This is a genomic window from Psychrobacter immobilis (assembly GCF_003148585.1).
In the GTDB taxonomy this organism is placed as follows: domain Bacteria; phylum Pseudomonadota; class Gammaproteobacteria; order Pseudomonadales; family Moraxellaceae; genus Psychrobacter; species Psychrobacter immobilis.
Window position 1 is genome coordinate 1 of the sequence record NZ_QGGM01000019.1, and the last position, 52,091, is coordinate 52,091.

Sequence of the window (52,091 nt, forward strand, 5' to 3'; positions counted from 1 at the left end):
TTGGTTGAAACGGTGTTTGGAGAGCTTAAAAACTTGTGCCAAATCGAACACTCACGCCATCGTAGTGTCACGGGGTTTATCACAAACTTGCTGTCAGGTTTGATTGCTTATTGCTGGTTTCCCTATAAACCCACCATCAAAAATATGCCTCAGCAGGGACAGGTAGCAACATTGTAAATAGTATCAATGAGTTACAATGTGGCTTATCCCGAACTGGGGTTAAATAGCTTTTTTACAGTGAAGCGATGCCAATATTGATCAAGCCGCCACCAACGATTAACCAAGCAAACATAATCGCACCTAAGATAAGGGGTTTAACGCCAGCTTGTTTGATAGCGCCCAAATGCGTGGTTAGACCCAGCGCAAACATTGCCATGGTGAGCAGCACATCGTCTAGTATCACCATACTACGCTCAAAGCTTGCGGTCATCGGCACCCAAGTGTGCAGTAAGACGATGGCAATGAATATGAAGGCAAACCAAGGCACTTTGACTTGTTGAATGCGGCTCATTACAGAGGGTTTGTTACCTTGATCGTTACTGCCTTTGGTCAACGCAAAAGATAAAACCAATAAGAACGGCGCGAGCATCATCACGCGTATCATCTTGGTGACAACCGCTGTGTCACCCACTTCGGGACTGACTGCGTTACCAGCGACGACGACTTGCGCCACTTCATGAATGGTGGCACCCGTATAAATCCCGTACTGCTGAGCATTTAGCCAAGGTTGCAACCAACCAAGATGGTATAAAAACGGATAAAGCAGCATCGCAATGGTGCCAAAGACCACGACCGTAGCCACAGCGATAGTGACTTTGTGCGCTTCGGCCTTGATCACTGGCTCTGCGGCGATAACAGCTGCTGCCCCGCAAATACTCGCGCCTGCACCAATCAATAACGTCGTTTGTTTATCGACTTTGAGCCATTTTGTACCTAACCAATAAGTGATTAAAAAAGTCGAGGTCAATACCAACGCATCGCTCATCACCGCAGACAGTCCGACACTTGATACTTGCGTTAGGGTCAGCTTAAAGCCATAAAACATGATGGCGAGACGCAGTATTTGACCTTTGGCAAATGTCACGCCCACATGTAGCTGCTCAGCGAAACTAGAATAAACGGTATTGCCCAATATCATACCGATCAAAATCGCTAGCGTTAACGAAGACAAGCCTATAATGCGCCCGTGACTCCAGACATCCAAGCTCGTATTTAGCCATAAGCAAAATAAGCTACCGACAAACACCACTATCAAACCTGCGAAATGGCGATTGGTTGGGAAGTAGTTGGTCACTGTTTTAGTTAAGGCGTGCATGACGAAGTGTCCTATTGTCCATAATCGAAATAAGCATAAGCTTATGAATAGACATTATAAGGCAGACCAATCTATAATAAAAACAGATTAATTAGATAAAAACTATCGATTTTTTAGGTTAATAAAAGTCTTTGGGCTAAAAAGATGGTTTTTTAGATAATAAAGGGTTTTTAAAATAACAGGTGGTTTTTAGGTTGTATCAATAAGATAGGGTGTCAGAGAAATTATGAAAAAAGCCATGCAGGTATTACCAAAGATTACCCTCAAGCAATTATCAGTGTTTGTCAGTATTTATCAAACTGGCAGTACCAGCCGTGCCAGTGAAGAGCTGCATTTATCGCAATCAGCGGTCAGCAGTGCACTCACTGAGCTGGAGGCGCGGTTACAAATGCCGCTATTTGAGCGCGTCGGGCGCAGGCTCAATCAGCATCCAAACGCCCATCCTATCTATATACAGGCACAAGCGATTTTGGAACAAGCTTTAACGCTTGAGCATTATCATAAGCATCAAGCAGGGCAGATTCATATTGGTGCTAGCACGACTATCGGTAATTATGTATTGCCACCGCTGCTTGCCAAATTGTACGAAGCGCTACCCGATGCCCATATCGATATGTATATTGCCAATACCCAAGAAGTGGTCGGCGAGGTTGAGCAATTAAATATCGATATTGCGCTTGTAGAAGGTATGCCGCGCCCGACAGATATGAAAGTCATTGAGCAGCGCGCTTGGCGGACCGATACCTTGATGGTATTTGCTAAATCTCATAGTAAATGGCTGGCAAACATGGACTATAACCATAAAGAAAAATGCTATGAGCTCAGCGCTGAACGATTGGCAAGGCTGCCATTACTGGTACGAGAGGCGGGTTCGGGGACGCGGCAGATTATCGATGAGCAGTTATTGCAGCATCTACCGCATGCCGAGATTGTCATGGCAATTCAGCAGTCAGAAGCCATTAAGCATATGGTCAGCGCCGATATTGGGCTTGGCTGCTTATCGCAGTATGTCATTCAAGCAGAATTGGATAAAGCAGAGCTGGTGCAGGTGAAAGTAGCAGGTATTGATTTAGCGCGCACGTGGTGGCTGGTGTGGCATAAAGCGCGTCATCAAAGCCCCATTTGGCAGAGTTTTATTGATATTTTGACAGAAGATTGATTTTAGTAGTAAAACCCCAGTTCGGGATAAGCCAGTGCTTAAGTTGTTGATACTATTTGTATAATTATTATCTGACCTTATAAAGTCATGCTTTTGACAGTAGTTTATAGAGAAGCCTGTCTTCAAAGACTTAGCTGGTCTTCAAGAGTAATAGAAAATATCAATACTATCAGCAGCTTAATGAATCACTTATCCCGAACTGGGGTTATAATAATAAAAAAATATATTTGCCTTTAATGATAAGAGAGATTGACGCTAAGTACTGGGATGCCACTTCTACTTATGGGTATGGCGGTCCGCTGGTTGACGACACTGTGACCACTGATGAGCTGGATATTATGTTGAAAGGCCTTCAGGATTTTCTTTATGAAGAAGGCTGTGTCTCTTTGTTTATGCGCCTGCATCCCATCATTAACAAAGAACGAGAGCGCCCCCCAGCTATTGGCAAAATAATAAAGCATGGCTTAACAGTAGCCTCTGATTTGACTAAATCTGAAGAAGAATACTGGCAAGAAACTCAAAATCAGCACCGCCGTGGCATCAAAAAAGCAATGAAAATGGATGTGACTACTAAGGTTGAAGCGTTGGACGAAGAAAACGCTAAAATCTTTTCAAAGATTTATGAAGAGACGATGGCGAATGTTGGTGCCACTGATTATTATTTTTTTGATGACAATTATTACTATAATTTGTCTAAAAACCTACAAGGCAGATTGCTGTTGATAACGGCTTATCAAGAAGATAAGCCTATTGCTTCTTCTTTATACACTGCCTGTGAGGAGTCAGGGATTATGCAGTATCATTTAGGAGGAACGCTCGACGATTATAGAAAACTGCAGCCTGCTAAACTGATTACTCATGTGGCAAGAGACTGGGGGCGGGAAAATAACTATAAATTACTTCACCTTGGCGGTGGCCTTGGTGCTAGCCTCGACTCACTATACAAATATAAAAAAGGCTTTAGCTCCCCCTCTGAGGAGTTTGATTTTAAAACCTATAGACTCATTGTCAACCCAGAGAAATATGCCGAATTGGTAGCCAAGGTTGGTCTGAGCGAGGAAGATTTGAATTCTGACTTCTTTCCTTTATATAGGAAAAAGGCAGCACTTGCTTCTGAAGATGAGGCGAACAGACCTGCTTAATAAGGTAGTATTAAAAAGTATTATTGCAGACAGTATCACTATAAAAAAACACCAGCTATAACTAGTTATAGCTGCTGTTTTTTGTCTCTACAATATATTGGGCTTTATTGAGTTGGAACAATATGCCAAACGCCTTTTACATTATCGCCGTTTGCATCTCCAGCTTTAGTGTCTTTTACAAAGAAGTATAACGGCATGTTATTGGCAGCCCACTGATAAGTACCGTCATCACGCTGAAAAGTCGAGAACTGACCGACGCTTTTGGCATTGTTAGGGGCGGTAAGTGCTGGCCAAGCCGCTAAACAATCACCTGTACAGTTCGACTTATTGGCAGTGTCTTTGTCAAAGGTATATAGCGTCATGTAATTAGTAGAATCAACCAGCATACCGTTTCTACTAGTCACTGGTACGGCGCTGCTACTAACCATCTGGTTATCATTCATTCCTGACATATTAGTGCCAAATACTTTATCCATTGTCGAGCAGCCTGTAAGCGCTAAAACACCACTTAGTGCAGATAACATCATAATACGCTTCATAGTAACTTCCTTATTCTTAGAAAATGATTAGTCAGTAGACCTCTTGCAAAAGTCATAGGTTTAGCTCGAAATTAATGATACCAGCAAGAGCCCATCCCAGATTCTGTGTAACTGCCATTTAGATTAAATGCTTACTGATACGATCATCAAACATAATTATAAAGCGATTAAGAGCCGCCGTCCAGTTACGAATCGGCATCGACCACCTTGACGATGCCTGTTGAGTTGCCAAATAGACCACCTTGAAGGCGGCTTGATCAGAGGGAAACACCTTACGCTTATTCACCGCTGTTCGAATGACACTATTTAGCGACTCTATCGCATTGGTGGTATAAATGACTTTTCTGATGTCTTTAGGGTACTCAAAGAACACCGTTAAGCCCTCCCAGTTATTACGCCAAGACTTGATGACATGCGGGTACTCTTTGCCCCATACTTCATCAAAGTGCTCAAGGTTGGCCTCTGCCATCTCAAGCGTATCAGCACCGTAGATGGCCTTTAAATCAGCTGCTACGGCCTTCTTGTCCGTCCAAGGTACGAACTTCATCGAATAGCGCACCATATGCACGATACACAGCTGAACCTGAGCGTTAGGGTAGACCGTATTAATGGCATCAGGGAAGCCTTTTAGGCCGTCTACACAGGCAATAAGAATATCTTGAACCCCGTGGTTTTGTAGCTCAGTGAGAACACCAAGCCAGAATTTAGCGCCCTCGTTCTCTGATAGCCACATGCCAAGCAGCTCTTTTTTACCATCAAGAGCAACGCCTAAGGCCAGATAGATTGCCTTGTTGATGATCTGCTTGTCTTGACGTACTTTAATGACAATGCAGTCTAAATAGACGATAGGATAAACACTGCTCAGCGGCCGGTTCTGCCAAGCGGTGATGTCCTCTAATATGTTATCGGTGACTCTTGAGACAAGAGAGCTTGAGATGTCGACATCGTAGAGCTCTTTAATGCTCTCTACGATCTCAGTGGTGGTTTGACCTTTGGCGTATGAGCGAGGATCAGCAAGTGTCTGGGAGACACTTGCCCGAAGCGCAAGACGTAAGGCTATGCCTGTAGTGAAATATGATTTTATCATCAAGACCTGAAATACGGGTTTGATGCTTACTGACAAGTACAGGCTCAAAGCTACTGTCGCGGTCTCTGGGGGTGGAGATCTCAAGCTCGCCTGTGTCGCTACGGACTCTCTTTTTAGTGTGCCCATTGCGCTTATTAGGCCTGTCTGCCTTTTCATGCTTGGGGTAGCCGAGATGCTCTTCCATTTCTGCTTCTAGGGCAGTGTCGATGAAGGACTGCATGAGCTGCTTTTGAAAGTCTTTGATGTCATCGAAGCTTTTCATGCTGCTGGCCATTTGCTCAGCCAGTTTCTTGATGTCAGATTGGTTAGTCATTGCTTATTCTCCTGTTAGTGGATTATAAGCAGTTACACAAAGTTTGGGAAACTCCCCAACTTGCGCTTTAACGGCTTATCTTTGTCTTTATAAATACCGACATGATAAGCCCAACAAAATGCTAAGGCGTTCACTGCGACTAATTTACTGACCCGATCAAGATGGGTTAAGTGGGTATCTTCAAGATTAAAGCCACGGCCCTTTAGACAAGCAAATAAAGTCTCAATCTCCCAACGCTTAGCTTAGCATAGCTTGTCATCGCATCCACTGTTTCTAGTTGATTGGTGGCCACAATCACTAAACCGTAGTCTTTATCACGCTTGGCAAATACTCGAACCAAACAACCATCGACAGTCAGTATTCGCCCATGTCGATATGTTTCTTGATGGCTAACATGGCGTAATAACTCTTTAATCTGTACCAACTTGCCATGATGATTCTTAACTTTACTGTTCTTCTTAATCCGTATGGCAAAGGGTATGTGATTATTGGTGAGCCAGTTAAACCATTTTTCGCCAACAAACTCTCTGTCTGCTACTATCATCTCAAGGTTATCTTTGCCAAATTGTTTGATAAACCGCTCAATAAGTTCACAGCGTTCAAGATGGTTTGTATTACCTCGCTTATCTAGCATTTGCCAGTATAAGGGGATGGCTATCCCTTTATATACCACCCCTAGCATAAAGATGTTGAGGTTACTTTTACCCCATTTCCAGTTGGTGCGGTCAATGGTTAAGGTGACTTTGCCTAGCCCAAATAGTCGATATATCATTAAAGCCAGTTGATCGTAGTCTATCCTCGCTTCGGCAAAAAATCGCTGTAGTCTGCGATAGTGACTGTCGGTCTTGCCACCCTTAGGAAGGTGTCTTGCTATTTTTTTTAAGATTACTGCTTTGAGCAGTAATCAGGGCTATTATCATTAGGCTCAAACAATTGATTCTTGCCTTGTTCATGCTCAGGTTTTGGGTTAAAGTCTCACTAAGTCTGTTAAAGTTTGGCATGGTCTGATTCGTCTTAAAAATTACTATTATGCCTTTGCTTTAACAGACTTTTTGTTTTTTTGTCGTGTGCAGAGATAAATTTCTTATTTCTTGGATTGTGTTGCTAACTTTATGAATTTACTGATGTTGAACTGGGCGGTGCTACACCCGAAGTAACCCATCCCAACTAAAATAATTCTGCGTCAAACGATCTCAGCTCATACTCCAAGCACGATTTGGCAAATAACAACCACTCAATGCAATTTTAGATTTGCCGTATTTGGCTTGGATCGCTTCAAAGGCTTGCATGAGATTTTCGTTTTTTTCATGTTGACTATGGTTGCTGGCAGATCGCTTAGAAAAGTTGGGTGTGGAAGTGGTTAATAAAGAGATGTCGAGACAGTGTATTCAAGACCGTAAGTTAATTACAGGAGATAGTCCTTTGGCATCGAATACCTTGGGTAAAATGGCAGCACAAACGCTTTTGGCCGAGGTTCAGTAGTTATATTTTCTTCAATCAAGAGCGCCGTGGCGCTCTTTTTTATGTCCAATTTGCTTGTTAAAAGTTCGATTTTTTAAGCTTGGAAACTGATCTTGAATGTGGATCAAAGATTAAAATTAAGCACTCATTTGTTCCAACCAAACTGTTTAAAAATCGCATGGCCTTGTGCAGAGCTTAAAAACGTAATAAAACTTTTTGCTTCAGGATTTTTTAGACTGTGTTGAGTTAGTGCAACACCTGCATCACGGTAAATCACCAGTTCAGGTTCGATCGGGATAATTTGCCCAATGTCTGGATTACTGACTCCCCAAATATTAAACACCAACCATGCATCATAGCTGCTGTCAGTTTCCCATGCTTTTTTCGCTGTGCCTGTATTGGGTGCATACATGGCGATATTTTTACGGAAGGATTTTGTGAGCTGAATGTTGCCCGTTCTACCTGCAATATCTTCCCACATGCCGACTTGGCCTGCGCCATGGGTGACCAAAACTTTAGTGTTTGGCCTGCTTAGATCTTTAAATCCTTGAATATGTTTGGGATTGCCTTTTCTGACTAAAATGGCAGCAGGGCGTAGGTAAATAGGCTCAATCGAGTCCTTTACGATTTTGTCGGCAAATAAGCTTTCGAAATCAGACATCATGGCTTCCGAACCACTATAGATGACGTCGGCATCAAGCTTGGCTTTGTCGCTCCATTGTGAAGTAGGGCCCGCGGTTACATGGACATCAATCCCTGTTTTATTTTTAAATTGTTTCGCTGCTTCGTGCATCGCTGGTGCTGGTCCACCTGGACCATAGACATTAATTGCCGCTATAGCATTCATTGATAAAAAGCCCAGCATGAGCGGAAAGATATAGTGGCTGAGCTTATAATTTTTTGACATTTTTATTCCCTTTATTGATATGTGAATGTTGATAATATTTGTTTTGCTGATGTATTTAAATATTTATATTATTTTTTTTGTTAAAGAGTTTTTTAAATATTAGCGCGATTTTCTTACTTAAATTTAAGTTGTAGAAAGACAGAGACATGACGGAATTTTTAATGCACTTACTCTAAAGAAACTATCAGTGAGCGTAGTGAACTCTTTTTAACTGTAGGGGACGCTTTTGCCAAAGTCTAAGGATGAGGCCAGAAAATTGGAGCGACAGCTAAGTTGCTGGGGGAAGTTGAATTGTAAGGTCGGACTAGGAATAAAAAGAGTGCATCGGCGCTCTTTTTATCGTTTTGACACTATTAATTAGTAGTCAAAGCTAAAGTGTTCAGCGGCCAATGACGTCATGGTTTTTGAAGGATTGACCATTCTTCAGCATGACCTTGAGTGCGCGGTAACATGCGTTCAAAGTAGAAGTCAGCCAGAAAATACCATTACGCACAAAGTTTAGTTAAGGCCAAAAAATAACGAATGTTTGCTAGGTGAACCGTACCGGGTTTGGAGACCCTCCGACATAGTGTCGTCTAGCCCTGCTTTAACACCCGATAAACCGTAGCTACCCCAACACCAACCGCCTTAGCGATCTCCTCTTTTGTCATATTGCCTTGACTGTCTAATTCTCTAATACGATTGTGTTTCGTTGTATTAGGCTTCTTACCGGAGGGCTTATAGCCACTGTTAGTCAATCCCTGCTTGATACGCTCTCTACGCTTGTCGTTATCAAGCTTTGCCATCGTTGCTAATAAGTCGATCAGCATATGGTTAATCACTGTTAGGATCTCACCTGTCATGCCTTTACTTACCGTATGCGTAGTTGGTAGATCAGCCACCACCAATCGCAAGCCCTTGTCTTTGATGCGCTGCTTTAGAATTGCAAAATCATCTTGAGATAGCCTGCTTAATCTGTCCACGCTTTCAACCAGCAGAATATCGCCTTGATCAGCGTCTTTTAATAGCTTAGCTAATACTGGCCTATCGAGCTTTGTACCACTGAAATGCTCAACGTACTCAACATGTTTAACGTTATAGCTTTGGCTAAAGGTAATCAAGTCAGACAAGGCTCTCTTAGCGTCTTGATCCTTAGTGCTGGCTCTCACATAAATACGAACGGTCATAACGCGACCTCTATTACTTAGACTTAATAATTAATGTTCATTGATAATAGCAAGATATTACTATCATTTAATTTTAGAAACAAGTCTAATGATAGCTAAGTTATCGTTTAGAAGTTTTATGTTTTAGGTATAGGCTAATGATAGGAAAAAAGCACAGCAGCCAGTCTTATAATTCAAAAGTCTGTTATAGATGGTTCCATGCTAACAGTCTGCTTTAAGTAGTCTGTTAATAGGTTTGAAAGGTAAAATAACTGGTTTCCTTGGGGTATACCCTTATTTACTGACCAGTTTTATGAGGCCCCTATAATGCTGCCACCCCAAACAACCGACCAATCAATGATGTTGCGACCATAGCGAGCACACCCCATATCACAACTCTAGACGTAGCAGGAATAACAGGGGCACCGCCCAAGCGCGCTGATATTATGCCAAGTAGCGCTAAGCCTACTATCGTTAAAGTCGCGAGTGACCAAACCAGTGTTTGTGCTGGCAAAAGTAAAATACCAATAATCGGTAATATGGCGCCCGCAATGAATGACAATCCAGAAGCAACTGACGCATGAATCGGCTTAGCTTGACTCAGATCTGTCAAACCAATCTCATCTCGGGCATGCGCCTCTAGTGCATCATGCTCAGTCAAAGCTATGGCAACTTGATGCGCTAAGACATGATCCAGTCCACGTTTCTCATAAATTTTGGTGAGCTCAAATAGCTCGCGCTCAGCATTATGAGTCAGTTCATGCAACTCTTTATCCAGATCCGCTTTTTCGGTATCAGCTTGAGACGATACTGAAATATACTCACCAGCTGCCATCGATAGAGCACCTGCGGTTAACGCGGCCATCCCTGTCAATAGCAGTGTTTGACTATTTGCACTTGCTGCAGCGACACCGACTAATAGACTCGCGGTTGAAATCAGTCCATCATTGGCACCAAGTACTGCTGCCCTAAGCCAATGATTGCGATTGCTTAGATGAGCTTCGTCGTGAATAGAATGATGCATAGCATAGATACCCTCAAACGATTTAGACATAAATTAGAATATGTCAGTGTAGCCTATAATGACACACCAATTTCCACATAGTTACCTTGCTTGCTTTAAAGCGATTATTCGATAGGTTATTAGTAAAAAGACTATTGTTTGACTGCCGGCATAAAATAATAACAAAGGCAGCGCGCGACTGTCTGAGCCCACCATAAACACATGAATACTGATGAACATATACGCCATAAAGGTCAAAAAGTGTAGCCAGCGCCATGCTGATTGACCAATATACTGCTTAATATAAAAACTAAACGCACAGATAAATAAGAACCAAAACCCCAACTGCCCCAAGGCCACGCCCACACGCTCAGTCTGAAAACCAAAAGGCATTAGCACCTGCCATAAGTTCAGATTTAAGAAATTATCTGCTAATAAGATACCAGCATGAAACGCGGCAAAGCCTACGGCAATCAGGCTTAGATACTGATGTAAGACAAATACCCGCGCTGCATTAAAGCGCTTGCCTAAACGAGTGCTTAACAACAAGCCAAAAATGACTGCCAACCAAAATAACGTATAAGCGATAACACCGCTTGCCCGTGATAAATACCAAAAGTGTTTATCTGTGCTGGTCAGTAGCTGAGATACCGTCTCTCCCCAAGTTAACGACGCATAACCACCAACTCCGATAGCAATGCTTAACGTTAAGCCAACCCATAGAGCCTGAGTGAGAACATTAGTATTGGAAGCAGTATGACTGCTGGTAGGATGGTCTGTATGCATGACTATGCTCCTATGAATGGCTTTACTTAATGTATTGATATCTAGCGCATGTCGCGTGATAAATTAACTAGCAAGCAGGTTTGGACGCATGGCAGAAGTCACCATCACTTTGTTATCCCTATCTATTAACAACGCCGCAATATGGTGTTTGTTGAGCCACGCCACGGCTGCTTTAACACCAAGAAGCACGCAGTATTTGGCGTATACCTCCGCCGTCATCGCATCTTTCGCCAGTACCGTTGCAGTTAGGACGTCACTTGTTACTGGACGCAAGTCATGCGGATGGATCAAATGATGTTGCCAGCGGCCGTCGTGCAACCAGCGACGATAATCTTGCCCAGATGTGGCGACAGCCCCAGAGCTGAGCTTGAGGATCGCCACATCTTCATCATTGTGAACGTGCTCACTATTGGCAAAATACGGCTTGGCAACAGCCACTCCCCAAGACACCGGTTTATCTGTTGGGTTTTTTGGAACACCAATCGCGATATCCCCACCCATATCGACTAAGCAGGGAATATGCCAGTCATGAACTCGGCTAATATTTTCCGCCAACTGCATGGCGCACCACCCTTTGACATATCCATTCAAATCCAGTGCCATGCCAGCTGGCAGATATACTTGATGTTGTCTGTCAGCTAACTGGCGAAGCTGAATACCTTCTATCTGCTGATTGGCATGGTTAGCACTTGTCGTGTCTTGCACGTTTGTAGGGGTGCTTACGCTAGTAACAGGTAATGATGGCACAGACATTTTGGGCAAGGTCTCAAATGAATGCTTATAGCCTGCGTCCCATAGAGGGTGCAATAACGTTGGTGTTACTAAGCCTTGAGTCTTTGAGACAAAGTGAATGGCACGCTGCAACACCTCAAATAATTCTGAACTCACCTCAGACCATTGGTCGCCACGGTTATTCAGTCTCATAAGCTCACTGCTGTCATCAAAACGACTGAAGATATGTTCCCAGTCAGCTAAGCGCTGCTGAATATCGTTTGTCAAAAAAGCGACTTGTTGGTCTATTCTCATTTGTGAAGGTTGCGCGCTCAGTCTTGTGGTATTTAAGCTAATTTGAATGTGACAACCCATGGCAAACAGTTTAATCGTTGCCAGTTGCGGTGTTGTTTGATTGGACATATTTGTGTGCATTCAAAGCCCTCCCTTGACTAAACATTCAAACTAAATAATCTGTGGTTTTTCTTATTTATTGAGAAGATCGCGTACGAGCGACAACCCTTATTACCTCAACAGGTGCGACTGCATTGACCTGTCGCAATTGATTGATATCAGCGATGGGCGTTGGCGTGACTGCCCTTTCATCAGACTCAGCAACAGCAGTGCTTATAATGGCAGTGCTCACAGGGGCAGTTTTTTGTTCTTGATTGAGTAGTACCAGCCATCCTGCCATAGTACCTGCAATCGAGACCATCATAATGCTGCTTTTAAGAGCGGCAAAAGGATCTGCTTTTTTAGCCATTTTTTTGACGGCTGGTGTCGAATGTGATTTGGTATTAGTCATCGTATTCCTCCTCATCATGTTGCTGATAGCTCATGGCGATTAGGCGATCATTCTCTTTATAGTATTTTTTATCGTGTGCTTTGCGATGTTTATCCTCTTTACGTTTATCATCATCGTGGTGCTTATCTTCATAATCGTCATCGTCAAATCTCTCAGCACGATAGTCATTGGTCGCAACCGGATTCAGTACAGTGCCGACACTGGCATCAATATAAGTAGCGCCGCTGTCTAATAGCACCTCATAAGCGACGGTGCCGTTATAATTGACGAGCTCGGGTGAAGCCTGCAATACTGAATTGGGCGCGTCTTGCTGCGCAAGCGCAGTTGCTTGCGTGGCTGTGAGTGCCGCCAGAGGTGATGGATTGGCAAATGGGGATTGCGTGAGAGGGTTTGCCACGGCTTTAAAGGACGATAAATCAGAGGATATAGAGGTAATGTCAGTATTTTGACTCATGGCATTCGCAGCTGATAGTGCGTCATCAGCGCTGGGCGACTGGACAGATAAGGCGATAACGCCACCAAAAAACACTAATGAGGTTGCACCAACAGTCAATAATAAGGGTTTTAATAGAGGTAGGCTCATAAGATTGTACTCCGTCTATATTATTAGGGAATACAACTAGCATACGGGGTAAATATTAACTCAACCTTAAGCCCACGCCGATTAATTTTTATCGTTTTATCAGATGCTTGATATCGCTTTTTTATGTCTTATCGTGACGATAAAGCCAGTTTCTGGTTGAGAGCGGTTAGCAAACTCTAACGTCAGACCGTGCAGCTCTGCTATTCGATTGGCAATGGATAGCCCAAGACCGCTACCTAATTGGCTTTGACCTGCTGGGCGATAAAAGCGCTCGCTTAAGCGCGTCAGTTGTTCTGGCTCGACGCCACTGCCATTATCGACCACTCTAATAGCATTGGTGTCGAGCTGAAGTTCAATCAAAGCGCCCTCGGGACAATAGCGAATGGCATTGTCCAACAGGTTACGGATGAGCAGTTTGAATAAAATTGGATTGATAAGGATGGGTAGAATATCAGCAGGATTGTCACAGTTCACAGTGCGTTTTAATTGCATGTGCTTTTCACGAGCCAGCCGATTGACATCACTGAGTACAATATCCGTTAGCATCAACCAATCCGGACTTTCTAATTGCTCAGGAGGTAATTGTTGTTGCGGTTCTATTTTGGCTAAAATCAGCAGTTGATCGACCAAATGAGTGGCCCGCTCAATGCCATTGCTAATGTTTTGGGCATGATAGAACAGCTGATTATCGTCTTCTACGCCAGATAACTGCAATATCTGCTGCTGTAACAAATCAGCTTGTAGCTTTAACGCCGCAAGCGGGCTTCTAAGCTCATGTGAGGCATCGGCGGTAAAGCGCTGCTCACGTGCTAGGGTATCCGCGACTTTTACAAACAAGACATTTAAGGCGCTCACTAACGGTTGGATCTCTTTGGGCACGTCCGCTGTGATGGGGCTATCATCTTGCGGTTGACGCTGTTCAAGCGCACTACTAATCTGAGTTAACGGCATAAACCCCCGCCGGATCAGCCACACCACCAAACCCATAAATGCAAATAGCCCAATCAACATCGGCAGCACTTGCACGGACATGGCATCAGTAATCATCTCTCGGCGAGATTTGAGGTTCTGTCCGACGGCAATGACCCGACCTTCATAGTCATGATCATCATGGACGTAAAATAAACGCCAGCGCTTACTAAAAGGGTTGAGGCGCTGATAGGCAGAATCATGCTCTTCTAAAAACCCATGCTGGTCTGGCAAAAAAGCAAATGATTGACCATTTTCATCAGCCATTAATAGACGGCCTTTTTTATCCCAAATGGCAAAGCCCATATAGTCATCCTCAGCCTCACCAAGATCACCTGATAGCTGCTTACTTTTTAACGCATAGATTTTGGGCGTGTGCTTTTTGTTATCATCCCTTTGCCTATGATGGTCTTTATCGTCCTCTTCTTTGGGGGCGACCCCTATTAAATAACGGGCAACTTGAGTGATTTGGGTGTCATTCATCTCATTGATTTCGTGCCAAAGCTTCCACGCAATAAAGCTTGAGGTAAGCACCCACAGCAAAGGTAAACCAATCAGTAGCGATGTTAATAGCCGTTGCTGAATACTTTTCATAGGCTCACCAAGTAGCAGACAAAGTGGAGGCACCAAAAACAGACCGTTGAATGCCTAACGGTGGTTAATGGTGGTTATGGACTGGATTGAGATAGTAGCCAATACCGCGTTTGGTCAAGATAAAATCATTGCCCAGTTTTTTACGTAAATGATGAATGTGTACTTCAATGGCATTGCTTTCGATATCTTGTTGCCACCCATATAGCTTGTCTTCTAAGCTTGCGCGGCTGTGGATTTGCTTAGGGTGGGTCAGCATTTGCTCTAAGATTGCCACTTCTTTGATGGTTAATTCTACCATTTTGCCTTGATAAGAGACTTGCTGATTCTGAGGCTGATAGGCCACTTCGCCATAACGGACTTCAGGTTGACACCGACCTTGGCTGCGTCTCATCAATGCTTGTAGACGGGCAATCACCTCATCTAATGCAAATGGCTTCACCAAATAATCATCAGCGCCGGCATTGAGTCCTGCCACACGATTGGCAATCGCATCGCGAGCGGTGATAATCAATACTGGCGTATCTATGTGTTTTTCCCGCCAGTTTTTTAGGACGGTCATGCCATCACCTTTTGGCAAGGTCAAATCCAGCAGTACCGCATCAAACATGCCATCTTGCAGCGCCATCTCACCTTGCTTGGCATCACCAAACCAATCCACCATCATGCCATGACTTTTTAAGCCAAGGACAATTCCATCAGCGATGGTGCTGTCGTCTTCTATCAATAATATGCGTGCCATAAGTGCTCCATCGCTTGACTTATTTCATAGTAGTCGGCTTGTCTGTCACCGTTTTTTTGCCCGTTATCATTGATTTAATGAGGTTTTGGCGTTGCCAGTAACTCATGGCAATCGCTGCGATGATATGTAGAGGAACCAGTAGATATAAGCTGTTTGCTAATAACTCATGAATCTCTTCAAGCACCTCTTTATCACCAAACAGCCCTGCTTCCATCAGATAACCGGTTAGTCCTAACCCTATAGTCACAGCCCATAACGATAACATCATCAGTGCGGCCAAGGGGTTATGACCAAGATTCTGCTCATCAACGCGTCGAACGCTTAAATCTGATACATGCCGTTTGAGTCGTTTTGGTGTGGGGAAAAAGCCAGTAAAGCGTGCATAGCGCGTGCCAACCAGACCCCAAAGTAAACGTATGACCACCAGTCCCAAAACGGTATAGCCGACATACTCATGCCACTCACCACCATCTTCGGTAAAAAACAGATTAGCAATAATACCAGCTGCGACTGTCCAATGAGTCACTCTTACTAATAGGTCCCAAACTTTTACTTGCCTCGCTTTAGGCATGTTCGGTACATGTGCAGAAGAGTCGTCCCAATTAATGATGTCTTTTTGGCTCATGGTTGTCACTCCTTAATCATTTGTTTGTTTATTGACAACACCCGCTGCTAAACACTGAAAATCAGCAAGATATCGTAAGCAGACGAGATATCACATCATCTGCCTTATCGCTATTACAACAAACAAATCTTAAGGTGAGCTTAGGACGTTAAAACAGGTAAATCATTGTGCAGCGAACCGGTAGCCTACGTCGTGCCATATACACCACTTAAGAATTATTTAAGAATCAGGCTGTATTATTAGCCATACTTCTCAATAAATACCTACTTGTTAAATCAAGCTTTCTTAACGGCAATAAAATAATTTTTCGGGAGATTCTTATGGCTTTAAAGTCATGGCAAGTGATCGGTAGTGTCGTACTGATCACTTCAATCACTGTACTCATGCAAATTTCCTCTGAAACGTGGATCACATCAGCAACAGTCAGTTTGATAATGGGTGCTTCGGCTTTAGCGTGCATGGCAAGCTCATGCATACTCGCTAGCCGTTGGCACGGTATTGAAAGGCTCTTTGGCGGTCTGGACAGGGTTTATGAAGCGCATAAGTGGATTGCTATATGGGCACTTATTTTCGCTGTCTATCATTTTGTCTTCAAAGCCAAGCTAGACGCTTGGGATCTTGCGCCCATTTTGGAGTTGTCCAAATATTGGACGCGTTTGATGCGTCAACTCAGCCTTGTCGCGTTAGGTCTGATTATACTACTGGCGCTGAATCGCAAAATCCCGTATGGCAACTGGCGTTGGTTGCATAAGTTCTCAGGCCCACTTTTTTTAATCGTTATACTACATTGGCTGAGCTTTGAGTCTCCCATCACACTGACTAGTCCAGCAGGTATTTGGTTAGCACTACTTTGTTCTGTAGGCGTGATTGCAGCATTGTACAAGATGATATTGTACCCATTCATTGCCAAAGCCGGAGAGTATAAGTTAGTCGCTATATCCCAGGGCAAAGCGGCGGTACACTTGGAGTTTGAGCCAGTCCGTAAAGGGTTTCAATTTAAGGCTGGTCAATTTGCCTTTATCTCTCTTAAAGAACCAGGTTTGCACGAGCCGCATCCTTTTACCATAGCTAACGCACCTTCTGATACTGGACACATCCATTTTGTGATTCGAGCATTGGGTGATTATACAAAAAAGCTAAATGAACAAGCCAAAGTGGGTATGTTGGCTGATATTTATGCGCCTCATGGTAATTTTAAACGTATATCAAATGCAGAGCGTGAAATCTGGATTGGTGCCGGAGTAGGAATCTCTCCCTTTATTTCTTGGCAAGAGGATAAAACTATCGGTCATTTTGAACGTGCCACTCTGATATATTGCTTCGATCCTGCGCGTGTTTTTCCAAGTGTTGAGCGTATGCAGGAGATGACAGAACAGTCTGGAGTAGATTTCGTAGCCAACCCAAGTGGCAGTAATGCCATGGCTGAAACCATTCGGCAAGTCGCCAGTGAAGTTAATCCAAAGCAGATTCAGATTAGTTTTTGCGGTCCAAAAGGGCTTTTAGGAAAAGTACAAGAGTTAATGAAAGAAAATGGTATTCCTGCCAAAAATATTCATTATGAGTTTTTTGATTTTCGCTAGAACACGTACAATTTGCCGTGCTTAACACAAACCCAATAAGACAAATGGCACGCTGGCTCAAGTCATAAAGTCATCGGTGCTAGTGCTAAGTAGGCGAACGACAATGGTATACAGATTAATTTAAGTCATCGAACGTTGATCAGGAGCCTGGTGGTTTAAAGGCCGTCTTATACTTAATGGTCTACAGTGACTTAACATGAAATGGATATACCGCCATTTCATGTTAAAAAGGACACTACTGTGTACACGGAGCTACTATAAATAACTAGGAGTGATGATAACAATAGCGTACAACCGAATATTCAAGTCCTCACTAGGGAACCGAATCAGTGAAAGTACCTAATTGGTTCCTTATGGGTATACCCTAAATAGAACCATCTAATATTTTATGCATAGCTTAAGTATTATGACGTGTGATTATAGGTGTTAATAATAAATGTAGTTATCAACTTATCAAAGTATTAGACTCAATGTTTCTGCCTTCATAAATGGTTGCTTTTTTGAATAAGAAGCTGGCAAATGTACAAGTTGTTGTCAGTGACAGCAGCATTGATACCAGCGTATGGCTAAAAAAGTGATCGCCAAAACTCATTTTATACAGCCCCATCGTCCAGCCTAAAACAGTCACTACTGTAAATATCCTATAGCGATATTTGTGTAGACTAGGTAAAAAAGCCAGGCCATATAAAGAGAACCCTGCACTGGCATGGGCGGCTGGGAAGCATTTGGAATCGGTTTTAGCGGTTATGTTTTGCCAAATATTCAGATAAGGTAAGTCCCCACCAAACAGCGTTAAATGATTGGGGCAACTGACATGAGTGACACTCTTTAATAGGGCAACAGTAGAAGGTACGACGATAAGAATAATCAGTAGGTAGCTTATTTCACGTACTGAAAAGGGAACCATAAATTGATTGATACTTCTATTCTTGATGATAGAAACATTATTCGAAGGCTGTCTGTATTTAATAATTAACACAGTGATTAAGTAGAGGGCTAGCAAAATCAATAATGCTTTAGGAGCATCATAAAAGATGAAAGCATAAGGCTGTGCGCCCTTTTGTATAAGCCATTGCCCATTAGTATAAAAAAGCTCGCTGATGTGAATATCAAACTGGCTATGTTCAAAGATTAACGCTGTAATGATCGTTAAGCAAAGCAGCTTAAGCCACATCCAATCAGATGAGTTATTTTCCAATGCCATTGAAATACCTTTCAATATATTAATTTGCAAAACCTCAAGTGCTATTCGCTATAAGACGTTAAATAATGCCATCAGCCATAAAACAAACAATAGCAATAACGCCAAAAACTGGGCAGCAGAACCGACATCTTTAGCTATTTTAGCGAGCGGATGTTGTTCTGTAGAAGTATGGTCAACGCAGGCTTCGATACCTGTATTGAATAGCTCGACGATAAGCGATAGAAACGAAACTATTAACAGCAGCATTTTTATATAGATAGCAAAAGGCATAAATATTAAAACGATAAGTAGTAAAAAGTTAAGCCAAATAACTTGCCTAAAGGCCGCTTCATATTTATAAGCCGCTTTAAAACCATCTATCGAGTAGCCCGTCGCTTTTAAAATACGAGACAGCCCCTTTTTACCTTTAACTTCACTCGCAAAGCTATCAGCTACCAGTAGAGAGCCAGTTGTTTCTTTAAGTTTATAATCAAAATCTGCGGCTTCATTATCGAGAATAGTAGGTTTGCGAGTACTCATGTTGATTGCTTAATAGTCATTAAAGTTAGAGGGTATGGCAAGCTTTGGGAATAAAATAAAAAGTGCAATCACCGATATAATTCTTGTTGTAATGATCCCAGTGTAGGAGGGCACTGGTTAGCACTTAGGTATCATTATAAGATTGGTATCGTTAAGAAAGCGTTAAGATAAAACCCTGAAATTAAATTTATACCGTTGCTTAAGTAGGGCAATTGCGGGTTTTAGACTTTTGATATAGCGTCTTTACTAAGCTTAATACCTAAATACTGGACAAACCAAAAAGCAGTAACTAACACCTGTGCTATTGAGGTGTCGGCTACTGCTTTGACTAAAGCTATATAATTGGGCTTATCGTTCGATAGCCTTAACGATAATAAATACTAAAGCTGCTGCCCCCAGTTTTATTGGCTTGATGGGTTAATTCCCAATCCATATGCGTCATAATACGCTGCACGATACTAAGTCCTAAGCCCGACCCTTCAACCTTATTACTAAATGCCTTATCTGTGCTCGAATTGTCATCCGTTTTGCCATCCGTTTTGCCATCCGTTTTGCTATGCTCTAAACGCTCAAAGCGCTCATACAGCAGCGGCATCATACTCTCAGGAATACCAAGACCCGTATCAGTAACGACTATTTTGTCACTATCGATAGTTATGATGACTTCGCCATCATCTGTGTATTGAAAGGCATTTTTAATGAGGTTACCTAGCGCCATTTTTAGCAGTTCAGGACGCACGTTTGTAAAATACACTTGTTCAGCGATTATTGTACAAGTGACTGACTTATATTTGAGTAGATAGTTTAAGCGCTGCGCCTCATTTATAGCAATACTATTAATAGAGGTTTGCGGGGCATCCAGTTTTTCAGGGGCACGAGAGAGTAGTAATAAGGCGCTGATAATCTCAGTGGTCTCCTTTGCAGTCGTGTTGATACGGTTGGTAAATTCGCTTAAATAGCTGTCGTGCGCTAATTGGGAGGCTAATACCTCGGATGCGCCCATTATTATGGTTAAAGGGGTACGCAATTCATGGCTGACATCGCCTGTGAATAATTGCTCACGCTTTAGATACTGCTCAAGGTTATTATTTTTCTCATCAATCGCTCGTGCTAACACCCCAACTTCTGAGGGTAGGTGGGTTAATTCGGTTAAATTTTGATGATCGGTCTCTACCGCTTTTTTTAGATCTAATAAAGGCTTGATGATTTGCTTAGAGGATAAATAAGAGAATAGCGCAGCGATTAGTAAGCTCAAAAGGACCGCAATTTTTAGTGCATCAGCAAATATATCTTCTAGATTCTCAAAGATTGCTAAAACAGGATAATTCTCCATCGCCATTTCAGACCCTTCTAAGTAGGTCAAAATATAGTTTTGCTCATTTTGTGGATAAGCAAAAAAATGCAGATTAGTTTCAGTTTTACCCGCTTTATTATTTACGGTTACTCGCATTTCTTGAACGGTTCCGTTGGCTATTGTTTTTAAATTCTCAGGCGCACTATCATAACGATAAATTTTAATACCCGGATTTGCTGTATAAACAGCCTGTTCACCACATTTTTCTTGACTGATTTGTAGCTGCTGTAAAAGTCGCCCTTTCACTAAGTCCTGTTCAATTCGCATCTCAGCATACATAAAAATGCTGACGAAAGCCGTGCAAAGCAATAAAGCGAATACAAAATAGGAGATTCGAAACTTATTGGCGATTGAGTCTATAGTGAACATGGCAGACGCTTATTTAGTGTAAGGCAATAGATAGCGTAAGAAAAAATATAGATATGACTGCTTATAATAGACTCTAATCTGTAAATCGTATTGTGAAATTTTAGACTTTATCAGGGTTGATAATCTGATAGCCAACGCCCGCTATGGTCATGATCATCGGCTCAATAAACGGTTTATCAACTTGAGCGCGCACACTATGCATATGCGTACGTAAAGCATCGCTGTGAGGTATATCTTCACCCCATAATTTTTCCTCAAGCTCATTCTTATTGACGACTCGAGGTGCGGCGCTCATCAGGGTATTCAGTATTTTAAACCCTGTTGGCGTGAGCTTGAGTGATTTACCCTCACGAGTAACCGTGTGCTCATCGGTATTTAAAGACAGTTTGCCAACGGTAATATTATGTTGAAAATGATCGTCTTGATGCCGACGAATCAAAGCTTTAATACGGGATTCTAATTCGACGAGCGAAAAAGGCTTGACCAAATAATCATCAGCGCCACTATCAAAACCTGTGACTTTATCCAGAATCGTATCACGTGCCGTCAGCATGAGCACAGGTGTTTTATTATGCAATTCCTCTCGAAGCGCCTTGCACAATTTGGTGCCATCCATGCCAGGCAACATCACATCTAGTAAGATAACGTCATAACGATTATTTGAAGCTAGCGTTAAGCCACTAATGCCATTATGAGCATTGTCTAACTCAAAGCCTTTAGTCTCAAAAAAAGCGTAAATGTTGGCGACGATATCGGGATTGTCTTCAATAATAAGTATTTTATACATAATGGCTACTACTCTATAAAAAGCGTGAGGCGGATAAAAAATAATTTAATGGGTATACTGGAAAAAAGTAGGTTTTGATAGCATCTCGTCGGTGGTAATACCGAAAAATTTAAGTAAAGTTGGGGTAATAAAATCGTGTGATACTGGCTTATCAAGCATAAGGCTGTTTTTATCAATACTATTATTAGTAGGCGACCAAATAATGACAGGCACCTGCTTTTGCGCAGCGGGTGCTATAGAGTAAGGCAGGCCGTGCAAGTAGATATTATTCTCACCTAAACTCTCACCATGATCGCTAATATATACCATTACCACATCATAATCGGGCTCGTAAGTTTTTAGCGTATCAATCACGTTATTCAAGAAGTAATCGGTATAACGAATCGCATTGTCATAGCCGTTAATAACTGATTGGTCATCGCACTTGGATAGCTCATTGGTCATACAGACGGGTTTATATTCTTCAAAAGCCTTAGGATAACGCTTGTAGTAAGCGGGACCATGATTGCCCATTTGATGTAATAAAATCAGTGTATCTTTAGCAGAAGCGCCTGTTTTTACAAGCTTATCAAAACCATCAAGCATACCGATATCGCGACATTCATCATCGCAATTTGGATTGATATCGCTCGTTTTGTAGTCTTCAAAAGTCACTCGATCCGCCACGCCTTTAGAGCTTGAATTATTATCGCGCCAAATAACGTTTACGCCTTGTTTATTGAGCGTATCTAGCACGTTTTCATTATAGTCTGCTTCATCCGGATTATAGTCTGAACGATTAGCATAACTGAACATACAAGGCACTGAGTAAGCTGTAGAAGTACCGCAAGAGGTGGCATTTTTGAAGCTATAAATATTAGATTGCTTGGCAAGTAGTGGCATCGTATCGCGCTTATAACCATTTAAGCTAATATGGTCAGCGCGCACTGTTTCACCAACGACAAATACCATGAGTTTTGGTTTTGCTGTACTACCATTAGCAGCGTTACGTTTGGCATCAGTTGCGTGCAGTATCATCGTATCAGGACGGCGTAGCTCATCAATATAATCAGTACCGAGTTTGATGACTGAATAAATAGGAGTAATAGGATTGGTATAACTACGCACCATTTTATGCTGACGAAAAAAGGTGGCGTATTGATCACCAAAGGGCAATAAGCAAACGCCTACTAAGGCAATAGCCGCTATCAAAGTAGCTGTCTTTTGTAGTATCGAGCGTCGTAAGGAAGTAGGTTTTATTTTTAATTTGCTAATAATAACAGCAGGTACAACACCTAATATTAGCAGCCGAATAAAAAAGCTTAGCGACATCAGTTCCATCGCTTCTGCTTGATCAGTCTGTAAGCTATTAATTAGCATATTAGTATCAAATATGGTGCCGTAAGCATCGGTAAAATACCCGCACACAGCTGCTATCAGCACTAAAGCAATCAGCACTGGTTTGGCAATGGGTCGATAGCATAGCAACTGAACGATTAGCCACATCAAGCTAAATAATAAGCCTGAGAGAGACACTATAAAGCCAATGTTTGTGCTAAGTGGATAAACACTTAACACTTGCGTAAAAAAGCCAATATTGGCAGTAGCTATTAAATAAAGCACGACAATGATAATCAGAAAGCTAAGATTAATCTTGCGATCAAAAATTTTGCTTGCAAAGCTTTTTTTCGTATTAGCTTGATTACTAATAGTGCTAAGTGCTTGAGAGGGTAACATAAACGGGATTCTCAACAGGATCGTAAGGAGTATGATTCCTTACGATAGCAAGTAGCCTGTTAAGAAGACGTTAAGGGGATTGAATAGGAGTTTGTGTTTTAGTGCTACTATTGAAATTTTTCAGGTATGTAGGATCAAAACCCCATTATTAACCACATCACCTAAGAAGAGTGAGTTTGAAAAACGTTATTATGATCTTTTAACCCTGTCAGGCAGCGATGCCTGACTCAAGTAAATCAACCTTCGATATAGTCGGGGCGTTTTAGTTCAAGCTATTTTTGACAATATTTTGAGTATTTTGAGTATTTTGAGTATTTTGAGTATTTGAGTATTTGAGTATTTGAGTATTTGAGTATTTGAGTATTTGAGTATTTGAGTATTTATGATCATATTTAGTGAGAATGGCCATAATCTAAAGCGGGCTGTATAGACTCTTTTTCAGCACGCTTATCGTCTTACTTTTCGGTGAAAGCCTTCAGATATGGTTTAGTAAACACAATCACCTAAAGTAGTCTGTCAAAAGTAGTTCCATCATATCAGTCTATTTTAAGTGGTCTATTAGTTGATAAGTGAACCTAATTAGGTAGTACCTTTGAGGCATACCCTACGATAACAGGAAATCCATCGCGGATGACAAAACCTGTTTAGCTTTTAAACAAGACGGGTTTGTCGATAGTATGTAAGATAAGTTGGAAAAGTAACTAGAGTGTAAGACTATTCATACTGGGTCTGAATCAAAGTTTTATTGTGATTAATTTCTGCTCAATATTATTCATTTGTCGCCATGATGAGTGATGGCGGCTTGTAATTTAGTTAGGAAAAATAATCTTGAGTAATAATATACGTTTGTATCATTTGTATCATTTGTATCATTTGTAGCAGAGCTTGTTCTAGGCTTCTTTACTTACACTTTTCTGTAAGTTATTTTTTAGTAAATGATCGAATATAAATGGGCCAAAAGGTAAGAGTGAGCCGAGTACGCCCGCAGGTATTGCCCAAAGAGGCATTTTCATTTTGATAGCTGAGCCTATAAGTATTATGATATAGGTAATAAACAAAATACCGTGTGCCATACCGATGTATTTCACACCTTCTGGAATATCCAGCATATATTTTAGTGGCATGGCGATGAAGAGCAATAATAAGAAAGAGGTGCCTTCTAGGTAGCCTATAAGGGTAAGACTTTTTAACGCGGTCTCTTGTTTTTTTCTAAGGCTGTGAATTTTTTCAATAGTTGGCTGAGCCTGTGACACTATATTTTCCTTTTGTTATTATCAATAAAGAATTTATGGATTATTCAATGTCTCTATAATAATGGCTCTACGCAGAGCTTTTAAGTATTGGGTTTTAAGACCTAAAATGAGTGAGTACCTATACCAGTCATACATTACCTTCCAGTTCACATTTTATAAACATACTCAAGTATAAAAAGTATTTTTCCGTATAGAGTGACTACGACGCTAGTTCATTTTGTTTGTGATAATCGGCATCAATGTGCTTATTTATTACGCTTACTTTCTAAAAATATCATGTCAATTATAATCAATGCGACACCGACACAGACACCTATATCTGCAACATTGAAAATAGGATAATTCCAGACATCAGCATAATGCACATGGATAAAGTCAACCACTTTACCAATTCTTAAACGATCGATTAAGTTGCCAATCGCACCACCGAGCATTAAGGCTAACCCCATGGACAATAGCTTGGCTGCACGTGGCGCTTTGATTAAATAAACCGTTAAAAAGATAGCCATTACAAAAGCTAAGCCTGAGAAAAACCATTTCTGCCAACCGCCAGCGTCGGCTAAAAAGCTAAATGCTGCCCCATAGTTATAAGCGAGTGTCCAGTTGAGAAATGGTTCAATGACCGGTACGGGGTCATTGAACGCTAATTTGGTTTGGGCCAACCACTTAGTCCATTGATCAAGTATTAATACCATTATCGCCAACAAATACCAGATAAAAGCGCGACTGCCATTGGCAACCATTTTTGGCATTTTATTCAACTTACCTTTAGGTGTTATCGAGTTGCCTGAGGTTACGTACATAGCTTTAGGCGTATGATTCATGGTTTTAGAGTCAATTGATTGATGAGTACTACTCACAGCTATAGGTACTTTATTGTCAGCAATATTAGTACTAGCCGATTCAACGCTATTCAATTTAGTACTATCTAATCTGTCGGTAGATTCAGTCATAGTTGTTTTCTTTATCTGTGTTTATACAATGAACAATGTTAAACGTATATGTTTTTAGTATACGACTATTAATAGCGCCACTTTTAAAAACGGCTCCACTTACCGCTCTGGTATTATGAAACTTACGGTAATAATTTTTTATTAGGGAATCTGTTGATTGATTTCAATATTAACCTGAGTCTGTTCAGCACTAATCACTATCGGATTACCCGATAAGTCGCCTGACTCTGCTATGGCATTACCGCTATGACTAATACGAGCAACGACTGCTAACTGAGTTTTGTCACTACGAGCTGAATTTAACGTGCGATCTGGCATCATCGCATCAAGATTGCTTAAGCGGATACTGGCCTCACCTTGCTCAATAACACTAATGGGTAAACGTTTGGCGGCAAACGGTGGACCTCCTTTAACGTCACGTATCGCAACAAACAACACATCATCAGCTTTCACTAACGGTAATAAATTAGCGTTAATTTTCACTGTCACGTCAATACCTTCTAGCGCTTGCTTTTCTTGCGTGCTAACGTAGTTGCTTAACTCATCTAAGCTTGCTAAAGCTTTAGTATGATCACCTGGTTTGGCCACAATGCTGCCTTGTAAGCGTTTAATCCAACCTTGCGCTTGGGCAAAGTTACTACTACGAGTCTCACCCATTGCCATGAGCATTTGAGCCCGTTCATGCTGCGGATTCTTAGCTAATATAGCTTGTAATACACGGCGAATATTGGCGTCTAACTGACCTTCATTAACGAAAAAGCTAGTCTGAGCATAAGTGGTGGCGATTTCTTCATTTTCAGGAGCTAAACGATAGGCACGAGATAAGGCTTCCAGCGCAGAATCAGTTGCCTCCATAGATAAGAAAAGCTCGGATAGGCGCATCCAGCGATTAGGATCATCAGCATTACGATGAACATTGGTTTGCATGGCGCTAATCAGTTGACGACCATCTTCAAACGCCCATGATGGCGGCTTGTCAATTTTAGCTGTCAATAGGTCGTCAGCCACTTGTCCTACTTTGTCCTCAGCTGTCCACAAATCAAACACGGGCGTACGATTGCCTATTAGTAAATACGCCATTGCAGCCAATATTGGGATCCAAGCTGCGACAATTAAACGGCTTTTGACATCAGGGGTGACCATAGGTGTTATCTGACGCTGCGCATCTAATAGCTGACGCTCAAGCTCCAGCTTTTGATTTTGATAATGGCTATTATTAATAGTACCGCTGTCTTTATCTGTTTGTAGCTCAGCTAAACGTTCGCGAAATACTGCAACATTAATATCTAGCAGTTGATTGTCTATTGGTTTGGACTGCAAACGCGGTGCTCGTAGCCATGGCATAATAGCAATCAGCGCAAATATAAGAGCAATCAGCAAGCTTAGAGTTACAAATAAGCCAAAAGTAGAAAATAGAGTCATTTTTTGTCCTCTAGGCTAGTAATGTCGTGGTCGACACTCTCAGCTTGCGATAATAGACGATCAAGCTCAGCCTTTTCCGTAGAGGTCAAGGCAGCAGTACTGTTCACTGTGACGCCGCTTTGACCACGGGCAACAACTTGGCGACGCTTACTTTGCCAAAACCAACCAATAATTAAGACGAGCAATAATAGTGGTGGAAAAAACCATAGGATCCATGTTGATGGTCGCATAGGCGGCTTGTAGCTAATAAAGTCACCGTAGCGCTCTTGCATATAGACGCGTATTTCAGCATCACTACGTCTATCTTTAATTAAATCATAGACTTTTTGCTTTAGATCCTGTGCAATCGGTGCATCAGAGGCTGCAAGGTTTTGATTTTGGCATTTTGGGCAGCGAAACTCTTCTATTAATCCACGATACTGAGCTTCTTGCTGTGGTGAGTCAAAATCGTATACGTCAATAGCTGCGTTTGCCGTCATGTTAAGCAGACACGCTAGTATTAAGCTTGCTAGTTTTAAAACTATATTGGGTTTTAGTTGAGGAGCTCTTATTCGAATAACGTTCATTTGCACATCTCCTCAACCTGAATGAGATCAGGACTATCGTTGTTCTTATTAGCCTCATTAAGTACGGTCAGGCACGGCTTAACACGCTGTTGCCAATTGGCTTCATTAACCTCACCAACAATATGCTGACGAATGATGCCATCTCCATCCACAACAAAGGTTTCGGGCGCACCAGTTATGCCTAAGTCTAGAGCAAACTGACCCAATGAATCCTGAATAGACATAGAAAATGGATCACCGCCTCGGTTTAAGTAACTGAGCGCATTACCAATCTCATCCTTATAATTCACACCAACGATATCAACGCCGCGCTCTTCTAGTTGCATTAAAAACGGATGCTCAATAACGCAAGTTGGGCACCATGAGCCCCAAACATTAAGTAAAAACGGCTTATCCGGCAAATTATCATTGGTGATAGTACGGGTAGTATCTGCTAATAACGGCAGCTCAAAGGTAGGAACCGGACGCTCAAGAGCGGTATTGGTCACAATGTCTGTTGGTTTACCTAAGCGCATGTACAATATAACTACCAAACCAAAAAAGAGGATAAGCGGAATTAAGAACCATAGCTTCGTCTGCTTTTTTTTCATTGTCTTTGGGTTACGCTGCTTACTGTTTTGGCTATCTTTTTGCTCAGGAGTATTATTCGACATAGTCATTTATTTCTCCTTTAGTGTCGACATCGTCGATGCTGAGATTGCCTGTTCAATAGCTACCTCATTGACTCCATCAGTAGCCAGATCACCAGTAACTAGCAATGGAGCTTTAACTTTTTTGATGCGGTATCGTTTATCAAGCATGCTAATTAATCCACCTAGAGCCATGATAATTGCCCCTAACCAAATCCAGCGAATTAATGGTTTTACATAAATCCTTAATGCCCATTGGTTACTACCATCGGCAATAGGTTCGCCCAGTGCGACATAAACATCGCGCATAAGATTGGGGTCAATAGCGGCCTCAGTTGTTGGCATAGTGCTGATAATATACGTACGTTTTTCAGGATATAGCGTTGCCACTTCTTGGCCATTCTTAGTCACTACAACCTCAGCTTGCGTTGCATCAAAGTTACTCCCCTTTATTTCAAAAAATTCAGTTACTTCAAAATCGTAACCTTGAACATTGACTGTATCGCCAATACCCATTGCTACGTCACGCTCAATACTCAAGCTACTAGTAAAGGCTATGCCAATGACAGCAACCAATACGCCAATATGAGCAGTCTGTTGACCCCAATAGCTCAGACGCAACTGCCGCAAACCGTTAAAAAGATTAGGCGCATTCTTAGTTTTATCTTTAAAATCAACTGCCATCCATAGCAGTACCCAAAAGCTAACGGCTAAAGTCACACCAATATTAAGCATAGACGATGGATTAACAAAGTAAGTAATAATGGCGGCTAATACTAAGCTACTAACGGCGATGACCATGCCTATACCCAGTAGTGGACGGGTGTCTTTTTTCCAGCGAATATTTGAGCCCATACCCATAGCTATTAATAACAGCCACGTTAAAGGTACAAATAATGCATTAAAATAAGGAGGGCCGACGGACACTTGTCCTAAACCAAAGGCATCAGCGATAATAGGATAGAGGGTGCCGAGCAACACCACTAAGGTTGCAATCAAAATGATGGCGTTGTTGATCACTAAAAAGGACTCACGTGAAATCAGCTGATATTGACTTTCAACGGTTAAACGCCAACCGCGAACGGCAAACATCAATAGACCACTACCGATGATAATGCCAAGAATAGCTAAGATAACCAAACCACGCGTCGGATCAGCGGCAAACGAATGCACTGAGGTAAGGACTCCAGAGCGTACCAGGAACGTGCCAAGCAAGCTTAAGGCAAAGGCGAAAATAGCCAGCATGATGGTCCATGCTTTAAACACCCCGCGCTTTTCAGTGACTGCTAATGAATGCAGCAATGCTAAGCCGACAAGCCAAGGCATAAACGAGGCGTTCTCTACCGGATCCCAAAACCACCAACCGCCCCAGCCAAGCTCGTAGTAGGCCCACCACGAGCCCAGTGCAATACCAATGGTCAAAAATCCCCAAGCCGCCAGCGCCCATGGACGTGACCAGCGTGTCCAAGCAGCATCTAAACGCCCTTCCCACAATGCCGCCATACAAAATGCAAAAGGCACTACCATACCCACATAGCCCATATATAACATGGGCGGATGAATAATCAGACCGAAATCTTGTAGGACAGGATTTAAATCAGCGCCATCGACCGCTAGATTGGGTAAGGTACGCTCAAACGGTGACGAGGTAAATATCAGCATTGTTAGCATCATTAACTGTACACCGGCCAAAATAACTAATACCCGCGCACGCATTGATAACGGCAAGCCGCGACTAAAGTATGATACCAGTGCACACCATGTGGCCATGATGGTCATCCATAGCAGCAAAGAGCCCTCGTGTCCGCCCCATGTCGCCGATAACTTATAGTACCAAGGCAACAGCGTATTGGAATGCTGCGCGACGTAACTGAGGCTAAAATCATTATAATAAAAACCTGCTATCAAAGCGCCAAATGACGTTATCATGGCGGCAAACTGTGCCCAAGCTAAGCTAGGGGCTAGTCGTTGCCAAGCAACTTGGTTACGAATAACACCAATAGTTGGCAGAATTACCTGCAATAACGCCAATACAAAAGCGGTAAGCAAGGCAAAATAGCCCAATTCTGTAATCAACATACGGTCTAACCTTATTTACTCTAATGCGGTTGCAGTTTACTGTAGCGGTGGAATTTTTATTATTAGAACCCACCCCCGAAATCTGCTGCTATCTCTAGTTTTTAATTGATTTCGAAGGGTTTTATTTAACTACTTTAGGCGGAGTTACCAGTGGAGGCGCGCCTTTAAAGCGCAGTAAACGTAACGCATTGAGAGTAACGAGCACTGTTGCTCCAGCATCAGCTAGAACCGCAATCCATAGTCCAGTAATGCCGAATACGGTCGTGATCAGAAAGACGCCTTTGAGACCTAAAGCGAAAATGACGTTCTGATGAATGTTGCGCATGGTGGCACGCGAAAGTGCAATCAGATGGGCCATGTCTGTAACACGACTTTTTAATAATGCGATATCGGCCGTCTCAATGGCCACATCGGTACCACCACCCATCGCGATGCCAACATCAGCGGTTGCTAGTGCTGGCGCATCGTTAATACCATCACCCACCATCGCTATTTTTCTGTTATTCTTCATCTCGTTAAGCAAGCGCAGTTTGTCCTCAGGCAACAGCTCAGCTTCCCATTCCACGTCTAAATTACTGGCAAGTGCTTGAGCGGTTAAGCGGTTGTCGCCTGTTAGCATGACGGAGCGCACACCCATCGCTTTAAGTTGAGCCACACCTTCATGAGCGTCGTCTCGTAACTCGTCTCTTAGTGCGACCAATCCAAGCACTTCTCGACTTTGCTCATCGAAAAGAACTGAGACGGTCTTGCCCTCATTTTGCAGCGCCTCGATTTGTGCCTGTTGCTCGGCTGAAATTGATGCCTCATCTGCGGCATAAACAGGCGAACCGATAGCTAGCGCGCGCCCAGCGATAGTTGCGTGTACCGCTTTACCCGCAGTAGCAGAAGCTTTAGAAGCCACAGGTATGACAACTTTGGCGGCTTTGGCATGACTGACAATAGCTTCAGCAAGCGGGTGACTAGAACCTGTCTCCACACTGGCAAAGAGCGCCAATACCTTATCTTTACCTTGAGAACCCTGATCCTGAGAATCCTGACCTTGAACACTTGAATACTCTTGTGTAATGTCAACAACATCGGTCACGCGTGGTTTGCCTTCAGTTAAAGTGCCTGTCTTGTCAAAAGCGACTGTCTTCACTTGGCCGATGGTTTCTAAAGCACTACCGCCCTTGATCAGCAAGCCGCGGCGCGCACCGACCGCTAGACCAGAGGCGATAGCAGCTGGTGTTGAGAGCACAAGAGCACAAGGACAAGCGATCAATAATAAGGCTAGACCTCGATATAACCAAGTTGACCAATCTCCGCCCATGGTTAACGGTGGGACGATGATAATTAGGGCGGCAATAGCCATCACAGCCGGTGTATAGTAACGACTGAATTTCTCAATAAAACGGGCAGTGGGTGCTTTGGAAGCTTGCGCTTGCTCTACCAAATCAATAATGCGCGAAATAGTGTTATCGGCGGCTGTCTTTTCTACGCGCACTTGGAGCACACCATCGATGTTAATTGACCCTGCAAATACATTGTCACCCATCGTCTTGGCAACAGGAACAGACTCTCCCGTCACGGGCGAATCATCAAGGCTGGACGCACCTTGAACAATGGAACCATCAGCAGATACCCTATCTCCAGGACGCACCAGCACAAGGTCATTCACTTGTAGTGAAGTCGCTGGAACGTTACGCTGCCCACCTTGAGCATCAAGTAAAATCGCACTTTTCGGAACCAGCGATGATAAGGCTCTGATGCCAGCGCGAGCGCGATCAGCAGCGATACTCTCAAACAGTTCACCGATTGAGAACAAAAAGACAACCGCTGCGGCCTCTTCAGCTTCACCAATGATAAGTGCGCCAAGCACGGCGACGGACATCAGCGTTTCAATTGAAAAGAATGAACCTGTTTTAGCCAGTGCTAAGGCTTTGCGTGCAAATGGAAAAACGCCTACAATCACAGCGATGGCAAACACCCATATCCCATAAGCGGGGAACAGTAGTGACAGTGCATAAGCGCTGCCCATCAAAATACCGAGACCAACAACCTGTTTGCCTTTTTGAGTTTGCCACCACCGCTTATCCTGCGGAGCCATCTGATTGTCGCTGTCAATATCAATAGCCGATACAGTTTGTTGACCAGTATTGGCAGATATACCGAACCCTAGGCTTTTGATGGTTTTTTCAATATCACTAGCCTGAGTCGGCGCATCAGGGGCCAAGCTTAGCTCTAGCGTTTCTGTAGCAAAATTTAGCTCAACATCAGAAACCCCAGGCATACGTTTCAAAGCTGTTTCAATCTTGCCGATGCAACTGGCACAGTCCATACCTTCAATATGATATTTCATAATAATTTACCCTTTGAATAATGGTATTATGAACCCTCTAGTGGCTTTAGAGTCAAGGTTGTCTATCTACAGTTTTGTAAATTCAATTTCTCTAGCGCCAGTCTTTACAGCCACTTTAATTATTTAAATCATAGAGGTTATTATGACAATCAAAATTGGTGAGCTCGCTAAACGCACAGGTGCCACAGTGGAAACCATTCGCTATTACGAAAAGGAGCACTTATTACCTGAGCCTTCTCGCAGCGCAGGGAATTATCGTTTATATAATGAAGAGCACATTGAGCGTCTACAATTTATCCTACACTGCCGTACGCTTGACATGGCTCTAGACGAAGTACGAATCTTACTTGAGTTTTGGGAGGAACCTGATAAAGACTGTGGTGATGTGAGCTCCTTACTAGATAAGCAAATTTATGCTGTAGAAATACGAATGGAAGAACTGATGCACTTAAAGCAGCACTTGACTGTTTTGCGCCAGAAATGTGCAAGTAGTGCACCAGCGGTATCATGTGGGATATTAAAGGCTCTTGCCGATAATTCTTGTCATGAGTAATGATATTAGTAGTGTTCATTTCTGACTGATCAAATCATGAAAGGTTAAATACACCCTGATGTTAAGCACAAAAAAACCCAGCAATGATATTAAGATCACTACTGGGGTTGGAGGAAATAATAACTATGTTGTGCTGACTTATCAGGTCTTATTTATCATTCATAGCAAGGTAGATATTTCGATCTGATGCGGATGCGTCATCCACGTATTTTGAATCACGCCATGTGGTATAAGCATAGACACCACTGTATGGGCTGATGCTGTTCTGACGGAAATCAGAAATCCAGTTTTCGCCATCAAAGATTTGGATATGGCCATGTGGACGCTTTGATGAGCGATCATAGACAATAACATCACCTACTTGGGTTGGCATATCATTACTGATTTTGCTAAAACCTGCTTTATCAAGCGTGCCACGAGTGGCGTACTGATAGGCTGAAGGATTGGGGGTGAACTCATAACCTGCTGATTGTAGTGCTTTACGTACGTAACGGGCACAGTATCCAGAGCTACCAGATAGAGCCACTCGTGAAGCACGAGCAGCAGCGATAGCGGGGGCTGAATTGCTATCAGGAACTGTATTGACTTGCTGCTGTTGTTTTTCAGCGTATAAGCGGCTGTTTAATGATGAAAGCCGACTCTCTTTTTGCTTAGCCTGCGCACTTAGGTTGCTAATAGCTTGACTGATTTCGTCATTACTAGAAACATAAGCACCACTGCTAGTGCTATAGATGTTTTTTGATGAACCGTAGTTTGATGCCACAGAAGTATTGGTGATGGTATTATTTGTTTGAGAGATTGTGATAGCAGCACCACTCGTTTGTGCTATGCCCATACCCAGTACTGACAAAATCAATAAAGCCTGTTTCATAAATCTAATACCTACGGTTAATTCAAAATGGTCTGTTATCAACAACAGCGCAGTCAATTAAATTTCAACAACTCAAGTATATATACGTCATAGTGACTGATACTTCTGCTGCATATTATTCATATAAAAAATGATTATTGGCGATCACAGCACATCATTGAAGTCTTACGAAGCTGTTGCAAATCAAGCTGCTGGCCAAAACACAAAGCCGACTTTAGCATAGGCTGTTTAGCCTGTCATCACCCTTAAAAACCCCAAAAATACTTTTTTGATGTTGAAAAAATTGCTAATATTCCACATTTTACAATGTAAGTTTGTGTAACATATACAGAATATAGCTGACTAAATTGACAACAATTTCTACTGTTTTATAAGCAAAAAAACGTCTGAGGGTTAAATCTAAATTATAGATTTAACCCTCAGACGTTTTTTTATTGGATGAAGTAATTACCCTATATAGGGTCTAACTAATTATTAAGATAATATAATAATTTATAATATTAATATAGATGTTAATTCCCTACTGGCTTATGTAATATTACGTAATTGTTTCGATACATCCTGTATATTCTTGTATTAACCCTTAATTATTTATCTATTTTAAGGGTTAATAACCGATAAATCCGCTTACATTGTCATCAAAAGTTACAAATTCAAAGTTATTTTTGCTTTTAAAGTCGCAATAGCTAATGATTTTTTTGATGAAGAATCATTTTATAAGCAATAGAACAGTCTTATACCTGCCTCATTTACTTTTAACGCTAACACTATAATCAAAGTATTCTTAACTGCTAACACACTATAATTGCTGCTCTACCGATTCAATATCAGCATAAACTTGGGTCGTCCCGTCTTTATTGAGCTGCATAACCTGATAGGGCATGAATTTATTTTGATACTCCATACCTGGGCTACCAACAGGCATGCCAGGTACGGCAAGACCCATAGCTTGTACTGGCGGATTTTCTAAGAACTGCGCCATATACTTAGCAGGTACATGACCTTCAAAGACGTAATCATCAGTAGTGACTACAGTATGGCAAGAACGCATCTCAGTTGGAACGCTGTAGCGCTCTTTAAATACGGCTAAGTCCGCAACATCTTGCGCGGTTGCACTTAGACCATTATCTTCTGCATGACTTATCCATTCTTTACAGCAGCCGCAATTGGCATCTTTATAGACCGTAGCTGAGACGTTTTTTAGTAGGTCTGGTTTACTTACTGACCTTGTCATCATGTGAGCACTTTTAGCGTTTGGTTCATCTTCCTTTAAAGTGATAGCTGTTGCATTTTCGGTTGTTACTGATGTTGTGTTTGCATCAGATACGCCACTACTCGGTTGGCTACAAGCAAATAGTGATGAGGCGGCAAGTAACACCAGCGTACCACGCAACCCCTTAGACAGATGACGATTGAATATAAGACTGGATTTTATTTTTAAGGGGGTCATAGTGCTCTCTCATGTACTGTAGATATTGTGAGCTATAGAAGGTCAAGTAACACTTCATATCGTTTGGTAATGTAGCATAATAACCCATCAAACGGGGTACGTAAATTTATACATTGAGCAGTGCGGACTGGTATCATAAGCAGTTTTTATTTTGAAATGCTGCCTGTAGTATTAACGGGTCTATCTGAGTTTTGGATTTTGATTAAAAATTCAAGGCTCATAATTTTGGATAATTTGCGATGCACCTGTCTACTATTAGTCTACAAAAGCGTTTGAGTACTCACTTAAATCAATTACCGCTATGGCTTACGCTAGTAGCAGCATGGCTTGCAGGGGCTATTTTTTTATTTGCATTATCGCCTTATGGGTTCTGGCCGCTAGCAATAGTGTCACCAGCGATTTTATATGCGCTGTTGGTGCCAAATATGAGTGGTCGTCGCGCTTTTATTATCGGTGAAGCTTACGGTATGGGGCTATGGTGCGTCGGCGGCTTTTGGCTCTATACAGCTATCCATGATTATAGCGATACTCCAACGTGGCTCGCATTGATTATGATTGGATTGATGGGTCTCGGTATGGGACTGTTTCATGGATTTTTAGCACTAGCCTTTAACCGTATGGTAGGCAAACAACCCTTTTCATTTGCTGCTCTTTGGGTGCTACAAGAATGGTTAAAAACTTGGTTATTCACAGGCTTTCCGTGGCTGTTTGTTGGTTATGCGTTTACTGAAGAGTATTGGTTATCGTCCTTAGCACCCGTTGCTGGTGTTTTTGCCGTCTCTTTTGTTGCCATACTATTGGCTGCAAGTTTAGTAGAGCTACTGCTTCGGCGCAGTAGTTATGCCGTCGTTTCTGTACTGTTATTGGCCATTAGCACATCATTATGGCTGGTCAATCCGCAATGGACAAAACCTAAGGGCACACCTGATCTGTCAGTGTCATTGATTCAAGGTAATATTTCACAAGATATAAAGTGGCTGACTCAATATCAAGTAGAAACGCTAAAGATTTATGCGAAGTTAACGCGCACTGAGTGGGGACGTGATGTTGTGGTGTGGCCTGAATCATCTATTCCGATGTTTCAGGATGAGGCTGCGGGCTTTATTAGTGAAATGATAGAAATGGCTAATGCGACCAATACGACATGGATAACTGGTATCCCTTATAAGGATAAAGCGGCATTCAATGCCAGTACGGATAAGTATCCCCCATTTTACAATAGCGTGATTGCTCGAGGTGTAGAAGCGGAAGGCCTATACAAGAAGCAGCGTCTGGTGCCTTTTGGAGAGTATATTCCATTTGAAGGCGTGCTCGATATTTTCCCAAGTTTGGCCGGTAGTCAGGATATTAAGAGCTATAGTCGCGGTAGTGATCAGCAGTCACCGCTACAGGTGCGTGGACACAATATAGGGACGGCTATCTGTTATGAGGTAGCTTATCCAGATACCACGCGTAAAAATGCCATCGATACTGACTTTTTGTTGACGGTCTCTAACGATGCCTGGTTTGGCACTTCAGCAGGACCATTGCAACATTTGCAAATGGTACAAATGCGCGCGCTTGAGAACGGGCGCTGGTTTATTCGAGCGACCAATACTGGTGTTACCGCTATCATTAACCATAAAGGTCGTATTGTAGAACGCGCACCGCAGTTTGAGCGTACTGTACTACGTGGTGAGATACAGGCACGGGTTGGTAACACTCCCTTTATGCTTATGGGAAATTATCCTATCTTGATAATAATAACTCTGTTATTACTACTAAGCTATTTTGGCAAAGGTCTAACCACACTTAGAGGACGAGGGTAATAGTAAACTTAATTATAATAATTTAATCAGCGTAAGTTTTTTATTTTTTCTAGGTAACGTCCTAACGCACGTAAATATAAAAGTTTTAAACTATTGATCACATAAGAACTGATTGAAAAAATTATGTCGACATAAAGCACGCGCCTCATACTTAAAAAGAGATAGCTATATACGGTCTATCATCTTTTAGTTGATACTTTCATTTAATGCACGCGATTTTTGATTGTCATCTGCCTTAATACCAAATTCAATAGTTGCATGTTGTATATTCTGATGCGCCAAATCTTCCTTAATATTTTCTTTCATAATAAGAGTCTCTTCTAATGTCACATCGCTCTTCGGTACGATATGAACTGTCAGAGCATTCTCAGTGGTACTCAAGGCCCAGATGTGCAGATGATGAAAGTTTTGAATAAATTTATAGCTCTCTAAGATAGCAGTGATTTTACTGAGATCAACATTTTGAGGTACTCCGTCAATAGCAAGCTTGATACTCTCTTTTAGTAGACCCCAAGTCGATAACAGTATCACGACTGAAATAATCAAGCTAACTAGAGGATCAACGATATTCCAACTTGTATAGTAAATAATAATGCCCGAGATAACGACACCTACAGAGACCAATGCATCTACCATTAGATGCAAGAAAGCACCTTTAACATTAATATCGTCTTTTTGACCTTTGTAGAATGCAAAAGCAGAAACAGTATTTATAAATACACCTATTAGAGCTGTAATAATAATAACTTTTCCTGCAACTTCCGGTATGGTATCAAATCGACCCAAGGCCTCATACGCAATACCTATAACGATTGTAACTAACAATATGGCGTTAATAAGAGAAGCCATTATAGAAGCTTTTTTGTAGCCATAGGTATAAAGCGTAGTAGATGCTTTCTGTGCTAATTTCATTCCAATTAACGAGATTATTAAACTGGCAACATCACTTAAGTTGTGGCTAGCGTCTGCGATTAAAGCTAATGAATTAGTTGAGTAGCCCACTATGAACTCGATGAGCGTAAATGCAGAATTTAGACCAATTCCAATATAGAAAGCCTTATTCATATTTTTAGGGTTTGGAGCTTGGTGACTGTGGTTATCTGAATTACTCATAATTTACCCTTGTTTAGGTTGCTGCATTTTATTAAAGGTAGAAAATAATTTTATTGCATATCTTCTATATTGCACAGTCAATATTGCTCTAATACCGTAGACACACTTATTGTTATCAATAAACTGAGCCACAACTGGATTGTATGTCCTATCTCTCCTTGGGCGAAAAAAGCGGCTTTTACTGTAATCTAACTGGCTTACGTAAGCTTCTTATTTTCACGTTCAAGCTCTTTAGTATGTGTAGCTTAGTCTTGAATGTTGGTTAGTATGGTTTCATTAGTGCGCTTTTTATGACATGACCACAATGTTCCAAAAGTAGATTCTATTTTCAGTACTATAACTTGAATGGTTGACCACATAGAGGTGTAATCGTTTAATGCTTCAATCAGCATGCGAACGGCGCGTTTTTTAATCTCAGGAGTGTAGGTTTGTCTTTTCATTGTCGTATTCTCTCAGAAAGTTGAGTCTCCGACAATCTCGGGGCGGTTCAGAATAATGATGGGGCTAGAAGCCCCTTATATTTTGTGTAACTTAAATCGTTATTGAGTACGCTTTGATTAAGGGCAATATACCTTAGCACTGCTAACCGTTTTTGGTTCTATTATATGGTACTGATATAGGAAACAGTGCTTGTTTTGCCATGGGCATTTTTTTTGCAGCTTGCTTCTACGTCTGGCTTAAGAAAACAAGCATCTGATGATACTAGAAAGGTACACAGCGTTCGATGATATATATAGTTTTTTGAGTTTTTTATACATATCCTTTTTTTAGGTATAGAAAAACGAATTTTTTATACCTATCGCTCAACCAATTTTTCCTCAATCATTTCAGTCAACAACTCAGTCACCGTTTTTCGGCTTTCAAGCGCGTACCGCTTGAGCGCAATGTGTTTATCTTCATCTAAATTAAAATTCACGCGTACCGTCTTTTTGGGACTGTCCGTCACATCCGATAAAGCCAATTGATCCTTAACGTTCTTACTAGGACGACCTGCTGATAAACTCATGGCTTACTCCTCACCAAAAAATATTTGAATCTCACTGACCAATGCGGTTATCTCTTGTATCGCATTGCTACTAGGCGATTCGGTATCAAATACTGTCTTACCAAGGGCAGCACTATTAGGATAAGCAACTCGCTGCATCACTCTGGTCTCTAATACCGGAATATTATAATCAAGCAGCGCGGTTGCAACCTCTTTACCTATATTGGTGTTTTGAATAGCACGTGACACGACAAACGCCGCCTTTAGTTTGCCATCCATCATCTCAATACGCTGCTGCACTAAATCAACCAAATCGCTGGTCGCCCAGATATCATAGGGGCTCGGCTGCACCGGAATCAATATAAAATCAGCCGCTTTTATAGCAGAAATAGCCAGACTAGTAGCTTGCGGCGATCCATCGATCACCACATAATCTTTATCAGAGACGCTTTTTAAATCTTTATCAAGTGTTGGTCTATCAAGCCCGATCACTGGTACCGGATTGTCTTCATCAACCGCTCTCCAGTCACGCGCACTGCCCTGCTGATCGCTATCTACTAGCAGAACACTATGGCCTTTCAACTGTAAGCCACGAGCCAGATGCGTTGCGATGGTAGTCTTGCCGCTGCCACCTTTTTGATTTAATACCGCGATTACCTTCATAAATACAGATCCCTGTAGCATGCATTGAATATATAAGTATATAAGTATATAAGTATATAAGTATATAAGTATATAAGTATATAAGTATATAAGTATATAAGTATATAAGTATATAAGTATATAAGTATATAAGTATAACTAAAAATGTACGTCACATCACTACTAATAGCAATACTTCATAGTAAAAATAGCATCGCCTTTTCTAACTAGCGCATATCCATCATGATAGACGTCCTGTATCAAAGACAGCATAATAAACTGCCTACTACTAGGTAAATTGCCGCTATTGGATATCAATTTGAGCTACTAAAAGGAATACTTTAGCCGCTCATATTCGTTATAATCCGCTCACCAATAAAAAACCACTAATCGTTAATGAGGAAACCATTATGGTGAAGTGTCACTTATCGACCATCATGGGCGAAAGACGCCTTAAAATTGCCGATGTCGCAAGAGATACTGGTATCAATCGTGGCACCATTACTCGCATGTATCATGAAGAAGCCACCCGAGTTGATCTAGATGTCATCGAGTCTTTATGCACGTATCTTAGAATCAATGTTGGTGATTTATATGAAATCATAAATGAGGACAGCAGTGAATCACCTGAGTGAACACCTTCGCTCATAAGACATTATCACCTTTAAAAGTATAAAAAGACCTATAGAAGGTCATTTTCTCTTGCAATAGATTAAAATATAGGTATAATTTGACCTGTAGTAACTCATTTTATCCATTATTTATACATAATAATCTGCAGGAGAACACCAATGAATAACAATCTATCGCGGCTCAACAGCTGCACATGGTTTAGTGAACAGACTAAAGCCTTAGCTTCTCAGCTGTTATCAAGCTTACAAATACAGCAAGGTGTACAATTGGCATCATTACTGGGTGTTGACGCCATTCTTTATAATGATGAAGCGGTTTATGTCTGGGTGCAACGACAGCTCGATGATGGTCTTATCGTTGACGACTACACTTTAAGCACCCTTGAAACCGCCTTTATAGAGTTGGTCACAGCTTATACTGACCAAGCAGCATAATCGTTTTAGCTGATATTCACAGATATCTTGTTCAACAAGAAACAATTATCTCTAAAGCCAGATAAAGTTTCATTATCTGGCTTTTTTCTGATATGGCCATAAAAATTTAACAGACGCTATACTCATGGCTTTTTAATATAGACAAAGATAACGGCAGTCAACCAAACCTTTTTTCATTTATATACGTTTTAGAAAACTCATTTTTGACCAAGGCTATCTGCTACCAGTATCTAGCCTAAAAATGCCCGTACAATTATCTACGCTACCCTAACCCTATAAAGGCCTCTTTGGGGAGTATGGTTCACTATTACCATCGATCTTTACTCAGTAGGTTTCGCGCGAGTCGACCCAGCTATTTTATAATAAACAAAGCCTTCTTCATCTCTCAAAAAGCTTTTACTGTCTGCTCTGACGCACCAGCTGATCACATCAGGCTGATCTTTATTAACATCACAAGCCAAAATAAACTGCGCACTTTGAGCATTATTAAAGGCCTGTTTCCAACCCGTTTCAAGCTCATCGATGCCGCGCTGTAGCTCTGCTTGCTGCTGTCTCATTTCTGCAATCTCATCAAAGCTTGGCACATACCAAAAGATCAGGGCCACAAGGCTTATTATCACAGCTGCCATACAGGCGGCGGCCACTGCTGCTATCCTTTTAATACTCATGGACTCAATAGACTTGTAAATCTTATCCAAGTCTTTTTCAGCCTCCTCTTTTACTTCTCCAATCCGCTTTTTTGTAGCGGTCTCAAGCGCCTCAATATCGGTAATAATCTGCTTATGACCAGCTTGGTACTGATTGGTAAAGAGTGCGAGACTGTCCGCACTAGCGCCAAGCTTATCAGCCACCGCTTGCATGGTAATCACTTGCGCCTCTATGCTGGCGTTTTTAGCAGTGACGACCGCCTGTACAGCCGTATCAATCTGCTGTTTCATATCGGTGATGATACCCGCTATTTTGTCATCATAACGACGCGGCATTTCAGTGTCAGTAAAGGTGGTCACTGCCGCTTGAAGCTGCTTTAATACAAGTTCTTGATACTGACTCAATGCCTTCGAGGCACTGCTTGCGCTACCATCCAGCTTTTGAGTAACTGAAGTCATCTCATCTATCTTGGTATCGATACGGCTAAGAGAGTGATCAAGGCGCGTTGCCACTACATCGTCAGCTTGTCCAATCAGTGCTCGCAGAGCTTCGATCACAGGTTTGAGTCTGGTCACGAGATTAATAAGCTCGTCGTGAATGTCCTGCTCATTGCTATTGTCTTTATTCATGGGATGCTCATTATCATAATGCCGCCTAAAATGGACGTGGTGATGGGTAGCGGCGTGTTTGTGCTTGTTCATGCGCTTGGATAGCGCTCTTCGTTTTTTGCAAATGATCTGTCACGGTTTGCGTGAGCGTTGCCGCATCTATGGTGATAGCAGGAACGTGCTCAAAGCGCTCATTGATCTGGGTTAATACCTCGACCTTATCTTGATTGTCAGGCAAGCGCTCAAGCTGTTGCCACAGCGATGTTGCTGCCTTCTGCACCTGCGTTGCAATTTTTTTGGCATCGGTGTCTCGTAAACTCTTTTGTAGTGTCGTAAAGCTGTCAGCGCGTTTTAGAGTGGTGAATATAAATGCTTGTGCGGCAACCGCCTCAGCCGCGTTGATCACTTCGATCGGTGCATCAACGGCCTTAAAATCAAGGGCATCAACGCGGTCACGCACCCGTACCACTAAATTGTCAAATCGATCTCGATATGCTTTGGTCTCATTGATTCGCTGACGCTTAAGAGATGCCTGCTGCCGTCTCTGTTGTAAAGCTACTCGCCGCCTGGTTAAAGCCTCCTCTCGTGCGCGCTCAGCCTCTTCCTTAAGCTTTGCTTGCTCATGTGCTTTATTGAGCTGGTGGTGAAGCACCATCGTACGGTTGCGCCAGTCATCAAGCCGATCTGCGTTCAATTGAGTGGTCTTGGTACGGGTAATCTCATCGTATAGGTCATCATCTTGCACAATCACAGCTTCACTTTGATCCAGTAAGGCGATACGCTGCTCATAAAACGGCGACAGGCGCTGATAGGTTTTTTGACTGGTATTAATTTGCTGCTTTAACTGTTTGATGTCTTCATTATTTGTGGTCTTAAACGCTTTAACATCAGCGGTCAATGCCGTTAAACGAGTGTAAGCATCCGCGTCTACCTCTACTGCTTTTAACGTACTGAGCGCCTCACGCTCTTTTTCAAGGTATTTAAAGCGCTCAACATCCAGATCTGCAAATGCGGCAAACTTATGATAAGTGTCCATGTTATTGGTGACGTCTATCTCTTGTAGATCCGCAAACGCTTGATCCCACTGTAAGGATAAGTCGGATTTTTCAATATCAATCTCATCAAGTGCTTTAAAGCCAGTCGCCAGTTTATTCAGCTTTGCGGCAAATGGTTTTAGGGTGGCCTTTAACCCTTTGTAGTCAGCAACGACTTCATTATTAAGCGGGATCAGCTTTTTTAGCACCGCTTTATTGTTCAGCACCGTTTTATCAATCTGTGACAGCTGCTCTTCAAGACGGCTAACAGCGCGGCCTGTTTGTAGGGTATCATCTTGTCTAAACTGCTCAACCAACGCTAAAGCCTCATTTAGAGCCTCGCTTTTCTCTTTTGTGTTTATTTGCTTGGTAAGCTCAATCATTTTTTGGCGGGACGTGCTGTAATCCTGTCCCACCTCTTCGGTGAACCTCGGTGTGCTTTTAATATTTTTGTCAATAGTGATGGTCTGTTTAGACTGGTGTGCTAACTCTTCATGCAGCCTATCAATGGTTGAGAATAAGGCGCTGCGTACCATCTTTTTTTGCTGCTCAAAATCGTCTGAGATTGCTAAAAGCTCATCAAGTACGTGATCATTGGCCGCATCACTATGCGTCTGACTGTTACTTTTAGGGATAGCGGGTTCAAGTTCAGCGGCAGGATCTACAAAGCGGATATTACTGAGCTCAATTCGCGCAAAGGGTTTACGCTTTTTATAATGTATTGTGACGCCGTTAACCTCTTGTTCATTGCTTTCTAGGTCAATACGTCCCTTGTCGTCGTACTCAATTACTAAACCATTTTTTTCAATGTAAGCATTGATCTCATCAATCGTCTCGTTGTACTCGTGAATCACTGAACGATTGCCTTTGAGAATATCCTTATATAGTGATTTACCCAGTTTCATTTTTGGCAAACGATTGATGCCCAGCTCACGGTAGGATTTCTCACTAATGGTTTTATTCTTAGGCAGTAGCTCATTGGCCATATCCGCCCAAAGGGTGCGTTGATATTTAAGCTCATCGCCACGTCCGTTTAACCCCTTAGATAACCGCTCCTCCGTTGACCACTGCAACCAATTCTTGCGTGCTGATAAAGCATAACCCTCAACATCCGCTACTATCTCACGGCTTGAGAGTAAAATATGGGCATGAAAGTTACGACTGGTCAGCTCAACCACTTCAACCTCCCCCACATGTTTCTCGTGACTGTGGGGCCGATGAATGGCCACATCGACAAGCACGTTATAGCGATCAGATAAGGTTTGAGCGTAGCGCTCGGCCAGAACTATACGCTGATCAGCGGTGATTCCATCAGGAAACATCACATCAATCTCAGTACCCAATTGCGCGTTTTTACGAGTCTCAATGCGTTCGATATCATTCCAAAAACCCTCACGTGTCACTGCTAGATCCCCAGCAATAGTTGGCGTTATCAACGCCGTATGCATCACATTTTTCTCAATAACTTGCGTGTATTTAGTACCATCACTGTCCACTAAATTTAAGATTTTGTCTTTAGCTTTACTGGTGTAATCGTGGACGACTCCTGACTGCTCATCAACCAGTTTTGAGCCAGAATTATAAGCCGACTTTGCCACCACGCTATGATTTTTCGCCTTACTAACGGCGCTAACCGACAGATGAAACCCTTTATTATTCATAGCAAAAAAACCCAATATTGAGAGATGATTTTTTGGGGGTTGTAGGGGGTTCGCCCCCTGCCGAACGACGGAGTTTATGTAAAAAAATAGTACCCCTTGTGGGTCTTTTTTACATAAACTCCTAAGTTCGCTCTTAACAGAGGGTTAAAATACTACTGCGCCCACAAAAAAATGTGGCCTTGTGTATTTTACTACCTTGCATCCCTATGTCTACGCTGCTAGGATCAACTCTATCATAGTTGACTATAAAAGGATGAGGTAATGTCAATAATATCAGACGATTTATTCGCAGATAAGATGAAGCAATTGCAGGCTCTCAAAAAAGAAATCAATCAGGACAGGCTTGAGGCACATCAGGTGTTGGGAGAATGGTTGGCCAACGCATTAGACGATGATGAAAATCATGAGCTACAAGCCATATTTTTAGACGCACATGATAATGAAAGTTACGTTCGTTTAAAAAAACACCGTGAGTTTTTGAAAGCAATTGCCAATAAAATACAAAGTAAAGCTCAGGTAGCACCAAGCAGCTTTACGCCCCCTAAGGACAATCATGACAATGAGCACGGTTCATTGTTTGATGATGATTCATCAGCGCAGTAGCTTCTAGAAATTACCTAATTGACGGTACAGCTTGATCATCTGCTAATTAGCGAAAGATCAGGAGGCGATTATCGGCTGTTTTAAGCGTTTTAAAATGGTTTTAGCTACCATCATATCGAACAGAGCTTAAAATGCATATAAGAGGGGTTTTTGAGCGTTTTAGCAGTACTTTGAGAGATGTTTGCAGGGTTATCAACAATGGCTACTGAAAATGAAGGCAAACTATCTACAAAAAATGAGATTGATATTGAGAATGTGAAAACAGTGTTGTCCAGAATGATAGATGAAGATATTCAAAATATCTTTGACCGTGCTTTTGAAGATTTTCAAAGATCAAAGCTTGATCCAAACTATGAGAATAAAGATTGATACCGAGTAAATCGACCATAGTGTTTTGAGATACTGATCAGTTTTATAAGTGATTGGTCGCTCATATTATCATCTCAAATTCGTCGGTTCTTTGGCTTTTTTTCTTATTATTTAAACATAAATATATTTTTTACTTTTAAGTACTTTTAAAGACTTTTAGGTCGCTTGAAGCCCTTTATTTTAAAGGGCTGTAAACTTTAAAAAGCTACAATCAACTAGGTTAATGCTACAATCAGCTAGGTTAAAAGCTACAATCAGCTAGGTTAAAAGCTACAATCAGCAGGTATTATGCTACAATTGGATAGATTTGAGCATTAAGGCGTGGATATGACTAACCAAGTTGATGTATATGAGAAGAAATACCCCGCAAATTGGGTTGTTATGCAAAATCGTATTCTTCAAGCATTTTACGAAATGACACTTGATGAAAAGCGGTTACTGTTGCTCGCTAGCTCAGTAGTGCGTTTGATAGATGCCACTGAAAAAGACACTATAGAGATAACCGCGAAAGCATTTGCAGAGGCTTGCAACATTCAAGTGGATTCTGCTTATACTCAATTAAAAGATGCTAGTGAAACGATGATGAGGCGGTTTTTTAGTTATAGAAATGAACGCGGTAGCCGTGTCAATGTACAGTGGGTCATCAGGTCAATATATGAAGATGGCTATGTGTCTCTATGTTTTACAGATGAAGTATTACTGATGTTAAAGGTTTTTGATGAAAATAATCCATTCACTAAATACAAAAAAGAAGATGTACTTAAGCTAAAGGGTGAGTATTCAATAGATATATACCATCTGGCCAAAAAACATGAGGCAATGAGCTCGTGGACAATGTCACTTGAGGAAATTAGAGAGGAGCTGGCTCTTTCTAAATCTTACGAACGTATTAACAACCTAAAAAGTCGAGTCATAAACCCAAGCGTTGAAGAAATAACAGAAAAATCAGATGTTAAAATCACCTATGAAAACGTCAAACGTGGTCGCACCGTCACGGGACTAAAATTTAATGTCAAAGCGAAGCCTACCAAGAAAAAAAGTCTGGAGGACTTAAATCAGAATAATGAGGATAGAGATATCCCACCTCTAACCGTTAAACAAATTGATCGTTTTGCCCCTTTGTTGGCCAACTACGCACCGTTTGGCAGTTACGCACCATCAGGTAAAAGCACTCAAGAGGTTATTAGTTGGTTACACACTCAATTAAGAGATGAGGCTTTTTTAAAGACCCACAAAAAGCACTTACTGGCGATAGGCTATACGTTCCCTAAGCAGAAATCATAGCAAAGAAAAAAAGAGTAATTGAGCTAGCGTAGCCTATACAAATGGCTTATATTATATGTACATAAATAAGCCAAAAGTGATGTTATGACGACAACTAATTATAATATTAGGCTCGATCAAGAGCTAAAAGAAAATGCTTTTTCGGTATTTGAAAGCTATGGATTAACACCGTCTCAAGCGATCAAATTATTTTTGACCCAAGTGGCGCAAACCAATAAAGTGCCACTATCTTTTGAGTATCAGAAAGTAGCAGCTGTCAGTCAAGATGAATTGCCAATCTATAAAGAGCATACTGATTGAGAGAAAAGATGAGTATTAGATTTGAATGGGATGAACAAAAAAACATCACCAATCAGTGCAAACACCGTTTATCATTTGAGGCAGCTACCCGGGTTTTTCTAGACCTTTTATGCCTGCGTCAGCAAGACAGGTATGAAAATGGTGAGGAGCGGTGGCAGGCGCTGGGTACAGTAGACGGCATAGCAGTCTTATTAGTAGCCCATACGCAGACAGACATAGATGGTGGCGAGGTTATACGCATTATCTCTGCTAGGCGTGCCACAAAGAGTGAAAGGAGACAGTATGAACAAAGTTAGCTATCACATAGACGAGTTACCGCCACTAACCGCCAAGCAGCAAGCAGATTTAGAGCATTTAGCCACGCTTAGCGATGACGACATTGATCTATCCGACATTCCAGAAGCCACCGACTGGTCAGGTGCTATCCGTGGCAGTATCAGAACGCAAGCGTCCTCTACGGAACCCAGTGTCATCAGCCCAAGCATCCTTGCTAAGTTTAAGGATAGAGCCAAGCAAACAGGTGGTGACTATCAAGAAATGATCAATAATGCGCTAGAAGAGTACTTAACTGATCACTAGCCATAATTTAACGACCATAGCCTCAAGATTACTTGAGGTTTTTTTACATCTTGCATTGTAGTATGTTGTATGTTGTATTATACTATATACATATAATACAACATATCTACTCATACAAAGTTAAGGACAATTATCATGGCCATCACTATTCAGCAAATTCATGCTACTGCCGACCAATTGCAAGAACAAGGAATTAAGCCAACATTAGCTGAGGTGCGTAAGGCTTTGGGCGGTGGTTCATTCACAACCATCAGTGAGGCGATGAAGTCTTGGCGTCAGGATAATCAAGAAGAAGAGCAGCTAAGACAGGTTGAGCTGCCAAGTGGCATTGCTGAGCGCTTACAGTCGCTTGGTGCGGATATGTGGCAAACGGCTATTGATATCGCCAATGATCGGTTGGTGAAAGAGCGTGAAGCCCTAGAGAGCATTAAGACCAAGGCACAAGCTGAGACAGACGAGGCGCAAGAGGCGGTTAAGACCCTAGAGAGTGAGCAAGCTGATCTGTTAGGGCAGCTCGATGAGGTCACAGCAACCGCAGAGGCAGCCGCTATCACCGCAGCTCAAGTGACTGCTGAGCGTGACACGTTGTTACAGACGCTCAGTGATACTCAGCACGCGCTTGAGCTTGAGCAAGCTAAAACAGATGCAGCCCAAGCGCAACTTGCAGAGCTGCGCAGCAGCTTTGATCAGCAAGCAAAAGAGCTTAACGTCAACTTATCAAAAGTGGCCGCGCTTGAAGCCACTGCTCATAGCGATAAAGCAGAAATTTCACGTCTGCAAATAGAACTGATCGCGACTAAGGATGAGCTAAAGAAAGTCACCACTGAACGCAATGAGATAGCGACTGACACAGCAGAAGTCAAAGGGGAGTTAAAGGCCATAGTCGCTGAGCGTAACAAGCTATCAGGACTCAACGATCAGCTGACCCAAACACAGGCTAAGCTTGAAGCTGAGCATAGCGTACTGAATAAGCAGTATAGCGAGCTATCAAGCCATCACCTATCGGAGCAAGAACAAGTGACTCTGTTACAAGATCAACTTAAGAAAGCACAAGATGCTCTGATACTTATTCAAAACAAAGATAATACTTTGGATGCTGACTAAATAAAAGTATTCGAGGTTTCAGTTTAATTAGGATTTCAAGATAAAGAACAGTTATAAGTTTGGGAGGTAGTTTACCCAAGGCATAGATCTCGTTCTATTCACACTAAGCTTATGAATCAACCATGACAATATCGACTCACTGAATAAGTGACTGCTGTATAATAACTATTCTAAATTTTTCTCTGGACTCTTATAGTATATAGCCGAGTGGGCTATATACTACTTAAATTAGCCTAAGTGAATTTATGCTGATTTTGGAGCCTTGAGCAGATTTCAAGGAACACTCACCCTAAAGCGATTATGAGTAGATAAAATACTCACAAACACTTTAGTGCATTCCTTGAATTTGATGTGATTAGTCATGCCGACTTCATCGCCCATCGCGTCATCAAGACCGTATCACTGTATCAAGCTACGGTTGTTAAGATTACGGCTGATAGCACCGCCTAGACACGCTCTTAACCGCTACTGTGCTGTCATACGCTAGCAAGGGCCTAAACCCAATATACCGCTACGATATGCACGAGTAACCACTCATTGCGTTGCTCTGATCCTTTGTCTAGTCACCCCTGTAGGGAGCTCACCCTTATGTCAAACGCAGTCGTCACCGAGGCCTGCCACCCATTTGACGGGTAACAATTACAGAGAGAGCTGCACGAGGATGTAACGAGCGAATAAGTATACGGTAGGTATATTGATATTGAGCAGACTTTAAGATAAAATGCACTTATACGGGCATTTAATGCTGTTCAAATAACGCACTTCAGATGCTTATTTGTTCGTTACAGCGTGTTGACGCACACTGTAACCGTTAATTACATTAAAAACTAAATGCCTCTAGGAGTCAACTCCCAGAGGCATTTTTTTGTTTGTCATATAGATTAGGTTTTTAATATCTAGGGCATTTTTAAATTACTTAGGCTAAAGCAGAAAATAAACATAGAAGCCGTAGACCCGTTACTAAGAAGCGTCAAATCATCGCAAGTCTCTTAAAGGTTGACCATAGCTATTCTGAAATACAAATCGTGGCTAAGTACTCGCGTCAGTTGATTGCTGAGATGTCTCAAGAATTAAAGAACGTTTCTGGACATTAACTAACTACCTATCACTATGAAAAAGTGCCTAATTATAAATCAGGCACTTTTTGAGCTGTTATACCTTTGCTTAGTAATGATAACGGCACTGGACGATAATGATCGCATCATCTTGAATTTCATAAACCAGCCGATGCTCTTGATCAATTCGACGAGACCAGTAGCCTGCAAGGTCATGTTTGAGTGGTTCAGGTTTGCCAATACCCTTAAATGGGTCACGTTTGATGGCTTTAATCAGCTTACCGATCTGTTTGACTTTCTCTTTACTGGTTCTTTGCCAGTACTCATAGTCCTCCCACGCGTCTTCCGTCCAAGATAGTATCAAGCGTCTACCTCATCATCAAAAGTGAGTGGCATATCTTTGGCATCAATCTCACGTTCAATCAAGCGACCAGCTTTAGCATCAGCAATAGAGCGTCTGAGACGCTTGGCATTGGTAGGGCTGCTTAAAAGATGCAGTGTTTCCTCATACGAGTTAAACTCTTCTAAACTCATCAATACCGTCGGTTTAGCATTTTGTCTTGTAATTAATATCGGGCCTTTATCAGTGTCTACCTTATCGATATACTTTGCTAAGCTCTTTCTAAAATCAGTGTAGTTCACAACGTCCATAATAATTACTCCACGTTTAATTATGTTGGTTATATGACCTATCATTATAGGTTAAATGCTACACTAGTATATACTATATCTGTACTTATATCTGTACATACATTAGTAAGAAGCAAAGGGATAATTTGATATGTCTTCATGTATCTTTTTAAAACGTACATATGAAAGCTGACATATTGATCTTAGTTTAAATTTCTTGGCACGTTTGCCGCCTTATATTGTCGAAAGAAACAAATTTTACTTATATACTTATATACTCATATACTCATATACTCATATACTCATATACTCATACCATTTTGCAGAAAAGCAATTATGAATGCAATATAATGGTTATTATCAAGCCTTACTGCATTAAATCGATTTTTATATGGCGTTGTGATGCCTTTAAATAAAGATCAAAGGGCGTAGTTTTATTTTTTTATTGTCGTATTCTCTCAGGATGTTGAGTCTCCGACAATCTCAGGGCGGTTCAGCCTTTTAGGCTATTAGCATTGATACCGCCAGCCAGTCCTTGCGCAGCACTAGCAGCGTCTTTAGCGAGTGCTCTAGCTTTCAAAGCACCTGCAACCGCCGCCATGCCTTTCATGCGCGCGCTGTCAGTATTACCGCCAGCGTCAACGAGACTATCAATACTTTGGACACTGTCTTTGATGCTGTTTGATGGAGAAACTAACTAAGAGTAAGAAGTATGGCCTGTAGATTTGAGTTCTTTAATGGTCGTGAAATATGCGAGGCATAGGCTATTTTTCTTTAATGGTTAGCTTCGTGCCTCGTCCCTCGGCAAAAACAGATACAACTTGATATTTGAATGAAACGATAATTTAATATTTAACCCCAGTTCGGGATAAGCCACATTGTAACTCATTGATACTATTTACAATGTGTCTACCTGTCCCTGCTGAGGCATGTTTTTGATGGTGGGCTTATAGGGAAACCAGCAATAAGCAATCAAACCCGACAGCAAGTTTGTGCTAAACCCCGTCACACTACGATGGCGTGAGTGTTCGATTTGGCACAAGTTTTTAAGCTCTCCAAACACCGTTTCAACCAA

Annotated in this window: 50 protein-coding genes and 3 pseudogenes; 16 read left to right on the forward strand and 37 right to left on the reverse strand. The window is 41.8% G+C overall.

Features of this window, described 5'->3' with window-relative positions; all coding sequences use genetic code 11:
* On the forward strand, positions 1-177 hold a 177-nt coding region (locus C8D84_RS12555; protein ID WP_319020956.1), incomplete at its 5' end, for a transposase.
* A 55-nt stretch (positions 178-232) separates the two neighbouring features.
* Here C8D84_RS12555 and C8D84_RS12560 read toward each other — a convergent pair.
* Positions 233-1,315 (reverse strand): YeiH family protein, encoded by a 1,083-nt coding sequence (locus C8D84_RS12560; RefSeq protein ID WP_068037311.1) that lies wholly within the window; start codon positions 1,313-1,315, stop codon positions 233-235.
* A gap of 226 nt (positions 1,316-1,541) precedes the next feature.
* Here C8D84_RS12560 and C8D84_RS12565 point away from each other — a divergent pair, with 226 nt between their 5' ends.
* Positions 1,542-2,474, forward strand: a complete 933-nt coding sequence (locus C8D84_RS12565) for a LysR substrate-binding domain-containing protein (protein ID WP_109592589.1) — start codon at positions 1,542-1,544, stop codon at positions 2,472-2,474.
* A 314-nt stretch (positions 2,475-2,788) separates the two neighbouring features.
* Positions 2,789-3,616 (forward strand): GNAT family N-acetyltransferase, encoded by an 828-nt coding sequence (locus C8D84_RS12570; protein WP_157822716.1) that lies wholly within the window; start codon positions 2,789-2,791, stop codon positions 3,614-3,616.
* A 104-nt stretch (positions 3,617-3,720) separates the two neighbouring features.
* Here C8D84_RS12570 and C8D84_RS12575 read toward each other — a convergent pair whose 3' ends face one another.
* The 3 genes and pseudogenes from C8D84_RS12575 to C8D84_RS12585 form a co-directional block, all read right to left on the reverse strand.
* Positions 3,721-4,155 carry a COG4315 family predicted lipoprotein gene (locus C8D84_RS12575; protein WP_068037304.1) on the reverse strand — a complete coding sequence of 145 codons (435 nt, stop codon included), beginning with the start codon at positions 4,153-4,155 and terminating at the stop codon, positions 3,721-3,723.
* Between the two features lie 118 nt (positions 4,156-4,273).
* Positions 4,274-5,555, reverse strand: a pseudogene (locus C8D84_RS12580) (IS256 family transposase).
* A gap of 202 nt (positions 5,556-5,757) precedes the next feature.
* Entirely contained in the window at positions 5,758-6,456 is a 699-nt protein-coding gene (locus C8D84_RS12585; protein WP_109592591.1) for an IS4 family transposase, read from the reverse strand.
* Between the two features lie 416 nt (positions 6,457-6,872).
* Here C8D84_RS12585 and C8D84_RS13910 point away from each other — a divergent pair.
* A pseudogene (locus C8D84_RS13910) lies at positions 6,873-7,037 on the forward strand (glyoxalase III HchA); the annotation flags it as partial.
* 124 nt (positions 7,038-7,161) lie between these two features.
* On the opposite strand, the gene C8D84_RS12595 reads toward C8D84_RS13910, so the two are convergent.
* From C8D84_RS12595 to C8D84_RS12645, 11 genes and pseudogenes are all read right to left on the reverse strand, one after another.
* Positions 7,162-7,923, reverse strand: coding sequence for a substrate-binding domain-containing protein (locus C8D84_RS12595; protein WP_058368377.1), 762 nt, complete (start codon positions 7,921-7,923; stop codon positions 7,162-7,164).
* 357 nt (positions 7,924-8,280) lie between these two features.
* Positions 8,281-8,399, reverse strand: a pseudogene (locus tag C8D84_RS13915) (hypothetical protein); the annotation flags it as partial.
* 99 nt (positions 8,400-8,498) lie between these two features.
* Positions 8,499-9,089 carry a recombinase family protein gene (locus tag C8D84_RS12605; RefSeq protein ID WP_109592593.1) on the reverse strand — a complete coding sequence of 197 codons (591 nt, stop codon included), beginning with the start codon at positions 9,087-9,089 and terminating at the stop codon, positions 8,499-8,501.
* 301 nt (positions 9,090-9,390) lie between these two features.
* The gene (locus tag C8D84_RS12610) at positions 9,391-10,092 is read right to left on the reverse strand and encodes a VIT1/CCC1 transporter family protein (protein ID WP_011959977.1); all 702 of its coding nucleotides are present in this window, start codon (positions 10,090-10,092) and stop codon (positions 9,391-9,393) included.
* A gap of 81 nt (positions 10,093-10,173) precedes the next feature.
* On the reverse strand, positions 10,174-10,857 hold the full coding sequence (locus C8D84_RS12615; RefSeq protein WP_011959976.1) for a hypothetical protein: 684 nt from the start codon (positions 10,855-10,857) through the stop codon (positions 10,174-10,176).
* A 63-nt stretch (positions 10,858-10,920) separates the two neighbouring features.
* On the reverse strand, positions 10,921-12,003 hold the full coding sequence (locus tag C8D84_RS12620; protein WP_011959975.1) for an FAD:protein FMN transferase: 1,083 nt from the start codon (positions 12,001-12,003) through the stop codon (positions 10,921-10,923).
* Positions 12,004-12,058: 55 nt separating this feature from the next.
* Entirely contained in the window at positions 12,059-12,373 is a 315-nt protein-coding gene (locus tag C8D84_RS12625; RefSeq protein WP_109592595.1) for a hypothetical protein, read from the reverse strand.
* On the reverse strand, positions 12,366-12,956 hold the full coding sequence (locus C8D84_RS14055; RefSeq protein WP_011959973.1) for a PepSY domain-containing protein: 591 nt from the start codon (positions 12,954-12,956) through the stop codon (positions 12,366-12,368). Before C8D84_RS14055 ends, C8D84_RS12625 begins: the two co-directional genes overlap by 8 nt.
* A gap of 99 nt (positions 12,957-13,055) precedes the next feature.
* Entirely contained in the window at positions 13,056-14,519 is a 1,464-nt protein-coding gene (locus tag C8D84_RS12635) for an ATP-binding protein (protein ID WP_011959972.1), read from the reverse strand.
* 64 nt (positions 14,520-14,583) lie between these two features.
* The gene (locus C8D84_RS12640; protein ID WP_020444568.1) at positions 14,584-15,258 is read right to left on the reverse strand and encodes a response regulator; all 675 of its coding nucleotides are present in this window, start codon (positions 15,256-15,258) and stop codon (positions 14,584-14,586) included.
* Positions 15,259-15,277: 19 nt separating this feature from the next.
* A complete protein-coding gene (locus tag C8D84_RS12645) occupies positions 15,278-15,883 on the reverse strand; it encodes a cytochrome b/b6 domain-containing protein (protein WP_020444589.1) in 606 nt (201 codons plus the stop codon).
* Between the two features lie 320 nt (positions 15,884-16,203).
* On the opposite strand from C8D84_RS12645, the gene C8D84_RS12650 reads away from it, so the two are divergent.
* Positions 16,204-17,463, forward strand: coding sequence for a ferredoxin reductase family protein (locus C8D84_RS12650; RefSeq protein ID WP_020444588.1), 1,260 nt, complete (start codon positions 16,204-16,206; stop codon positions 17,461-17,463).
* Positions 17,464-17,908: 445 nt separating this feature from the next.
* Here C8D84_RS12650 and C8D84_RS12655 read toward each other — a convergent pair whose 3' ends face one another.
* The 12 genes from C8D84_RS12655 to C8D84_RS12710 all read right to left on the reverse strand — a co-directional run bounded on the left by C8D84_RS12655 (position 17,909) and on the right by C8D84_RS12710 (position 32,652).
* Positions 17,909-18,697, reverse strand: a complete 789-nt coding sequence (locus tag C8D84_RS12655; RefSeq protein ID WP_227674895.1) for a PAP2 family lipid A phosphatase — start codon at positions 18,695-18,697, stop codon at positions 17,909-17,911.
* An 18-nt stretch (positions 18,698-18,715) separates the two neighbouring features.
* On the reverse strand, positions 18,716-19,186 hold the full coding sequence (locus C8D84_RS12660; RefSeq protein ID WP_025645042.1) for a diacylglycerol kinase: 471 nt from the start codon (positions 19,184-19,186) through the stop codon (positions 18,716-18,718).
* A gap of 364 nt (positions 19,187-19,550) precedes the next feature.
* Complete coding sequence (locus tag C8D84_RS12665; protein WP_102090549.1) at positions 19,551-20,909, reverse strand: sensor histidine kinase; 1,359 nt, start codon at positions 20,907-20,909, stop codon at positions 19,551-19,553.
* A gap of 100 nt (positions 20,910-21,009) precedes the next feature.
* Entirely contained in the window at positions 21,010-21,696 is a 687-nt protein-coding gene (locus tag C8D84_RS12670; protein WP_025645038.1) for a response regulator transcription factor, read from the reverse strand.
* Positions 21,697-21,741: 45 nt separating this feature from the next.
* Positions 21,742-23,412: a phosphoethanolamine transferase gene (locus C8D84_RS12675; protein ID WP_102090548.1), complete on the reverse strand. Its 1,671-nt coding sequence runs from the start codon at positions 23,410-23,412 to the stop codon at positions 21,742-21,744.
* An 890-nt stretch (positions 23,413-24,302) separates the two neighbouring features.
* The gene (locus tag C8D84_RS12680) at positions 24,303-24,665 is read right to left on the reverse strand and encodes a DUF3817 domain-containing protein (protein WP_087813587.1); all 363 of its coding nucleotides are present in this window, start codon (positions 24,663-24,665) and stop codon (positions 24,303-24,305) included.
* A 245-nt stretch (positions 24,666-24,910) separates the two neighbouring features.
* Entirely contained in the window at positions 24,911-25,618 is a 708-nt protein-coding gene (gene lspA, locus C8D84_RS12685; RefSeq protein ID WP_045448075.1) for a signal peptidase II, read from the reverse strand.
* 141 nt (positions 25,619-25,759) lie between these two features.
* On the reverse strand, positions 25,760-27,040 hold the full coding sequence (gene ccmI, locus C8D84_RS12690) for a c-type cytochrome biogenesis protein CcmI (protein WP_045448072.1): 1,281 nt from the start codon (positions 27,038-27,040) through the stop codon (positions 25,760-25,762).
* Positions 27,037-27,519: a cytochrome c-type biogenesis protein gene (locus C8D84_RS12695; RefSeq protein ID WP_020443538.1), complete on the reverse strand. Its 483-nt coding sequence runs from the start codon at positions 27,517-27,519 to the stop codon at positions 27,037-27,039. The genes ccmI and C8D84_RS12695 overlap by 4 nt, the downstream gene beginning before the upstream one ends.
* An 83-nt stretch (positions 27,520-27,602) precedes the next feature.
* A complete protein-coding gene (locus tag C8D84_RS12700) occupies positions 27,603-28,265 on the reverse strand; it encodes a DsbE family thiol:disulfide interchange protein (RefSeq protein WP_082638013.1) in 663 nt (220 codons plus the stop codon).
* A complete protein-coding gene (locus tag C8D84_RS12705; protein WP_058368779.1) occupies positions 28,266-30,314 on the reverse strand; it encodes a heme lyase CcmF/NrfE family subunit in 2,049 nt (682 codons plus the stop codon).
* A gap of 121 nt (positions 30,315-30,435) precedes the next feature.
* Positions 30,436-32,652: a heavy metal translocating P-type ATPase gene (locus C8D84_RS12710; protein ID WP_058368778.1), complete on the reverse strand. Its 2,217-nt coding sequence runs from the start codon at positions 32,650-32,652 to the stop codon at positions 30,436-30,438.
* Between the two features lie 142 nt (positions 32,653-32,794).
* Here C8D84_RS12710 and cadR point away from each other — a divergent pair, with 142 nt between their 5' ends.
* Positions 32,795-33,205 carry a Cd(II)/Pb(II)-responsive transcriptional regulator gene (cadR, locus tag C8D84_RS12715; protein WP_011513679.1) on the forward strand — a complete coding sequence of 137 codons (411 nt, stop codon included), beginning with the start codon at positions 32,795-32,797 and terminating at the stop codon, positions 33,203-33,205.
* Between the two features lie 148 nt (positions 33,206-33,353).
* On the opposite strand, the gene C8D84_RS12720 is transcribed toward cadR, so the two are convergent.
* Both C8D84_RS12720 and C8D84_RS12725 read right to left on the reverse strand, forming a co-directional pair.
* A complete protein-coding gene (locus C8D84_RS12720; protein ID WP_011513678.1) occupies positions 33,354-34,076 on the reverse strand; it encodes a CHAP domain-containing protein in 723 nt (240 codons plus the stop codon).
* Between the two features lie 799 nt (positions 34,077-34,875).
* Positions 34,876-35,526, reverse strand: coding sequence for a DUF411 domain-containing protein (locus tag C8D84_RS12725; protein ID WP_011513677.1), 651 nt, complete (start codon positions 35,524-35,526; stop codon positions 34,876-34,878).
* Positions 35,527-35,765: 239 nt separating this feature from the next.
* On the opposite strand from C8D84_RS12725, the gene lnt reads away from it, so the two are divergent.
* Positions 35,766-37,334 (forward strand): apolipoprotein N-acyltransferase, encoded by a 1,569-nt coding sequence (gene lnt, locus C8D84_RS12730; RefSeq protein ID WP_045448063.1) that lies wholly within the window; start codon positions 35,766-35,768, stop codon positions 37,332-37,334.
* 186 nt (positions 37,335-37,520) lie between these two features.
* Here the strand turns inward: lnt and C8D84_RS12735 are convergent, their stop codons facing one another.
* From C8D84_RS12735 to parA, 3 genes are all read right to left on the reverse strand, one after another.
* Positions 37,521-38,447, reverse strand: coding sequence for a cation diffusion facilitator family transporter (locus C8D84_RS12735; protein WP_087813585.1), 927 nt, complete (start codon positions 38,445-38,447; stop codon positions 37,521-37,523).
* 796 nt (positions 38,448-39,243) lie between these two features.
* The gene (locus C8D84_RS12740) at positions 39,244-39,453 is read right to left on the reverse strand and encodes a plasmid partition protein ParG (RefSeq protein ID WP_025652656.1); all 210 of its coding nucleotides are present in this window, start codon (positions 39,451-39,453) and stop codon (positions 39,244-39,246) included.
* 3 nt (positions 39,454-39,456) lie between these two features.
* A complete protein-coding gene (gene parA, locus C8D84_RS12745; protein WP_109592597.1) occupies positions 39,457-40,095 on the reverse strand; it encodes a ParA family partition ATPase in 639 nt (212 codons plus the stop codon).
* 389 nt (positions 40,096-40,484) lie between these two features.
* On the opposite strand from parA, the gene C8D84_RS12750 reads away from it, so the two are divergent.
* Together C8D84_RS12750 and C8D84_RS12755 are read left to right on the forward strand one after the other, a co-directional pair.
* On the forward strand, positions 40,485-40,709 hold the full coding sequence (locus tag C8D84_RS12750; protein WP_025652654.1) for a helix-turn-helix domain-containing protein: 225 nt from the start codon (positions 40,485-40,487) through the stop codon (positions 40,707-40,709).
* 156 nt (positions 40,710-40,865) lie between these two features.
* Complete coding sequence (locus tag C8D84_RS12755) at positions 40,866-41,141, forward strand: hypothetical protein (RefSeq protein WP_109592599.1); 276 nt, start codon at positions 40,866-40,868, stop codon at positions 41,139-41,141.
* A gap of 320 nt (positions 41,142-41,461) precedes the next feature.
* On the opposite strand, the gene C8D84_RS12760 is transcribed toward C8D84_RS12755, so the two are convergent.
* Both C8D84_RS12760 and C8D84_RS12765 read right to left on the reverse strand, forming a co-directional pair.
* Positions 41,462-42,418, reverse strand: a complete 957-nt coding sequence (locus C8D84_RS12760) for a hypothetical protein (RefSeq protein WP_109592601.1) — start codon at positions 42,416-42,418, stop codon at positions 41,462-41,464.
* Between the two features lie 25 nt (positions 42,419-42,443).
* Entirely contained in the window at positions 42,444-45,092 is a 2,649-nt protein-coding gene (locus C8D84_RS12765) for a MobA/MobL family protein (RefSeq protein ID WP_109592603.1), read from the reverse strand.
* 261 nt (positions 45,093-45,353) lie between these two features.
* Between C8D84_RS12765 and C8D84_RS12770 the strand changes: the two genes are divergently transcribed.
* From C8D84_RS12770 to C8D84_RS12795, 7 genes are all read left to right on the forward strand, one after another.
* Positions 45,354-45,695 carry a hypothetical protein gene (locus tag C8D84_RS12770; RefSeq protein WP_109592605.1) on the forward strand — a complete coding sequence of 114 codons (342 nt, stop codon included), beginning with the start codon at positions 45,354-45,356 and terminating at the stop codon, positions 45,693-45,695.
* A gap of 198 nt (positions 45,696-45,893) precedes the next feature.
* Complete coding sequence (locus tag C8D84_RS13765; RefSeq protein WP_170108308.1) at positions 45,894-46,064, forward strand: hypothetical protein; 171 nt, start codon at positions 45,894-45,896, stop codon at positions 46,062-46,064.
* 327 nt (positions 46,065-46,391) lie between these two features.
* Positions 46,392-47,348 carry a replication initiation protein gene (locus C8D84_RS12775; protein WP_109592607.1) on the forward strand — a complete coding sequence of 319 codons (957 nt, stop codon included), beginning with the start codon at positions 46,392-46,394 and terminating at the stop codon, positions 47,346-47,348.
* An 84-nt stretch (positions 47,349-47,432) separates the two neighbouring features.
* On the forward strand, positions 47,433-47,648 hold the full coding sequence (locus C8D84_RS12780; RefSeq protein ID WP_045448298.1) for a type II toxin-antitoxin system RelB/DinJ family antitoxin: 216 nt from the start codon (positions 47,433-47,435) through the stop codon (positions 47,646-47,648).
* Between the two features lie 8 nt (positions 47,649-47,656).
* Positions 47,657-47,944, forward strand: a complete 288-nt coding sequence (locus tag C8D84_RS12785; RefSeq protein ID WP_109592611.1) for a BrnT family toxin — start codon at positions 47,657-47,659, stop codon at positions 47,942-47,944.
* Entirely contained in the window at positions 47,931-48,227 is a 297-nt protein-coding gene (locus C8D84_RS12790) for a hypothetical protein (protein WP_227522864.1), read from the forward strand. The genes C8D84_RS12785 and C8D84_RS12790 overlap by 14 nt, the downstream gene beginning before the upstream one ends.
* Before the next feature lie 135 nt (positions 48,228-48,362).
* The gene (locus C8D84_RS12795) at positions 48,363-49,331 is read left to right on the forward strand and encodes a DNA-binding protein (RefSeq protein ID WP_109592609.1); all 969 of its coding nucleotides are present in this window, start codon (positions 48,363-48,365) and stop codon (positions 49,329-49,331) included.
* Between the two features lie 1,164 nt (positions 49,332-50,495).
* Here C8D84_RS12795 and C8D84_RS12800 read toward each other — a convergent pair.
* The 3 genes from C8D84_RS12800 to C8D84_RS12810 form a co-directional block, all read right to left on the reverse strand.
* Positions 50,496-50,750: a Txe/YoeB family addiction module toxin gene (locus tag C8D84_RS12800; RefSeq protein WP_087813577.1), complete on the reverse strand. Its 255-nt coding sequence runs from the start codon at positions 50,748-50,750 to the stop codon at positions 50,496-50,498.
* A complete protein-coding gene (locus C8D84_RS12805) occupies positions 50,747-51,037 on the reverse strand; it encodes a type II toxin-antitoxin system Phd/YefM family antitoxin (protein ID WP_087813576.1) in 291 nt (96 codons plus the stop codon). The genes C8D84_RS12800 and C8D84_RS12805 overlap by 4 nt, the downstream gene beginning before the upstream one ends.
* Before the next feature lie 877 nt (positions 51,038-51,914).
* A partial coding sequence (locus C8D84_RS12810) for a transposase (protein WP_146192897.1) occupies positions 51,915-52,091 on the reverse strand: 177 nt, incomplete at its 5' end.

What these genes read in the sequence shown, in the direction of transcription:
- C8D84_RS12560 (WP_068037311.1), bottom strand. Translation starts at nt 1,315, where the DNA reads ATGCACGCCTTAACTAAAACAGTGACCAACTACTTCCCAACCAATCGC.
- C8D84_RS12565 (WP_109592589.1), top strand. Translation starts at nt 1,542, where the DNA reads ATGAAAAAAGCCATGCAGGTATTACCAAAGATTACCCTCAAGCAATTA.
- C8D84_RS12575 (WP_068037304.1), bottom strand. Translation starts at nt 4,155, where the DNA reads ATGAAGCGTATTATGATGTTATCTGCACTAAGTGGTGTTTTAGCGCTT.
- C8D84_RS12595 (WP_058368377.1), bottom strand. Translation starts at nt 7,923, where the DNA reads ATGTCAAAAAATTATAAGCTCAGCCACTATATCTTTCCGCTCATGCTG.
- C8D84_RS12605 (WP_109592593.1), bottom strand. Translation starts at nt 9,089, where the DNA reads ATGACCGTTCGTATTTATGTGAGAGCCAGCACTAAGGATCAAGACGCT.
- C8D84_RS12610 (WP_011959977.1), bottom strand. Translation starts at nt 10,092, where the DNA reads ATGCATCATTCTATTCACGACGAAGCTCATCTAAGCAATCGCAATCAT.
- C8D84_RS12615 (WP_011959976.1), bottom strand. Translation starts at nt 10,857, where the DNA reads ATGCATACAGACCATCCTACCAGCAGTCATACTGCTTCCAATACTAAT.
- C8D84_RS12620 (WP_011959975.1), bottom strand. Translation starts at nt 12,003, where the DNA reads ATGCACACAAATATGTCCAATCAAACAACACCGCAACTGGCAACGATT.
- C8D84_RS12625 (WP_109592595.1), bottom strand. Translation starts at nt 12,373, where the DNA reads ATGACTAATACCAAATCACATTCGACACCAGCCGTCAAAAAAATGGCT.
- C8D84_RS14055 (WP_011959973.1), bottom strand. Translation starts at nt 12,956, where the DNA reads ATGAGCCTACCTCTATTAAAACCCTTATTATTGACTGTTGGTGCAACC.
- C8D84_RS12635 (WP_011959972.1), bottom strand. Translation starts at nt 14,519, where the DNA reads ATGAAAAGTATTCAGCAACGGCTATTAACATCGCTACTGATTGGTTTA.
- C8D84_RS12640 (WP_020444568.1), bottom strand. Translation starts at nt 15,258, where the DNA reads ATGGCACGCATATTATTGATAGAAGACGACAGCACCATCGCTGATGGA.
- C8D84_RS12645 (WP_020444589.1), bottom strand. Translation starts at nt 15,883, where the DNA reads ATGAGCCAAAAAGACATCATTAATTGGGACGACTCTTCTGCACATGTA.
- C8D84_RS12650 (WP_020444588.1), top strand. Translation starts at nt 16,204, where the DNA reads ATGGCTTTAAAGTCATGGCAAGTGATCGGTAGTGTCGTACTGATCACT.
- C8D84_RS12660 (WP_025645042.1), bottom strand. Translation starts at nt 19,186, where the DNA reads ATGAGTACTCGCAAACCTACTATTCTCGATAATGAAGCCGCAGATTTT.
- C8D84_RS12665 (WP_102090549.1), bottom strand. Translation starts at nt 20,909, where the DNA reads ATGTTCACTATAGACTCAATCGCCAATAAGTTTCGAATCTCCTATTTT.
- C8D84_RS12670 (WP_025645038.1), bottom strand. Translation starts at nt 21,696, where the DNA reads ATGTATAAAATACTTATTATTGAAGACAATCCCGATATCGTCGCCAAC.
- C8D84_RS12675 (WP_102090548.1), bottom strand. Translation starts at nt 23,412, where the DNA reads ATGTTACCCTCTCAAGCACTTAGCACTATTAGTAATCAAGCTAATACG.
- lspA (WP_045448075.1), bottom strand. Translation starts at nt 25,618, where the DNA reads ATGACTGAATCTACCGACAGATTAGATAGTACTAAATTGAATAGCGTT.
- ccmI (WP_045448072.1), bottom strand. Translation starts at nt 27,040, where the DNA reads ATGACTCTATTTTCTACTTTTGGCTTATTTGTAACTCTAAGCTTGCTG.
- C8D84_RS12695 (WP_020443538.1), bottom strand. Translation starts at nt 27,519, where the DNA reads ATGACGGCAAACGCAGCTATTGACGTATACGATTTTGACTCACCACAG.
- C8D84_RS12700 (WP_082638013.1), bottom strand. Translation starts at nt 28,265, where the DNA reads ATGACTATGTCGAATAATACTCCTGAGCAAAAAGATAGCCAAAACAGT.
- C8D84_RS12705 (WP_058368779.1), bottom strand. Translation starts at nt 30,314, where the DNA reads ATGTTGATTACAGAATTGGGCTATTTTGCCTTGCTTACCGCTTTTGTA.
- C8D84_RS12710 (WP_058368778.1), bottom strand. Translation starts at nt 32,652, where the DNA reads ATGAAATATCATATTGAAGGTATGGACTGTGCCAGTTGCATCGGCAAG.
- cadR (WP_011513679.1), top strand. Translation starts at nt 32,795, where the DNA reads ATGACAATCAAAATTGGTGAGCTCGCTAAACGCACAGGTGCCACAGTG.
- C8D84_RS12720 (WP_011513678.1), bottom strand. Translation starts at nt 34,076, where the DNA reads ATGAAACAGGCTTTATTGATTTTGTCAGTACTGGGTATGGGCATAGCA.
- C8D84_RS12725 (WP_011513677.1), bottom strand. Translation starts at nt 35,526, where the DNA reads ATGACCCCCTTAAAAATAAAATCCAGTCTTATATTCAATCGTCATCTG.
- lnt (WP_045448063.1), top strand. Translation starts at nt 35,766, where the DNA reads ATGCACCTGTCTACTATTAGTCTACAAAAGCGTTTGAGTACTCACTTA.
- C8D84_RS12735 (WP_087813585.1), bottom strand. Translation starts at nt 38,447, where the DNA reads ATGAGTAATTCAGATAACCACAGTCACCAAGCTCCAAACCCTAAAAAT.
- C8D84_RS12740 (WP_025652656.1), bottom strand. Translation starts at nt 39,453, where the DNA reads ATGAGTTTATCAGCAGGTCGTCCTAGTAAGAACGTTAAGGATCAATTG.
- parA (WP_109592597.1), bottom strand. Translation starts at nt 40,095, where the DNA reads ATGAAGGTAATCGCGGTATTAAATCAAAAAGGTGGCAGCGGCAAGACT.
- C8D84_RS12750 (WP_025652654.1), top strand. Translation starts at nt 40,485, where the DNA reads ATGGTGAAGTGTCACTTATCGACCATCATGGGCGAAAGACGCCTTAAA.
- C8D84_RS12755 (WP_109592599.1), top strand. Translation starts at nt 40,866, where the DNA reads ATGAATAACAATCTATCGCGGCTCAACAGCTGCACATGGTTTAGTGAA.
- C8D84_RS12760 (WP_109592601.1), bottom strand. Translation starts at nt 42,418, where the DNA reads ATGAATAAAGACAATAGCAATGAGCAGGACATTCACGACGAGCTTATT.
- C8D84_RS12765 (WP_109592603.1), bottom strand. Translation starts at nt 45,092, where the DNA reads ATGAATAATAAAGGGTTTCATCTGTCGGTTAGCGCCGTTAGTAAGGCG.
- C8D84_RS12770 (WP_109592605.1), top strand. Translation starts at nt 45,354, where the DNA reads ATGTCAATAATATCAGACGATTTATTCGCAGATAAGATGAAGCAATTG.
- C8D84_RS13765 (WP_170108308.1), top strand. Translation starts at nt 45,894, where the DNA reads ATGGCTACTGAAAATGAAGGCAAACTATCTACAAAAAATGAGATTGAT.
- C8D84_RS12775 (WP_109592607.1), top strand. Translation starts at nt 46,392, where the DNA reads ATGACTAACCAAGTTGATGTATATGAGAAGAAATACCCCGCAAATTGG.
- C8D84_RS12780 (WP_045448298.1), top strand. Translation starts at nt 47,433, where the DNA reads ATGACGACAACTAATTATAATATTAGGCTCGATCAAGAGCTAAAAGAA.
- C8D84_RS12785 (WP_109592611.1), top strand. Translation starts at nt 47,657, where the DNA reads ATGAGTATTAGATTTGAATGGGATGAACAAAAAAACATCACCAATCAG.
- C8D84_RS12790 (WP_227522864.1), top strand. Translation starts at nt 47,931, where the DNA reads ATGAACAAAGTTAGCTATCACATAGACGAGTTACCGCCACTAACCGCC.
- C8D84_RS12795 (WP_109592609.1), top strand. Translation starts at nt 48,363, where the DNA reads ATGGCCATCACTATTCAGCAAATTCATGCTACTGCCGACCAATTGCAA.
- C8D84_RS12805 (WP_087813576.1), bottom strand. Translation starts at nt 51,037, where the DNA reads ATGGACGTTGTGAACTACACTGATTTTAGAAAGAGCTTAGCAAAGTAT.